The following is a 57,671-nucleotide window of genomic DNA, read 5'->3' on the forward strand; positions in this document are numbered from 1 at the left end:
TGCCGGTATTAATGGCCCTCAATGATCATGAAGCCGGAGTTGACGTGGAAAGATCCCGTTTATTGAGCAATTATGACCTGGCAAAGATAGAGATCAATAAACAACAGCAAAAGTTTGGGGAAATTATATTGACGCAAATCCTTCCTCAATTGGCCGGACAGGGGATCCATTGGATCTACAATACGCCCATCCCCGAAATCATCTACGATCAGGTTTCCAATTTATTCTTTACCGAAGTGCTGGCTTATATCAATGCCATTTATATTGATAATGACCTCTCTGCATTTTTTGCGGAAAATAATAAGTTGTACCAGGCTGTTATTTTATCAGACGCTGATGGGATTGAGCGGATAGAACTCATCAATATTCCTTCAGACAACTTACCGAGATTTTACTCCATTTATGCCGGAGGTGACCATTATATTGTCTTTTTAGAAGACATCATTAAACACCACATGGCTTATCTGTTTCCGGATGATACCATCAAAGGGATATTTAACCTGAAAATTACCAGGGAGGCCGAACTAAAGATTGATAAGGATGAAGACGACATTACTGCTGCCCTGGAAAAGCAGCTTGAAACCCGTGACTTTGGGTTTGCAACCCGTTTTCTATGTGAACCCGGTATCCCCTTAAGGAACCTGTACCGGATCATTTACGCCTTAAACTTACAAAATGCATCAATTGTTGAAGGAGGAACCTATCACAACCTAAAAGATCTGAGCAGCTTTCCTTTGCCCGGAGCCGAATTTAGTTATACCAAATGGCCGCCTTTGTCATCTGTTAACATCCTTCCAAATGAAACGCTTTTTAATATTGTATTAAAGCAGGATCTTCTGTTAAATGTTCCATATCAAAGTTACGATCCCGTATTGCGATTTTTTAATGAAGCTGCGAACGACAGGTATGTAACTGAAATTTATACTACCTTATACCGTGTGGCCAGCAACTCAAAAATTGTTAGTGCGCTAAGTACAGCGGCTAAAAATGGCAAAAAGGTAGTGGTTATGGTTGAGCTTAAAGCGCGGTTTGACGAAGCAAACAACATCAAGTGGGCTAAACAAATGAAAGCTGCCGGTGTAAAGATCATTTACAGCAGCATTGATCTTAAAGTACATGCCAAGGTTGCGCTGGTTAAAAGACTGGTTAATGAAAAGGACGAATACCTGGGCTTATTTGCTACCGGTAATTTAAACGAGATTACGGCCAGGTTTTATACCGACCAGATCCTGCTTACTGCGCATCAGCCCATGCTGAAAGAACTCGAATCTTTATTCGGGTTTTTAAGCAAGCATAAAAAATCGCCGGCTCCGGAAGATCATATTGATTTTAAACATTTGCTGGTGGCTCAGTTTAATCTTCAGGATCGGTTTATTGGATTGATAGACAGAGAGATCTCAAATGCTGTTAAGGGATTGCCTGCAGGTATAACCATTAAATTGAATAACCTGGAAGAACAGGTGCTTATTTCTAAACTATATGAGGCATCGCAGGCGGGGGTTAAAATACAATTGATCGTACGTGGAATCTGCTGCCTGATCCCTGGTGTTACTGGCTTAAGTGAACACATCACGGTAACGCGTATTGTAGACCGGTACCTGGAGCATGGAAGGATATTTATATTTGAAAATAATGAGGATACAGAGATCTTTTTAGGGTCTGCCGATTGGATGAACAGGAATATTTACAGCCGTATTGAAGTCTGCTTTCCAGTGTATGACCAGAATTTAAAAAATATGATATTGAAATTGATTAAATTACAACTGAAAGATGATGTTCAGCAATCCATTTATCTATTTTTGCAAACGATTAATGAAGCTCATCCTTAAACTGCCTATGAAAAAATTATACACAAAATTCTATTATATCGTAATCCCATGTGTACTGTTCGGTGTACTGTCCTGTAAAAACCCAGTAGACAAATTTACCAGCCCCAAAGGATACGACCTTAAAAAACCTGATAAATTCAATATGCCATCCAGCTTATTAGAAATATCAGGTATTGCATTCCATAACAACAATAGCGACACCATTTATAGCATTCAAGACGAAAATGGTAAGCTTTATAAACAGAAATGGGATGTTAAGAAACAAATAAACACCAAGTTTTCTCCCAACGGGGATTTTGAAGACCTCACTATCTTAAAGAATAATATATTTGTTTTAAGAAGTGACGGTGTTTTCTTTTCCTTTCCAATCACAGAAAGCGGTAAGAAAGAAACTAAGAACGTACATGAGATAAAAGGTTTACTTCCAAAGGGTGAATACGAGAGTATTTATGCGGATAATGAAAAGAACCAGATCTATGTACTCTGTAAAAGCTGTCCGGGTGATAAAAAGACCAAAATGGTAAGCGGTTATATTTTTGATTACATCGCAGCATCTGACAGCCTTGTCAGCAGTGGGGAATTTAAAGTTAACCTTCAGGGAATTGAGGCTGTTAATCCGAAGGTTAAGACAAATTTGAGTCCCTCTGCAATGACCAGGAATCCGAGAACCAACGAATGGTATATTCTTTCTTCAGCAAATAAGCTGCTGATCATTACAGATTCTAAATGGAACATTACTGAAGCACACCGTCTTAACTCCTCCACTTTTAACCAGCCGGAAGGGCTGGCATTTGATACAGATTTTAATTTGTATATAGCTAATGAAGGAGATGAGATAACCGATGGTAATATAATTAAATTCAAGTATGTACCTGCTCAAAGCAAATAAAATTCGCTGTGCCTTTTTGGCTTCAGCAGCTGTAATTATACAGGTATTGTGCCTGTTGCAATCTACCTATGCCCAGCAAGCAGATTCTATTCGTTCCAGGGTAATCCTGATTGGTGATGCCGGTGAAATGGATATGCAGCAGGACGGCGTGATCGGCCATGCTGCCAGGCAGGTGCTGACCGGGAAAACAACTGTTTTTTATCTCGGTGATAACATCTATCCAAGGGGGATGGGATTACCAGGAAGTAAAGAAGAACAAGAAACCAAAGACATCATCAAGTCACAATATACACCATTCAGAAAATTGGCTGCCCCGGTCTACTTTATTCCAGGCAACCACGACTGGGACAAAAGCGGCCCTTTAGGATTGGCAAAGATTCAAAGACAGGATTCTTTCTTAAAGGAACAAGGTGATAGCCTGCTCAGTATGATCCCTGCAAATGGCTGCCCCGGACCAGTTGAAATTCAATTGAGTAAGGATTTGGTCGTCATTGCATTTGACAGTGAATGGTGGGTATATCCGTATGCCAAGGAAACGGCTGCCGGAACGTGTGACTGCAATACAAAGGAGGAGACCATTGAAAAGTTTAAAATCCTTCTGGAAAAAAATAAGCATAAAATGATCGTTTTAGCGTCACACCATCCGTTTCAGAGTTATGGAAGTCATGGTGGTTATTTCTCGTTAAAAGACCACATTTTCCCGTTAACTGCCCTGAACAAGAACCTGTATGTTCCGCTGCCTGTTCTGGGTTCATTATACCCTTTGCTAAGAACTACATTCGTAAATCCGGAAGATAAAGCCCATCCGTTGTATACCGGGATGATCAATCGCATTGATAGTGTGTTTGCCGGATTTCCAAACCTGATACACGTAGCAGGTCACGATCACGGACTGCAGTTTATCAAGAATGATCAGGTACAGGTAGTTAGTGGTTCTGGTGCAAAACACAGTTATGTTAGAAAAGGAAAGCATGCTTTATATGCTTCTACACTACCTGGATATGTAATTATTGATCAATTGAAAAATAATTACGTTAGATTTACTTATTATGCTCAAACAGATGGTAAATTTGAACAGGTTTTTACTTTTGTTAAAGAGTTTATTCCTGGTTTCTAATATTAGGTTAGAAACGATAAAGAATACCGAAAATGCAGACGATTACGCTAAATCTAGATCATAAAACGACTAAATCAGGAAAAGACCTGATTGGTGCCGATATTAAACTGTCTTTGAAACCCTTTGTGGATTACATTTCGAACAGATTGGATACCGAGAAAACTGCAAAAGTTAACTTCTACAGATATATACTACAGCAGTTTAACAATTATCCTGAACTGTCTGAACCTATACTTGCTGAAAATACCGGTAAATACGGTGAACTTTATGAACTGATCTATACCGCGCTTTCACCCATCATTAATGATGAGAAACAACAGTACTGGGCGCTTGGAACACCGCTTACCGGTTGCTTTCACTATGGTACAGACTCGTTCTATAACGTCCTTATGGACCATACCAGCTGCAGCATCCGCAATGACATTTCTATATCTGCGAAAAAGGATATGGAAAAGAACCTTATTTCTGCATTTTATAACCTGGTTTTAGAACGTTTTTACAACATCTCTTTAACAGGTAACCAGGTGATCGTAAATTCTGTTGTGGATCAGGATACACATTTATTAAAGTATTACAGACTCAATGTAGATACCCGGTTTTTGGAAGTTAGAACGAAAGCGGGTGTGCAACTTCCGGAATATAATTTAAAGGACGTTAAGGATTACATCAAAGACGAAAGAAATACCCTGAAGATCCTTTCTAAAGTTATTCCTCCCGAGCAGTTTATCATTGAGGGCATCTCTATCATTACATTAACCGACGTAACCAGTGAATATGCATTGGAAAGCATAAAAAACCTGGTTATTGAACATAGCGAATCCAGAAAGGGAGAACATACCAAAGAGATCTCTACCGCTTTAAAAACGCTGGTAGGTACCGATCAGATTGACTTTGGGATGGTTCCTTACATTAAATTAAATGGTAAGCTGAAGATCAATGAGTTTTCAGGTTTTACAAGTATCCTGGTACAACTGGCCAGAGACCAGGGAATGGCAGATACAGAATACAATAGCCTGATCGAAGATTATATAAGAAGTCCGAGAACACTCATCTTTCCTGAGATCTCAGAAGAGGAATATATCAGTTATCCGATGCTGAAATTGCTGGGTAAAGTTGGTGTAAAGTCTTATGCTTTATTTCCGCTGTATTACAACGCAAAGCTTGTGGGCTGCCTGGAGCTTTATACTAAAGATTCCAGCGAGTTTAATGGCAGCACCTTAACTAAGATCGAATCTTCATTTCCTTTATTGGCACAATTGTTCCAGAACATCATTGTAGATTTTAACAATGAGGTTCAGGATGTGATTACCGATAAGTTTACGGCCCTGCAGCCATCCGTTCAATGGCGCTTTCATGAAGCCGCCTATAATTACATGCAGTCTGGGGCAAAAGACAGGAACCTGCCTATAGAGCCCGTATTTTTTAGAAATGTTTATCCGTTTTATGGAGCAGTAGATATTAGAAACTCCAGCATCCAGCGTAATGCGGCGATCAGGAAAGATCTTTATAACCATTTCGCAATTCTTGAAGAAACCATTTCAGGGATAAAAAATAGGATTACGCTATGTAAAGAAGATGAAATTCCACACGAACAGTCCATCTGGAACTATAAAGATTTGGATGAGCTTTCTGACCGGGAGATCTTAAAGACAGAAGATTATTTATTAAGACAGATCCCAACCTCTCTGAATCAGCTGAAAGCCAGTCACCCTGAATTAACAACAATCGTAGATCAGTATTTTAAGTTGTCTGTTAAAGATGGCAAGCTGTATGAAAACAGGGAGCGTTACGAGAAGAGCATGCAAATGATCAACGTAGCGGTTACCAGGCACCTGGATGAGTTCAATTCAGAACTGCAATCTGCCTATCCGTGCTATTTTGAAAAATTCAGAACAGACGGTGTTGAGTTTGATATTTACCTGGGGCAATCCATTGCGCCACATATTCCATTTACCCCTAAGTTTTTAGGCGACTTTAGGCTGCGTCAATTACGCGTTTTAGCAGAAATAGCACAAACAACCAATAACTTAGGGCCATACTTCTCTTTACCACTGGAAACCACACAGCTTATCTTTGTCTATGATAAGCCCATAGACGTAAGCTTTAGAATTGATGAGCAGCGTTTTGATGTAGAAGGAAGCTATAATATTCGCTATCAGATGGTGAAAAAACGAATAGACAAAGCCTATATAAAAGACACTACCGAGCGTTTAACCCAGCCAGGTAAGATCGCTATTGTTTATTTTAACAGTGCTGAAGCCCAGGAATACCTTGTTTATATTAAAAGACTTCAATATATTGGTTTATTAAACCAGGATATTGAATATTTGGACATCGAAGAATTACAAGGTGTTGAAGGATTAAAAGCCCTAAGGGTAGGAGTAAGCTTAACAAAAGCAATTAGTTATATATGAACGTAATAAAGAACCTGTTTATTCTTGCACTTGTATTGTTCACTATTCCAGCAATAGCACAGAAACCAGGTTCAAAAGATTCAATTACCATAGCTATCGGACCAGAATACGATTCGGTTAGTAAAACACACCGCTTGTTTCTTGGTGAGAGCTATCGTAAGATTTGGGCAACCCCGATAAAAGTACGCATCATTGACCTCCAAAAAGAGCAGGGAGGGTTTAAGATCGTAAAGCTTGGCGGAGGGATGCAAACGCGATCCCTGAGACTGGTTGATCCTACAGGTAAGGAATGGGCATTAAGAACTATCCAAAAATATCCTGAACGCGGACTTCCGGAAAGTTTAAAGCCAACCATTGCTAAAGACATTGTTCAGGACCAGGTGTCTACCAATCATCCTTTTGCAGCTTTAATTGTTCCGCCGCTTGCAGAGGCTTTAGGATTGGCGCATTCCAAACCTGAGATCGTTTATGTTGGTGATGACCCTGCACTTGGTGAGTACCGTAAGGATTTTGCAAATGCCGCTTATTTACTTGAACCGCGATCGCCGTTTGAAGAAGAAACGGATAATACATTAAAGGTACAACGGAAGATCCAGGAAGATAATGATACCCGTGCAGATCAGAAACTGATGCTTAGGGCGAGGCTCCTTGATTTTGTACTGGGTGATTGGGACCGGCACGAAGATAACTGGCGCTGGCTGCCGCAAAAGGAAAAAGGGGAAACCACCTACATTCCGGTGCCCCGTGACCGCGATAAGGTCTTTTATAAAACATCAGGCCTATTTCCATGGGTGCTAAACCACCAATGGCTTAAATCACATTTACAGCCATATAGTGACAATATCCGCGATGTGAACCACTGGAACTTCAATGAACGGTTCCTGGACCGGTATTTTTTAAATGAACTGTCTGAAAAGGACTGGCAAACTGAAGTGAAGTTTGTGCAGGACAAATTGACAAGCGCATTGATTAATTCGGCTTTCCGGCAAATGCCTGACACCATATTTAAATTAAGCGGCCCGGAGCTCATCCGGTCTTTCACTTCCAGAAGAGATAAACTGGATACACTCGCCTTACAGTATTACCGCTTTTTATCCATTGATGTTGATGTCCCTGCTTCAGATAAGAAAGAATTCTTTGAAGTTAAGTATAAAGACAATGGAGAGGTAGAACTTACGGTTCATAATATCAATAAAGAAGGTAAGCAGGGAAGAAAGGTTTACCAGAGAACTTTTAGTCCGGAGGTGACCAGGGAGATCCGGTTATTTGGTATGGCCGGAGATGATGTATTTTCCGTAATCGGTAAAGAAGATTCGAAGATTAAGGTGCGCATGATCGGTGGCGGAGATGCCGATACCTTTGAAATTGCTGCCGGCGTTAAAAATAAACCATTTATCTACGACCGTTCTGACGAGCAAAACAATTATCCGGATCGCTCATCGGCTAAATTCAGACTGGCTAAAGATACGCTCGTAAACCGGTATGATAAGAATAGTTTTCTTTACGACCGGTCAGGACCATTGTTTAGCTTAAACTACAATATAGACCAGGGCTTGCAGATTGCGGCAGGTTATGTATATGAAAAACAAGGTTTCAGGAAAAATCCATATGCGTCGAAGCATGAATTTTGGGCAAATTACTCAACTGGCAGAAAATCTTTCATTTTAGATTATGTAGGGGATTTCAAAAAAGCGATCGGGAACAATGATCTGATCATTCATGGAAATTTGCTGGGTCCAAATAACCTGAGCAATTTTTTTGGTATTGGAAATAATTCAGAATACCTGGACATAGACTATGATGATGAGGAGGAAGAAGAAGAAGCGGACAAGGAAGACGGAATTTCTTATTACAGAAACCGGTATAACTATTTCAACGCCGACATAAGGATCAGCAGAAAGGTAACAGATCATTTGAGGCTTGAGGGCGGGGTGATCACCTCCATCTATTCAAGTACCCGATCTGGTAATGAAGAGCGTTTTTTTAACGACTATAATGCCGCTAATCCGGAAGAGGAAATATTCTCAGAAAAGTATTATGGCGGATTGGTTGCGGCATGGATCTATGATACCCGCGATAATGCAGCGGTGCCCAGTAAAGGGTTATATTGGAAGACCTCATTTCTGGCCCAGCACCGTCTTGATCAAACAGACGACCGCTATGGATCAGTTACTACGGAATTTAGGTTTTATATCAATCCTGGAAAATCGGGACTTGTCTTCGCAAACCGGATAGGAGCGGGCACTGTGATTGGCGAACCCGCATTTTTTCAACGCATGCAGATTGGCGGTGTAAATAGTCTGCGGGGATTTAACAGTAAACGCTTTACCGGTACTACGATGGCCTATCACAACCTGGATATGCGGTTAAGACTTTTTAACTTTACCTCTTACCTGGTTCCCGGAACGGTTGGAATGATTGCTTTTAATGATGTAGGCCGTGTTTGGGAAAAAGGGGAACATTCGAGCAGATGGCACCAGGGCTATGGAGGCGGATTGTATGTAATGCCTGGAGAAGTAATCTTAATCCAGGCAAGCGTAGGTTTCTCCAGAGAGGCAACAATGCCATATTTCTCTGTAGGATTTAATTTCTAACAGCCTCAACTCTTTCTCAACAGTCTCAATGTTCAGGAAATTCTTTTTACAAAGGATTCGGTATAAAATTCGATAATTAAGTTAGAAGCTTAATTATTCAGCATCGTTATCAACAAAGATTTTTATTTCATAGTCAGAGATGGTAATTAAGCGGTCTTTATAAAGTCCGCCGATTACTTTCTTGAATGCATTTTTGCTGATCTTAAAACGATTGTAGATCTCATCTGGTGAGCTTTTATCTCCTAATGAGATCACGCCGCCATTGTCTTTTAATTCTCCAAGTATGGTGTCTTTGTTATCCAGGATATGTCCATATCCCATAGGCTGCAGGCTAAGGTCAATTTTACCTTCAACACGAATTTTCTTGATCCATCCTTTTCTTAGTTCTCCGGGATTTAATACGTCGAACAATTCATTGGTATATAAGAGGCCGATATATTTATTGTCAACAATGGCATTGTACCCGAGATCAGATTTATCAACAATCAATAAGCTTACTTCATCACCTTCTTCAAGATCAATATCCTGATCCTCAACGAAATTGGTAAGCCTGGAGGAAGCTACCATGCGGTCATTACTTTCATCAAGAAATACATAAACCACATGATGATCACCTTTAAACATTGGGCGTTTCTGCTCACGGGCAGGAACAAATATATCTTTATCAATACCCAGATCCATAAAGGCACCATCTTCACTATCATCAACAACGGTGAGGTAAGCGAAATCACCAACGCAGGCAAGTGGTTTTTTAGAGGTTGCAGTCAGCCTGCCATCTTTATGCATATAAACGAATACGTTTATATTGTCGCCAATTTCTGCATTTTTAGGAACATGGTTATAAGGTAACAATACCTCTTTATCACCTTCAGTTAAAATGAGCCCTGCTTCTGTTTTATTGATTATCCTTAAATCGTTATATTGTCCTATTGCTATCATGATCTTATGTTTAGCCTATATTCAGCATCTTAGATGAAGTTCATCCAATTCTGCTTAAATAAATGCTTTATAAGGCGCAAAGGTAGCAATTTTATCAGGAACGTTTTTTATGTGTTTCTTCTTTAAAGATTTCCAGGTAATGTCTGGATTCAATTTTGATGTTGCTTAATTTTCCAGTCTCTAAACCGAAGAACCGTTCCAGCGTAATTCCAATTCCATATGGAATTTCTTCATTTCCATCTTCCAGGATATCGCGGTAGTTATTAAGTGTATTGATACATTTACCAATAAGACCCGGGAGGATCCGTCTTGCCTCTTTGTACTCACGGATATTCATTCGGTTCAGACATTCTTCAATTTTATACTTCTTCGGCATTTTCCTTCTTTCTGAGGCACTTAATTTCATAGTTTAACTGTTAGAGTTTTTAAACAAGGGTGTAATTTTTTTATATGTGGACTGGATAATTACAAGTTTATAAACAAAACCATATTGGGTGGTTAAAATTATGAAAATATATGTTCAAACATTTCTTATTTTCTGTCAGATTTATTCATATAAATTAAAAATGTCCATTTTTAGCGCTAATTCGATGTTTATGTCTTTATTTTGATTTGTAAATTTATTATTAACATTATTTATTTTGTTTGGATTAATCAAAATCATTGAGATTTAAGAGGTAGATTTCCTGACTGATCTTATCTTTGAGAAGGCGATAAGCAATTTTGCTTCTTAAACCACTTGTACAGCAAAGTATGATCTTTGTTTGCCCGGTTATGGTTTCTATAGGGGAGCCTAGGTTGTGCAATGGGATATTCGTTCCTCCAATGTTGTACTCCTCAAATTCATACGCTTCCCTTACGTCAATTAAATAAAGATCTTCATTGTTATTTTTCCACTCGTTAAAAACTTTCGGATCCAATACCGGGTAATCTTCTGAAGCTTTAACCTGTTCTGTCTTAGCTGCAGCTTTTGCTAAATTCAGGATCACAGAAGAATTATCCAGTGCATTATAGATCAGAAGTTTACCGGATAAAATATCTCCAAATCCACAGATCAGTTTAATGGCCTCATTGGCCATTAATGTACCTATGGTTCCAGGCAAGGTGCCCAGTACACCACTCTCGCCGCAGTTGGGTGCATCAACAGGAGCTTCAGGGTATAAGCTCCGGTAATCTGGCCCTCCCTGATAGTTAAAAATAGAAATCTGGCCTTCAAACTTAAAAATAGAACCAGATATGAACGGCTTATTAAGCAGCATGCAAGTGTCATTAATGAGATAGCGGGTACTGAAATTATCAGATCCGTCAATGATCAGATCATACGCTTCCAGCAATTCCTTTGCATTATTTTGAATAACCCTTAAATGGTATGCCTTTAATACGGCATTGGGATTAAGGAGCTGAAGTTTTTTAACCGCAGTCTCTGACTTGGAATTTCCCAGATCAGCCGTATGGAACAAGATCTGCCGGTGTAAGTTACTTACATCCACTGTATCATCATCTACAACACCAATTTTTCCAATTCCAGCGGCAACCAGGTAAAGCAGCACCGGACAGCCTAAACCACCGGCACCAATAACCAATATAGAAGCCGCTTTTAATTTAAGCTGCCCATCAATTCCTATTTCTGACAAAGCGATCTGCCTTTCGTAGGTTTTAAGTTCATTGGAATTCATACTCATTTAATTAACGGGTTAAACTGATGTCCCAGTCTTTCCAAACCGGTTCATACCCCTGTGTCCTGATCATTGCTGCAATTTCTGCAGCACTGCGTTCATCAGATATTTCAAACTGTTCCAGGGAATCTAATTCGGTGGCATATCCGCCGGGATTGGTTTTTGATCCGGCACTAATTGCCGTAATTCCCAATTTAATGATGTTGTTTCTAAAGGACTCGGATTCTCTTGTGGAGATGGACAGTTCAACCTCTTCATTAAATATCCGGTAGGCACAGATCAGCTGGGTCAGTTCTTTGTCGTTCATCACCACCTTTGGCTCCAGTCCGCCGCTAAAAGGACGCAACCTCGGAAATGAAATGCTGTATTTACTCTGCCAATACTTCTTTTCCAGGTAATTCAGGTGCATTGCCGTAAAAAAAGAATCTGTTCTCCAGTCTTCAAGACCAATCAGAACACCCAGGCCCATTTTATGAATGCCCGCCTGTCCAAGCCTGTCGGGTGTTTCAAGCCGGTATTGAAAATTAGACTTTTTCCCTTTTGGATGATGCTTTTTATAATCCTCCCGGTGATACGTTTCCTGATATACCAATACGGTGTTCAATCCATAGTGCATAAGTTCTTTATAGTCCTCCAGATCTAATGGCTGAATTTCCATAGAAAGGTGCGAAAAGTGCGGCCTGAGCAGATCCAGCACCTTTTTAAAATAATCGGTATGTACACTCTGGTTTGCCTCACCGGTAACTAACAGAACATGGTCGTAACCCATGTCTTTAATTACGGCAGCTTCCTGCATCACCTCAATGGCAGAGAGTGTTTTTCGTCTAACCTTATTGTCATAGCTAAAACCACAATAGGTGCAAATGTTATTGCATTCGTTAGAAAGATAAAGCGGAACATACATCTGCACAATACGGCCGAAGCGCTTTAACGTAAGACTCCGGCTAATTTGGGCCATTTGTTCGAGATAGGGCGCAGCAGCAGGGGAGATCAGCGCTTTAAAATCTTCTAAAGATCGTGTCGAAGTGTGTAAAGCCTGTTCCACATCTGCAGCAGTTTTATCATAGATGCTTTTTTTGGTTTCCCCCCAGCTGCAGCTTTCGAAAAGTTCTGTAAAGCTAGTCATCGAGAAAGGAAGTTAGGGGACTGCTTGCAGCAGCGTATGAATGTATAGACCCAAGCTTAGCTTCAAAGGCCATTCTTCCGGCTTCAACGGCGATCTTAAAAGCTTCGGCCATTTTTACCGGATTTCTGGATACGGCAATGGCCGTATTAACGAGTACCGCATCAGCACCAATTTCCATGGCTTTTGCGGCATCAGAAGGACTGCCTATCCCAGCATCTATAATTACAGGAACTGTGCTTTGACTGATAATGATCTCCAGAAAGTCGATGGTCTTTAATCCTTTATTACTGCCAATGGGAGAACCAAGAGGCATCACCGCAGCAGTACCTGCATCTTCTAACCGCTTACAGAGCACCGGATCAGCATGGATATAAGGCAGAACAATAAATCCCAGTTTAGCCAGCTCTTCAGTGGCCAGTAAGGTTTCTATTGGATCTGGCATCAGGTACTTCGGATCAGGATGGATCTCCAGCTTGATCCAGTTTGTCTCCAGGGCTTCCCTGGCCATCTGGGCCGCAAATACAGCTTCTTTGGCATTTCTTACGCCAGATGTGTTGGGCAGTAAGCTAATGTGCGGATATTTTAAATGATTCAGGATATCATCGTCGCTATTTTTAAGATCAACTCTTTTTAATGCAACGGTAACCAGCTCAGAGCCTGAGGCTACTAAGGCCTGCTCCATCTCTAAAGCAGAACTAAATTTCCCGGTTCCGGTAAATAAGCGGGATTGAAAGGTCTTGTTTGCTATTTTTAACATATGCGGTTATGGTAAAGGTTCCTGTAATTGGTTATAGATGTATTCAATCTTTTTAAATAGATCCGTATGATTTGTAAGAGCAGCAGAGATGGCTACTCCGTGCAGCCCAATGTCCATTAAAGCTGTGATGTCGTCAGTTTTTATTCCGCCGATGGCAACAATGGGAATGCTGATGCCGGCCTGTTTGACCTGGTTAATGATATCCATATAGCCTGCTAAGCCAACAACCGGACTTAAGTTTTCTTTCGTGGTTGTAAAGCGATAGGGGCCAAGGCCAATATAATCCGCCCCATCATCAATCCTTTGCAGAATGTGCTCAAAGGTATTGGCTGTGCCGCCGATGATCATTTTACTGCCCACTATTTTTCTGGCTTCAGGAATTGGCATATCAGATAAACCGAGATGGACGCCGTCAGCACCAGACCTTAAGGCGATCCAGGGGTAGTCGTTCACAATTAATTTGGCACCATAGCGCTTGCAAAGTTCATTTGCTGCAATTGCAGATTCCAGGATGTGCTGTTCCAGGTTATTCGGATCTTCTCCAGGTTCCTGCTGATATTTAATTCGCAGCTGGATCCATTTTCCGTTGGCGCGGAGCACGTTTTCAATAGCATCTAGGTGGGAGCCACCCTGGGCAGCTTGCGATATATAATGTAGTTTGTCAATCATAAGAATGGTATCCCAATAAGGTATTGTTACTGTTTAAAAAATGCTCCATGTATTTTTTGGCTCTTTCACAAGATTCCGGTAAAGAATAACCCAATGCGATATTTGCTGTAATTGACGCAGACAGCACACAACCGGAGCCATGCTTCTGATAAACCTTGCGTACTCCAGGTTTAAACACAGTCTTAATTTGCTGGTCAAAGAGAAGGTCAGTTCCTGGCGCATCGGGATTGTGACCGCCCTTTAACAGAACGGGACAATACTGCGCCCATGTTATGGCAGCCACTTCGGCATCACCAGATCCGCTTAGCACCAGCAACTCGTCATAATTTGGAGTGATCAGGTCAATCTGATCCAGTACCGGAATAAATTGTGACAGCCCTCTTTGCAGGTTGTAAAAATTATACCCGGCGCTTGCCTTTAGAATGGGGTCAACGATTATTTTTAACAAAGGGAGTTTAGACCGTAGATAGGTGATCACTTCCAGCAGGACATTTTGATCTTTGATGAGTCCTATTTTGCAGGATCTGATGGTAAATCTCGTCAGCAGCGGTGTAATCTGATTGATGATTGCATGCGCATCAAGCCAGTCATTGGCTATAAAATCCACATCATTCTGAACGGTTAATGCAGAGCAAATGCCAAAACCGTAAACCTGGTGTTGCTCAAAACATTTAATGTCTGCCAGGATACCGGCACCAGCCGATGGATCAAATCCTGCAATGCTTAGCGTGTAGGGTCTTTCTAACATGCGTTCTGAATCTTTATAAAAACATCTGCAGCATGCTCAGGATTATTCCATAAGGCTCCCAATAGCACTGCACCATCAAAATTCAATGCGTTCAGCTGATCTATTTTATCTGCATCGATTCCACCCAGGGCCATCACTTTAATGCGGTTTATTTTAGCAGGTAAGCTAAAATGGGTATCAACTGCCCCGGCGTATCCTGGTTTTGACAAACTATTGAATACCGGACTAAAAAACGTATAATCAAAACCCGACAGGTTCTTCAAGTCGTCCAGATCATGGATAGAAGTACTTAACGTATTTCCTGTATATGATGAAGGGTTAAAATCAGGGTTCTTTCTCATTTTCTCGGGGAAATGGAGTCTGCAGATATCAAATACACCGGACAGTTCATGAAACTGATGCAGCGCAATGCGGTTGTGATACTGGTTGTCAATTGCCGAAATTAAACGGCTATATTCGGACAGATCCGTATATTCTTTCCGCAAATGCAGGATTTGCAGGCCTTCATTAAAGAGCCTGTTTATGAGGTTTGCTTCGCCGTCAAAATATACGGGTTTAGAGATGACCACCAGTTCCATTATAAATAGATTTCGCTTCCTTTTTCTTTAAACTCTTTAGACTTCAGTTCCATTCCTTTGGTCAGCGCGTCCTGCTCATCCACACCTTGTTTGGCTGCATAATCACGCACATCCTGCGTAATCTTCATGGAGCAGAAGTTAGGACCGCACATCGAACAGAAATGCGCGATCTTAGCCCCATCGGCAGGCAGTGTTTCATCGTGAAACTCTTTTGCCGTATCCGGATCCAGTGAAAGGTTAAACTGATCTTCCCATCTAAATTCAAACCGGGCCTTGCTCAATGCATTGTCGCGATACTGCGCACCAGGGTGGCCTTTAGCAAGGTCTGCCGCATGAGCAGCAATTTTATAGGTGATCACACCATCTTTAACATCTTTCTTATTCGGAAGACCCAGGTGCTCTTTAGGGGTCACATAACACAGCATCGCAGTACCAAACCAACCGATCATGGCTGCACCAATAGCAGAGGTAATGTGGTCATAACCAGGTGCAATATCAGTAGTTAACGGGCCTAAAGTATAGAATGGCGCTTCAGAACAATGTTCCAGCTGCTTCTCCATATTCTCTTTGATCAGGTGCATAGGAACGTGCCCGGGACCTTCAATGATCGTTTGTATATCGTGTTTCCAGGCAATCTTAGTCAGCTCACCCAGGGTTTCCAGTTCAGCAAATTGTGCTTCGTCATTCGCATCGGCAATACAGCCCGGTCTCAAGCCGTCACCCAGGGAAAATGCGACATCATACGCTTTCATGATCTCACAGATCTCTTCAAAATGCGTGTACAAGAAGCTTTCTTTATGGTGTGCGAGACACCATTTTGCCATAATGGAACCACCTCTGGATACAATACCTGTAATCCGTTTGGCCGTTAGCGGAATATATCGCAGCAATACACCGGCATGGATTGTGAAATAATCAACTCCCTGCTCAGCCTGTTCAATCAGCGTATCCCTGAACAGTTCCCAGGTCAGGTCTTCAGCCTTACCATTTACTTTTTCTAAAGCCTGGTAGATAGGGACGGTACCAATCGGAACAGGGGAGTTTCTGATGATCCATTCCCGGGTTTCATGAATGTTTTTACCTGTAGAAAGGTCCATGATCGTATCTGCACCCCAGCGGCAGGCCCATACTGCTTTTTCAACCTCTTCTTCAATGGAAGAAGTAACGGCAGAATTGCCGATGTTGGCGTTGATCTTAACCAGAAAATTACGCCCAATGATCATCGGTTCCAGCTCCGGATGGTTGATGTTACACGGAATTACGGCTCTGCCGGATGCAACTTCCTGTCTGACAAATTCGGGTGTGATATAGCCTTTTGGTGTATTGGCACCGAAGCTGTGTCCGGCATGCTGGTGGTTCATCACTTCATACTGGCCATTCAATTGATCTTTTAACAGATCAATGCGCTGGTTTTCACGGATGGCGATGTATTCCATCTCCGCAGTAATGATCCCTTTTTTAGCATAATGCATTTGAGATACATTGGCACCTGGTTTGGCTTTGAACGGTTTGGTGGTATAGGCAAATCGCAATTCATCGAGCTTGCTGTCTGCCAGCCGCTGCTGACCGTAGCTGGAAGATACGTTGTCCAGTTGCTCAACATCCAGCCGGTCTGTGATCCATTTTTCACGCAGCCTTGGCAATCCTTCTTTCACATTGATGGCTGCATTTGGATCGGTATAAGGGCCGCTGGTATCGTAAACCGTAACCGGCGGATTGGGTTCTGTTAAACCGAAACCGTTGTGGATCTTGGTATCCGTGAGACTGATCTCGCGCATAGCTACCTGGATGTCGTGCAGCTGGCCTTTAACAAATACTTTGCGGGAAGCCGGAAAAGGAGTTTGGCTGATCACCTGTTCTTGTGGGATTTTTTCTTGTTTCATGATTTCAGTTTTAGATTATCCGCCCTGGGTTGCTTTGATGAGCATCACCGAATCACCATCGTTAACGATGTGGTTTGGCCAGCTGGATTTAGAGATGATACTTTGATTGATGGCAACGGCAATGCCTTTAGCTTCAGTTTGAAGCACAACAGAAAGCATATGTTCTACAGAACACGTTTCTTGAAGATGATAATTTTTTTGATTTACAGTTATTTCCATATTTTAAAAAATTGGAAAAACTATAGGCATGTCCTTTTACAGGAATGACAGAAAAGCAATGATATTGCTCTACTTTTCCCTTCGGCAGTACTAACTGCATCAGGTTCAAAGGGTATTTCTCAGCACAAGGCACCCCTAAAGTTTTTTGTAAAACTAATGTATTTTTTAATTAAAAAGAATAAAAAATTGAAATGCAGGTCAGAATATCAGGAATTATAGCGCTTTTTTGTTTAAATGCTTAGCTAAATTGTTTTTGTAAGCTAAAATGTAATGGTACATTTGCAGCATAATACCCGGTAAATCTTTTTAAATGATTTCAACTAATAAACACCGGTTTTTTTTAAGCCTTTTCTTTTTTATTTCAGGTTTTAGCTTCTCAACCTGGGCTTCAAGAATTCCGACCATAAAAACTGCCCTTTCTTTAAATGAAGCTGAATTGGGTACCATCTTGCTGGCTATGCCTGTGGGTTCATTGATCGGTTTGCCCATTTCGGGATGGCTGGTATCTAAATTTAACAGCCGCGTACCATTAACAGTGGGGTATGGGTTAAATGCACTATCACTTGCATTAATAGGCTTTGCACACAATACATTTACCCTGGTCATTGCCATCAGTTTATTTGCATTTACCACCAGGATCTTTAATATCTCTGTAAATACACAAACACTTACCCTTCAAAAACAATTCGAAAAGAAGATCATAGGATCTTTTCATGGTTTCTGGAGCATAGGAGGGATTGCCGGAATAGGATTGTCAACGCTATTGCTGGCCTTCAATGTTTCTATCATGCTCCACTTTTCAATCGTTGCCGTGTTTATGCTCATCATCACCATCTATTCTTATCAGTTCCTGTTAAAAGGCGACCGCTCAGAAACTGGAAATAAGATCGTACTGAGCAAGCCCGATCCCTATATATTTTATCTTGGAGTGGTTGTATTTCTATGCGCAATCTGCGAAGGAGGAATGTTTGACTGGAGCGGGATCTACTTTCAGGAAGTATTGCAGGTAGAGATCTTTACCTACGGTTATTTGATCTTCATGACATTTATGGCAGCATCCAGATTTCTTTCCGATATCATTATTGCAAGATTTGGAATGCCAAAAACTTATATCATGAGTGCGGTATGTATCGTATCAGGGATTGGATTGGCCATCATAGTTCCTACATTCTGGACAGCGATGATTGGATTTTCACTGGTAGGTTTTGGTACAGCTTCTATTATTCCGATGTCTTATGCGTTAGCAGGTGCATCCACAAAATATTCGCCAGGCATGGCCATTTCTATAATTGCCACATATTCCATTACAGGGATGCTGCTTGGGCCGCCATTGATCGGCTATCTGGCCCATGCGTTTAACCTGAGGGTTTCCTTTATTATATTCGGGGTATGCGGATTGCTTCTGGTTCCTATAACCCAGTTATTCTTTAGACATCAGATGAGCCTGAAAAGCACAAAAGGCTAATATCCACTAGACGTGGTGATCGTCGCTGATGATCACAGAGCTTTTACCTTTCGAAAGTTCTGATTCACGAAAATCCTTATACTCCTGTGTAGTATGGTCAATTTTTGATTTTACCTGATCAACGATCCGGTCTTTTAAAGCAACCAAACTATCGCTGCCATTAGCAATCTTGTCCTTTATAGAAAGGAAATTGTCCTTTGCATTGTCTGCCAGATCTAATGCTTTATCCGAAATACGTTCCCTGGTATTTTTACCGCTGTCAGGAGCAAAGAGAATCGCTAAAGCAGCTCCGGCAGCCAAACCTGCTAATAAGGCAATTACAGGTGCGCCTTGATTTGAAGATGAATTTGAAAGTCCGGAAATACGTTTTGAGATCAATTTTTTGTAATTCATAATGTATATTTAAAAGTGTTATTGTTTCTAAGTAACATATACCGTACCATTCTATCCTTTTTTTACATTTTTAACTAAGTTTGTTTGGAGAATTATAGTTTTCTATTTCAATGGTTTAGCCGGGTTTATCAATAGTATGATTTAACGTTCATTTATGAAAAAATGTATCCTTTTATGTTGTTTTTTTATTGCAGTGATCAGCTGCAGCCAATCGCAGACCCTCAATCCTGATGATACCAAAGCTGTTTTTGCAGCACTTGAAAAATCCAGGACAGTACTACTGGAAGATAAAACGTCCGCTGCTGATCAGGCAGTAAAGATCAGCAGGATGCTTAAACTAGGCCTGTGGAATGAAGCCAATGTATTGATTCATTCAGATCAATTTAAAACCATTGATCATCAGTTGCTTTATGCAGATTATTTAGTACTTATTAATGAATTTGAGCAGGCTGGGGTTATCGTTAATAAAGTCTTAAAAGCACAGCCTAAAAATGAAAAGGCAGTTTTGTTAAAATCGTTCCTCGAAATACAGGCCTGGCGACTGCCATCTGCAGCAGATTATGCGCTAAAGGCCTTGAAAAATGATCCGAAAAGTGAACCTGCAGAACTCATGCTCGGCAGGGTAAGGTTATTACAAAAAGATTATACACAAGCACTGTCAAGTGTAAATAAGGTAATTTCGCAGAATGATCAAAATGCGGAAGCCTACCTGCTGGAAGCCGATGTTTATTTCTGGGATCAGCAGCCTGAACGTGCAGAAAAGCCCCTGATCAAATCCTTAACCCTTGATCCTTACAATGCAGATGCGCGGTTTAGCTATGGTTATGCGATCTGGAGGCGGGTTGATGCTACACAGCTAAATGCAATGGCGGCACAATGGGAGCTGGCCCTGGCAATTAATCCATACCATTACCAAACGCACTGGCATTGGGGAAATGGCCATACCAACTTAACCTATGCCGATTATGCGGAGAAAAATGATGAAGAAGTCCGCCTGGCCCTCGCAAAAGCAGATGAATGGATTAAAAATGACCGTGTAGACTCGGCGCTATCCGTTACCCGCAATATAGAAAGACAATATCCGGCATCAGTTTTACCACTTATGCACAGGGCATCTATCTACTACAGCGCATTTGATCTGCCACGCACTGTTCGTCTGGATTCTGCAGAGAAACTGTTTAAGCAGATCCTATCCAGAAAGAAACACTATGGACCGGCACACAATGGATTATCGGCCGTAATCAAATCCAGGCGAATCCCATACCTCGCTGTATATGATTCTATCAGCAATACTTTTAAAAATACAAAGATTAATGATCTTGAAAATTACCGGATCGTCTTTCCGGATGTTGATTATTATGCCGGCGAAACGGTACGTGCAATGGTTTGGAATCAATTGTATACCTCGGTAGTTTACTTTCCCTTTTTATCCAAACAGGGAAATAGCTTTAGGATCCCACCGCTTCACCATGATCTGGCAATCACCATGAAATCACCTTCATTCCGTTATATGACCACCTTTGATAACCGTCAGTGGATGGATATCAGGGGAGTAGGAAGCGGAGCAGCAGCTATTGAATATGCGGAACGCGGTGCTTTTATGGAACGTAATGTGGTGCTTCATGAATATGCGCATTTATTCCATGGTTCCGTATTGACGGATGCAGAAAACAGGCAGATCAGGTCGTTGTATTATAAAGCAATGAAAGAAAAACGCACGCTCGACTACTATTCACAGAATAATGAAAGTGAATATTTTGCGCAAACCTACCCGGCCTATTTTGAGCCTGTGAAGGTGCATCCGCTTGATTTTAAATCCATGAATACCACATCTGATCTGAAAGCTAAAGATCCGGAGATGTATGACTTTATTGATAAGCTTGTTCAGAAAGAAAAAGCATACCTGGCAGGTGATCATCAGGTGATGGCCAGCAATTGGGCAGAGGTATATGTAAACCTGAGCGGAAGATATGGCAATCCGATCAGATCTGCTGCCTACCTGGATACCGCACTCCGTTATGATGCAAAGTATTTGCCTGCCTACTTAAGCATGGCACAGCTGAAACTGAATGCGAAAGATTTTAAGTCTGCCGAAGACTGGCTGGACAAGGCAAAAGTTATTGATGCCAGTTATGCACCAATTTATGCGTCATATGCATCGCTTACAGCGGCAAAGTTTGCAGCAAAACAAATTGATCAGCAAACTGCTGTTAAGCTGCAGGCAGAATACCTGCAGCAATCGTTTAAACTGGAAACAGACTATCAGGAACTTGCCCGGGTAAATGGCATGCTCCGTGAAATGTACAGGAAGAATGCGCTGTTTAATGAGGCCATTAAAGCTGCTGATAACTACGTGCAGACTGCAGCAACGGTTTCTACCTATTTAAGGGACAGGAGGGATGATGCCCTCGCTTTTTCAGCAGTATTGCGTTCTGCCATAGGCGATAAAGCTTCTGTGAAAACATTAAAGGACCTGGTAGATCAAAAGCCTCAGAACTTTGAATACCGAAATTTTTATGCCGATGCACTTGCCCAAAATGGAGATTTTACAAATGCCATTGCCACACTTAAATCTGCTCAGCGCATTTTGGCCGCCTCAGGAAACAGCCGTAACGATTACAATTTGAGGATCGCAGAATTTTATCATGAACTAAAGAATAAGGATAGCGCTTCCGTCTATCTCAATCCTTTTCTAAGCGGCAAATGGCAGGTTAGAAATGCCGATCAGCTCAGGTACATCCGCTTGTTAAACGAAACCGGTTATCGTGATCAGGCTTCTGCGCTTTTAAACAAGGTAAGTAACACCGGTGATCAAATTGACCGGGCAGATTATTTTTATACCGCCGGAAAGTTAAAACAGGCTCAGCAACTTGGGAATGTTGATCCGGATGGCCTTTCCAGGAATAAATTGCTGAATGTTCCGGAAAGCATTCTGCTATACCAGCAGGCAGTTGCCAATAATCCGTACCATTTAAGTGCATACCGCGCAATGTTATCATACTATAAATCCGTTAAGCAGGATCAAAAGGCAGCAGAGGCACAAGCTGGAATTGACCGTATATTGAAAAAGTAACGGTAGATAATTTTACCAAACAAATACCGAAAAGGTGATTTTAATCATTATTTTTGTGGTGTGTATTTTTTACACTAACTACAGGAAGAGAACATGAAGAAAAGCTTGCTTGCATTAACCCTTGGCGGATTGGGAATTGGTATTACTGAATTTGTAATGATGGGTTTACTGCCCGACATTGCAAAAGATCTTTCAATCACCATACCACAAGCAGGACATCTGATCTCTGCCTATGCATTGGGTGTTGTTATTGGTGCGCCTTTACTGGTTATTGTAGCAGGGAGCTATCCTCCAAAAAAGATCCTGATGGTATTGATGGCTATGTTTACCGTATTTAATGCGTTTTCTGCTTTTGCCCCTGACTATGGAACCATGTTCGCTGCCCGTTTACTGGCTGGCTTACCACATGGTGCTTTTTTTGGTGTAGGTTCTGTTGTAGCCAGTAAGATTGCTGAAAAAGGAAAAGAAGCACAGGCCGTTTCTTTAATGTTTGCCGGTTTAACCATTGCTAACGTAATTGGAGTACCGCTGGGTACATATATCGGTCACCATTATTCCTGGAGATATACCTTTGTGATCATTGTTGCCGTAGGATTAATTACCTTATTGAGCTTAAAAGTGTGGATGCCGGCAATTGCTGCCGTAAAGGACCGCGACCTTCGTAAAGAACTTGCGTTTTTTAAACTTCCGGAAGCCTGGCTGATCATCTTTATGATCGCGATCGGAACTGGTGGGTTATTTTCATGGTATAGCTATATCGCACCGTTGCTTACCGAAGTTTCCGGCTTCTCGGCAAATTCTATTACCTACATCCTGGTTATTGCGGGTCTGGGGATGCTGGTTGGTAATTTTATAGGTGGTAAACTGGCCGACCGTTTTTCGCCCGCAATGGCATCTGTAACTTTACTGATTGCCATGGCTGTTACTTTATTTATTGTCCATTATATTTCAGAGAACCAGGTGCTGTCCTTAATCATGACCTTTGTAACTGGGGCCATTGCATTTGCACTCGCTTCTCCAATTCAGATGCTGATGATCAATACCGCAAAAGGATCCGAAATGCTGGCAGCTTCAGTTAGTCAGGCCAGTTTTAATATAGGCAATGCATTGGGGGCTTTTTTAGGCGGACTTCCATTGGCTGCAGGCTATGACTATACCTCACCGGTTTGGGTAGGGTCTTTAATGGCATTAATAGGTGCTGCATTTGCCTGGATGCTCATTGCAAGGACCAAACGGGTAACTGCTGTTGCTTTTTCTTCTTAACATTACCTGATAATTGCTTTTCTATGTTTAAAATCATTGAAGCTAAAACTTATCTTTGCAGCGAATTTTATCAGGTGTAAAGATGAGTGAAGCATTAAAAAAGATCCAGAACGACATTGAGCCACTCAGGCAGCAAATTATAAATCATCAAGTTTATTCTGTAATTAATGACCTGGAAGATCTTAGGATCTTCATGCAATATCATGTATATGCCGTGTGGGACTTTATGTCGTTACTTAAGTCATTACAAATTAATCTTACCTGTACGTCAATTCCCTGGTTTCCGGTAGGTACTGCAAATACCAGGTACCTGATCAATGAGATCGTTGCAGGTGAAGAATCTGATATCGATAGTAAAGGAGAACGCAAAAGCCATTTCGAGATGTATCTTGAAGCGATGGACCAATGCGGAGCTGACACTACGGAGATCCAGAATTTTTTAACTGCTTTAAAAAGCGGACAAACATTTAATGAAGCTTACCAAGCTGCAGGTACACCAGCCGAGGCAAAGAACTTCGTCAATTTTACTTTTGAGATCATTGAAAGTAATGCCGCCCATCTTCAGGCAAGCACCTTCACCTTTGGAAGAGAAGACCTTATTCCAAATATGTTCTTAACGATAGTAAATGATCTTAATAAGAAGTTTCCGGATCAGATCTCATTGTTTAAGTATTACCTGGACAGGCACATTGAGGTAGATGGAGATCATCACAGTCACCTGTCCTTAGAAATGACCGAAGCACTTTGCAGTAACAATGAAGATTATTGGAAAGCTGCTGAGCTTGCTACGATCACTTCTTTAGAAAGGCGTATTGAACTTTGGGACGGCGCATATAACCGGATTCTTTCAAAATAGGTTTTCCTGCATTTACAACAATAAAAGAATTTCAAGTATTCCTTATTTAATCAAGCTAAAAAACTTAGGTAATTCCTTTTCGTTACTTGAGAAATAGATCAGCCGTTTGTCTGCTCCGAATAAATATAGCGACGGGTATTGCTTAGGAAAGAACAACGGTATAAATACATGATCTTTATCCTGTAAGGCCGTTACGTTTGGCAATGACATCAATGGCTTTCCGTAATTAGTCAGGAAATAGTTAATGGACCTGAACTCATCCTGTGATACCAAATACAGGTTAACGCCACTCAATTCCTTACTTCTCTTTGAAAAGTCGGCAGCTACCTTCTGGCAGTGGCCACAGGTTGCATCAAAGAACATCAGTAAAGTCTTTTTTCCGGTAGCAATCTGTTCTGTTGAAAATGTCTTGCCATCAGCTTTGTAAAATACAGCCTTAGGTATCGCGGTACCGGGAGTAAGGCTTTGTGAAAATACGGATGCAGAAAATAGGATGAGGGCTATAGCTAAGGTAAGTTTCTTCATGACTGTTTTAATAAAGGTACGCGAATATCCAATTCCAGGATCCATTTTGTGTCATTTGAAATCAAATTTTTACAGCATCACGTTATTAATAACAAAATTGCTACGCATTTGCTATTACTAAAAGTTTAGTTTATGTTTAACGAAATATTTAGTTAGTCTGTTCCGATACCAAATTTATGATGAAATTAATCCTTTCTGCGTTTTTAATCTGTATGACAACATTCACCTTTGCACAAAAAACAGGAAGTATCTCCGGAGTTCTGTTGGACAGTGCAGACCATAAACAAACAGTAGGCTACGCAACCATCTCGGTTTTTAAAGTAGGGGATAGTGTAATGACCATGTATAAATTATCTGATGATAAGGGTGTTTTTAAACTGAATAACCTGCAGACCGGAGTCCGGTACAGAATAATTATAAACGCATGGCATTATGCAGTGATCCGTAAAGAAGTTTCACTTAGCACTGCAACACCAGATCTTAAACTTGATAATATCCTGATGGTTTCAAAATCAACCGATCTCGATGAGGTAAAGATTGTGGGAGAGCGGCCACCCATTGTGGTACGAAAAGATACCATAGAGTTTAATGCGGCCTCTTTCAAAACATTGCCGGCAGCAGTGCTGGAAGATCTGTTGAAAAAACTGCCTGGAGTAACACTAAATGCGGATGGTTCGATCAATGTAAACGGTAAAAAGGTGAATAAGATCCTGGTTGATGGTAAAGAGTTTTTTGGAGGCGATCTGGAGACGGCTACCAAAAATCTGCCTGCAAATATTATTGATAAGGTACAGGTAACAGACGATAAAGAGGCCAGGCAGAGAGATCCAAACATGATTCCTGCAGATATTCCACAGGTCATTAATCTGAAGCTAAAAAAGAATATTAAACAGGGCGCTTTTGGAAGGGTATATGGTGGCGGGGGCGACAATGAACTTTATGAGGCCGGTGGAATTATAAACGTTTTCAGGGAAACGACTCAGTTAACGGCATTTGGGTACCGGAACAACGTCAATAAATCAGGTTTTAACAATAGGGATCTTCAGGGAAACGGTAGCGGCTTTGCAACGAATGCTTCACTGGGTGGTGGAACAGGATTACAGACCTCGGGAGGTGCCGGACTAAATTTTAATGTGCGCACTAAAAATAAAGTGAACATCAATGGAAATTATTTGTACGGGATGTCTGATAATTTTAAGGAACAGCTCGCCCATGAAGATCAGTCAATCGGTGACGATAAACTCCTTACCAGGAACGAATCAACCAACAGCCGTCAAAACTATACACACAATATCCGGGGAGCTATAGATTTTAATACAGATAGTACCCTCACAATTTACATCCGGCCATCGATTTCTATCGGTAATTCAAACAACTTTTATAGTGCCAATAAGCAACTTAGAAACAAGAGTAACGAGTTAATCAATAATGCAGACAATACCGCGTTATCAAATGACGACAATATTTCCTATTACAATTCAGCCAGCCTGAATAAAGTATTTAAAAAGGAAGGAAGATCATTATATACCTCCCTAAACATCTCAAAATCAACAAATCTAAATAACAATTTCAATACGACAGAAAGTACAATCAGTGTGCCGCCATCAACAGTATCCATTGATCAGCTGCGCGATAATTCGATCCGGAATTTCAATACAGAACTGTACGCAAATTATAATGAGCCTTTCAGTAAAATGATCTCTATGACGTTAAGAGGAAGTATGAGTTATGTGGCCAATGAAAACGCATTGACTACTTTCTTTAGAAATCCACTGGATCAAAATTATGATATTGCCGTACCCAATTTATCAGAAACCGTAAAGCAATCCGGAATCAGAAGTTCAGCTGGTGGGGTGCTGATTATAAAACTCAATAATAACCTACAGCTTCAGCCGGGTATTACTGTCAATACCATAGATTTAAACAATACATTCAGCAATTTACAGGATATCAGGCAAAATTATACGTTCCTGATACCAGAGCTTGGATTCCGTTACAAAAGCTTATCCATTCAGTACCGCTCTTCATTTTCTGAGCCTTCCATTCAAAACATTCAGCCGGTATCAAATAATACAGAGCCGTTATACATCGATGAAGGAAGCCCGAATTTGCAGCCTACCACACGCCATCTCTTAAGTTTCAATTTAAATAAGTACAACACTAAAAATTTCTTTAGCTATAGTGTTTATGGGTCAGCAAATATCCAGAAAAATGGGGTGGTTCGTTCCAAGATCATTACACCTGAAGGCATTCAAATTAGTACACCAATTAATATAGATGGGATTACGTCCTCATACGGTGGCGTTGATTTTAGAAAGGATTATAAAAATGCAAAGCATCAGATTAGTATAATAATGGCAATGGATATAACCCATGATAAGGGCTTCGTAATGGTGAATAATATCAGTAGCAATACATACCGGTTCAGATACAGGCCACAAATTAGCCTTACATTGAATTTGAATGATAAATTTGAACTGAATCAGAATTATTCAGTAAGTAAAAACAGCAGTACCTATGATGATCCCTTTTATCCTGATCTTAAATATTCCACCCATACCAGTGGAAGCAGTATGATTATTCGTTTTCCTAAAAGAATTGTTTGGGACGCCAATTATAACATTCAGCTCAATAAACAACAATTGGCAGGGTATGACAATAATATTCAGCTGCTCAATGCAGGTGTATCTGTTAATTTCCTGAAAGAAGACAAAGCCAACCTCAGGTTCTCCTTAAATGATATTTTGAACGCTGGTGTAAGGCGCAGCATCTCTATTTGGGAGAACTCCATCTATGATACGCAATACAATAATCTGGGTACTTACGGGTTGCTCTCAATTACCTATAACATCAAGAATTTTGGAGGTAATGTAGGTGGAAAGAATAAGTTCTTAGGACTTTAATTGATGCGATTCCATAAACTGGGAACTTAGTCCTGGATATTGCATATTATTTGATATGATCTGCTTACAGTTAATCAACATCTGAATTTGGCTATAAAGAACATCACTTTTGCAAGCAACTAAGCAGGTTTCTACGGGTTTTAAATTGTAAATTTTTGTTAAGTTTGTTGTAAACACAAATGAGAATGAAAGTTGATGATTTAGAACCCAAAGCGTTATGGAATAGTTTCATAAGCCTGAATGCCATACCACGTGCTTCAAAAAAAGAAGAACAGGTTATTCGTTTTATGGTTCAGTTTGGTCATCATCTCGGATTGGAAACTGTACAGGATGCAATCGGGAATGTGGTCATTAAAAAACCAGCCACAGCGGGAATGGAAAACCGCCAAACGGTAATCCTGCAGTCCCACCTGGATATGGTTCATCAGAAAAATGGAGATACCCATTTCAACTTTGATACACAAGGCATCGATATGTATGTGGATGAAGACTGGGTTCGGGCAAAAGGTACAACCCTGGGTGCAGATAATGGAATTGGGGTAGCGACCATTATGGCAATACTTGCAGCTAAAAATATCCCGCATCCGGCAATAGAAGCCTTGTTTACCATTGATGAGGAGACGGGTATGACCGGAGCCAAACAGCTGGATCCCGCTAACCTTTCCGGTACAATCTTACTAAATTTAGACACGGAAGAAGATGATGAACTAACCATCGGCTGTGCCGGCGGTATAGATACCAATACAACCTATACGTATAAAGAAGAGACGCTGCCACCCAACAGTATCGCATATCATATTTCTATAAAAGGCTTACTCGGCGGACACTCGGGCATGGATATTCATAAAGGCCGGGCCAATGCTAATAAACTGATGAACCGGTTTCTGTATACAGCTTCCAGCGCATTAAATCTGAAGGTAAGTGAAGTTGATGGCGGAAGTTTAAGAAATGCAATACCCCGTGAATCAAATGCAACTGTAGTTGTGCCAGCAAGTCAGAAAGATGACTTCCATTTCCATTTCAGCCATTTTACCGGGATTATAAAAGATGAATACCAGGCTATTGAACCTTCTTTAATTATAACTGCTGCTGAAACTGAATTGCCTGAAAAAGTGATGGCTGCTGAAGATTTAACCAGGATCACGAATGCAATTTATGCGTTACCAAATGGGGTATTTAGGATGAGTCCCGACATTAAAGACCTCGTAGAAGCGTCGTCTAACCTGGCCAGGGTTATCATCAAGTCAGGAACATTCATTACACAGTCACTGCAGAGAAGCAGCGTGGAAAGCACAAAAACGGATGTAGCTTACGCCGTTGCTGCTGCGTTTGAAAATATGGGTGCTGAAGTTTCCAGAAGCGGAGATTATCCCGGATGGAAGCCGGATGCCAGTTCAAAAATACTCGACGTGATGAAAAAGCTTTATACAGACACGTTCCAGGAAGCACCAAATGTAAATGCCTGCCATGCAGGTTTAGAATGCGGTATATTAGGCTCACATCTTCCAGGTATGGATATGATCTCATTCGGACCCACCATACATGGTGCCCATTCTCCGGATGAATGCGTTAAGATTTCATCGGTTCAAAAGTTTTGGACTTACCTGCTTCTTGTCCTTAAAGAGATCCCTGTTAAATCATTAAATTAGTCCTCCGAACTGTTATGAAATTATACATCTATACCTTTTTGATCCTCCTGGTTTTTAGCCTGTATCAATGCAAGAGCTACAAGAAGGCCGTTCAAAAAACATCCGCAACAGAACAACCTGTTGATTTTAGCCGTTCCCCAATAGTTTCACCGCAGGATGCCATTGGCAAAATGAAAGTTGAGGACGGCTTTGAAGTACAGCTCGTTGCTGCTGAACCCTTAATCAGCACGCCGGTTGCAATGTCATTCGATACAAAAGGACGGATCTGGGTAGTAGAAATGACCGGATACATGCCTGATACCCTCGGAAGAGGCGAAGATCTGCCAAGTGGTAAGATTGTGATCCTGACCGACATAAACGGCGATGGTGTAGCTGATGAACGGAACGTGTTCCTTGATTCCCTGGTTCTGCCACGAGCCATTTGCCTGATTGATAACGGCATCATGGTGGCAGAATCTCCAAATCTATGGTTTTATGAAATAAACGGCGATAAGCCTGGAAAGAGAACGCTTGTTGATGCTAAGTATGCCGTGGATGGCAATGTAGAACACCAGCCTAACGGATTGTTAAGAGCGCTTGACAATTGGATCTACAATGCAAAGTCCAGCAAAAGATACCGTAAAAAAGGGTCAAAGTGGATCATAGAAGATACCCACTTTAGAGGCCAGTGGGGGATAAGTCAGGATAATTACGGCCGGTTATATTACAACGACAACTCTACCAACCTGGTTGGAGATTATTTTACACCGGGTTTTGGTGCAACCAATAAGAACCAGCGTAATGTAAGCGGTTATTCTGAGCGTACCGTGCAAGACAACCGCGTATATCCCGCCAGACCAACACCGGGCATTAACCGTGCCTATATGCCGGGTATATTAGACGATAGCCTGAGACTAAAAAACTTTACTGCTGCCTGCGGCCCGTTAATTTACAGAGGCGCTTTATTTGGAGCCGATTATGAATTTAATGCTTTTGTTGCAGAGCCATCTGCAAATTTGATTAAGCGCAATATTCTAAATGAGAACGGTTACCAGGTTAAGGGTAAACAGGCGTACCAGGGTAAAGAATTTCTTGCAAGTATTGACGAAAGATTCAGACCAGTAAGCCTGTATGATGGCCCGGATGGTGCGTTGTATGTGGTAGACATGTATAGGGGGATTATCCAGCATAAAACCTATGCAACTCCATATCTGATCGATCAGATTAAGAAAAGAGATCTTACCCAGCCCTTAAATTGCGGTAGGATCTATAAAATTGTTCCTAAGGATAAAAAGGCAGCTGCTCTTAAAATCACCGATGATCCAAAATCGCTGGTTGCATTGTTGGGCAATGCCAATGGATTTATCCGCGATCAGGCCCAGCAATACTTACTTGACCAAAAGAATAAAGCAGCCATTCCATATCTGAAGGAGGTGTTAAGTACGGGCAGCAATCCTTTACAGGTAATTCATGCGCTATGGGTTCTTGAAGGATTAAATGCCCTGCAGACCCATGAGGTTTTAACCTTGTTAAAAAATGAGACCTGGTCCATCAGGATGCAGGCCTTAAGCGTAATCCCTTCTGTAATAAATGGTTCTTCGTATCGGAGCTATGCATTGGCTTTGCAGCAGGATGCCTTACTGAATGATGAAAAAGCAGCGCCATACATTGCTTATCTAACCAATTTTATCAAGTCTTATGACGATAACGCGGCGAAAAATATACAGCTTGCTCTAATAAGCCGCTATCGGGATAATAACTTCGTGGCGGATGCGGTCATCAGCACAATGCCTTACCAGGAAGAAGCATTTAAACAATCTATTGCCAAACTGGTGCCTGATACAAACCTGCGGATCAATAAGCAGCTGCAGCGTGCCATCTCAAACTATAAGAGTACCCTTAAGAACAAAGATCCTTTTGTTTTGGCTAAACAGTACCCAAAAGGATCTGCGTTGTTCCTGTCTACCTGCCAGACCTGCCATGGGCCGGATGGGAATGGGATAAAATCCCTTGCCCCGCCATTAAACAAGTCGGAGTGGGTAACAGGAGATAAAAATAACCTGATCGCTATTGTATTGTTCGGATTAACAGGGCCGGTAAAGGTAAATGGTCATATTTATGAGGCGCCTGAAATCTCGGCGGATATGCCGGGTATTGCGCATAGTGAAGAGATCTCTGATGAAGATATTGCCCAGCTTTTAAGCTATATTAGAGCTTCGTGGCAAAATAATGCCGGTAAAGTGGATGTCAAAGATGTTGTTGGGATGCGGACTAAGTTAAAAGGCAGACAAAAGGCCTTTACCGCTGAAGAATTCAAATAAATATCCTGGACCTGATCCAGGATATTTAATCTTGGTTTTATGCTTAGCGGTTTATGATAACCTGTCCGCTAAATGCCTGATCAATATCTCCCGGGGTTAAGTAACCTCTTGAGATGATGGTGTAACACTTGCCTTTAACAATTTCCATGCTTTTTAAGGTCGCCTTTGTTACGCTGGTTGCACGGTCTTTAATCTCAAAAATATAAGTCTTAGGCTCTATTTCGATAAATGCATCAGTGGATTTATACGTTTTATTTGGAATCACAATATTGGTACCCTCTACCAGGTTTAACGCACTTGCATCTGGAGATAGGTTCATAAAGCGGATATAAGCTTTTTCTGTTAGCTGACCATTTATATCATCTTCTACGAGCAGATAATCAGGGCTAGCCGTACCATTGATGAAAAACAAAGAATAGATCTTTTGATTTTCCAGAACAATATCCTTTGTAAACAAGCTGGCTGTACTGCTTTCAATAGTTAATTTAGCACTATAGGTTTTAGGAACAATTTCAAAGTAGTTGATCACACCACCAAATGGTAAGGCTGCTGTATTTACTTTAGCATCATCCAGGTAAAGGTTAAATGTAGCCAGCGTAGGGAAAGTGTTGACTACACTTAATAAGGCAACATTAGAAACCACCTCGTCTTGTTTTTTGCAGGATTGCACCAAAAGCGCAATTGGAAGTATAATAAGGGCTATGCGAACTACCAGTAAATTCAGAGGTTTTAGTCTTGTAAACGATTTAATCATGATATATTTATTTTTAATTTTTAATTCTTCTTTAGCAAAAATACGCGTTATTCTCCATTTAGCAACATATTAGCCAGAACTTCATCCCGGTTATAAATATCTTTACGAAAGTTTAACCGGTTTTCACGATCCGTAAAAGCCGTAAAATAGGCGATAAACACTGGAACTTTATCCTTTAGGGTAATGTACTTTTCTTTTCCTGAATTCATGGCGGCACTTATTTTCTGATCGTTCCATGAAGGATCATTCCTCAACAGAAAAGCAGCCAGTTTTGCTGGATCCTGTACGCGGATACAACCGTGGCTAAATGCACGTTCATTTTCGCCGAACAGCGATTTTGAAGGCGTATCATGCAGATAGATGTTATAACTGTTCGGGAACAGGAACTTTACCTGTCCCAAAGAATTTCCTGGCCCTGGTTTTTGCCGTACGGTTGGCAACCCCTCGCTATAGCCGGTAATTTCCATCCGGTGTTGATTGATATAGCCGCGGTTTTTGCGCATGGCAGGGAGAATTTCGTTGCGTACAATACTTGGAGGAACATTCCAGTATGGGCTGAAAACAATGTATTTCATATCCCCTGAAAAGATTACGGTTTTATGAACAGACTGTCCAACCACCACATTACCGCTCCATTGTAAACTGTCTTTCTGGTAAACGTGCAGTTTAAATTCCGGAATGTTTACCGCAAGATAATCCGAATTGAGCTGAACGGGAAGCCAGCGGCTTCTTTCCATATTTACCATGATCTGCCTGATCCGTGTTTTTAGGGGGACATTAAGCTCATTGATCGTACCAATTCCAATTACCCCATCTGCGGACATGCCATGCCTGGACTGAAAACTTTTCATGGCTTTCAGCAGCTCTTCATCATAATAGATGCTGCTGGTATCTCCTTTTAGATCGGCCAACTCAAAAAGTCTTTTTTTAATCTGGATGATGATCTGTGAAGAATCACCGGGACGATAAGATTTCTGATCGGCAATGATCCTGGGCCAGTGATCTAAACGGTCGAGCTCCCGGTATTTAACCAGGAAACCTTTTAATAAGTCATATTGACGGTACACAGGAGGGGCTTGAGTAGCGGTAAACTTAGAAGGACTTTTAATCATACTGTCCAGGAACTGCTCATAAGAAACCTTTTTTCTAGGCAGATACCACTCCGAGGCTTTACTGACCGAAGCATCCGCACCTTGCCATACCAATTGTGCAAAGGCAAAATATTGTGCCGTTAACATCAGTTCCAGTTTAATATCCGGTTTCTTTGAGGTTCTGGCGTATAGGAGGGAGTCAAAGGTAACGCGGTAAGGTATTTCTTTATTGATTCCTTCTTTCTCCAGGTTTTTAACGCGGTCGGCCAGGTTACCAGCCTGCTCAATCAAACCATTCTTATTGTACCAGGCATACGCATGCTGTCTGCCTGAATAAAACTTACGGATGGAACCCGCATATTTTTCTAAAAGGGGATAAGCTTTTACAAAGGATTCAATCTGTGTGGTATCAAAGAAGAGGTCTTTTTCCGAATTAAAACTTCCGGGTATGGTTTTGTTCCATTCTTTAATCGCTTTTCTTTTTAGGGAATCGGCACTGATCTGATTTCCTTTCTTTTCAGATTGCCTGCAGCCAGTTAACGCAAAAGCGCTAAAGCAAACAACGAGAACAAGAATGGTACTGCGAAATCTGATCATGGTTTAAGAATACACCTGCAAATATATCTTTTATAGTGTGTATAACTTTGTTAAATACTGTTAAAAAGCTGTTGATAAATATAAAATTATTTTGTTGCACTGAATTAATATTCTGCGTAAATTAGATCTATCAATAACGAAGTACATTGACAATCTGAAGAAACACCAAAAAGAAGGATAGCCCAAGGGCAGAATTCTGGGAGTTTCTAATGAACAGATATACAAACCGATAGCACGTTCCACGGAACAAGTTATAGAGGAAGTATTTTACGGGTTTGCGTTCTTAGGGACTGCGAAACCACGAAATGTTAAACTACAAAACGAATTGATGCTTTTTTAAGACTACGGTCTTAAAATTGGAAACGGAGAACTTGAATCGAAAGAAGAGAGGCTCCGTTTCTCTTTTTTAAAGTGTTTTTGTACGCTTACAGTGGGCTGAAATTCTATTGCAATTGCACACCATCCCGCTTTAACGCTTCCAGCAGATGATCTTCCAGCGCTTTTATTCCTGAATCTTCATCGAAGCCGGTATGCATATAAATAATTTTACCTCTTTTATCAATGAGGATCACAGTAGGGTACGCGGCAATTGAATATTTGGTCAGTATTGCCGGGTCGAGGCCGGATTGTAACATCACATCGTTGCTCTTGATGTTATACCAGGATCCCATATCGTGCTTTTCAATAGAACGCTTCCATATTTGTTCATCACTATCGTTTGAGATGCTGATCATTTCCAGCCCTTTAGCACGATAGATATCATACATCTTTTTTAGGTAAGGGGTTTGTTTAAGGCATTTTACACACCAGGATCCCCAGAAATCAAGCAATATATAGTTCTTATTTTTAAACTGGCTTAACCGCATAATCCGGCCATCTATATCCTTGGCCGTGAAATCAGGTGCATTGTTACCGGTAATCACCTGCGCTTTGGCGATGATATTTTGAAGTACTATTTTACCCCACAAACTGTTCTTTATGGTTTCAGAGAAGTTGTTGTAGATAATTTTTGCCGAATCTAATCCAATCAACCGCTCCATGGTCTGGGCCATTAAATACGGGCTTACATAAGAGTTGGGGTTTGAACTAAAGAATTCGACTGTTTTTTTGTCGATCGCGGCATAACACTCACGGCTTTTAAGCTTCAATTCTGCAAATTTGTTATTTAACTCCAGAGATTCAGGTGTACTGTCCATTGCTTTAGTAACTTTTGAAAGTCCCATTCGAATGGAATCTGCAGCGATCTGATAGGGTTCCAGCGATTTATGATAGGCATCAAATTCTAATTGTGTCTTCGACCCCGTAAGCCGGGCATAGTAATACTTTTTTTCAGTTAGGGTTAACTGCATATCGCCGGGTTCCAGAAATATCCATGTCCGGTTTGGATCGTCCATAGAGAAAGATTTCAATTTACCCTGAACCTCAACCCTGATCGGCTCGCTGATGCTGCCGTTGAATTTAAAATTGCCCTGTTCGAGGCGGACTGTATCCTTGATGAAATTCCCTGAGGCATTTTGATACATTAAAACTAAGTTTCCAGTATCACGGCCTATTACTTTTCCTGTAATGGTAAAATTGTGATCTGCGGATTTGCTTTGTGCTAAAATTACGGTAGGGCAGAGGATTTGTATAAATAGTATAATGAGAAGTGTCCGGTCCATGATCTGTGATTCAGTTTAATTCCTATTAGCGAAAACTAAGGTAGTAGTTTTAAAACTAATAACATAGTTTTGATAATTATTTATGTTCAGATATTTGTATTTTTTATTGCTATATTTTCCGATGCCATTTGGTGATTCTGCTTGATGCAGAATTTTCCTATTTTTATATGCCATGAGTAAATCCGTAAAACATAAAACTTCCGAAAAGATCTTCGTACTCGACACTTCTGTTATTCTTTACGATCACAATTCAATCAATAATTTCCAGGAACATGACGTTGCTGTTCCCATTCAGGTGCTGGAAGAATTGGATAATATGAAAAATGGAAATGAAACCCGCAATGCCGAAGCCAGAAGTTTTATCCGCCTGATCGATCAGGCTTCTGGAAATAAGCTGATGAATGAATGGATCTCGCTGAATGAAAACAATAGCGGACGTTTTAAAGTAGTGATGGATAGCAATGCCGGTCATATCGATGCTGAAGCTATATTTGGAACGGATAAGATCGATCACCGCATTTTAAATGCAGCATTAAGTTTGAAGCAGGAATTTCCGAAGAAAAAAGTAATCCTCGTTTCCAAGGATATCTGTTTGCGCTTAAAAGCTAAATCTGTAGATATTCTTGCAGAAGATTATGAAACCGGGAAGGTAAAGAACGTTGATGAATTATATACGGGTAAAACCAAGCTTAATAAAGTCGATGAACAGCATTTTATCACTTTAAAAGAACAGGGTAGTATTGCTGGATCATTACTTGGAATTGCTCCAAAATCGGCCAATCAATTTTGTATTCTGAAAAGTAACCGCAAAACCATCAATGGCTGGTATGATACTAAGTCGGCTTCAGTTTCTGTCATTACCTCCAAAAAGATATACAATATTAAACCGAGAAATGATGAGCAAACCTTTGCCATTCATGCCTTACTCAATCCAGATATTAAACTGGTTACCATCCAGGGGAAAGCAGGTACGGGTAAAACCCTGCTGGCCATCGCCGCTGCGCTGGAGCAGCGAAAAGATTACAGGCAAATTTATGTTACCCGTCCCATTGTTCCGTTGAGCAATAAAGACATTGGTTTTTTACCGGGTGACATTAAATCTAAAATTGATCCATATATGGCACCCATATGGGATAACCTGCGGTTTATAAAAGAGCAACATACAGAAGACCCGAAGGCCCAGAGCAGGATCGATGAATTTGTGAACACAGAAAAGATTGTAATTACCCCATTGGCATATATACGCGGCAGAACCCTGACCAAGATCTTTTTTATTGTGGATGAAGCCCAAAACCTGACCCCCCATGAAATTAAAACCATCATTTCGAGGGCAGGAGAGCATACAAAAATTGTTTTTACCGGTGATATTTACCAGATCGATACGCCATACCTCGATGCAGAAAGTAATGGACTGTCTTACCTGATTGCGAATGCAAAGAACCATCCATTGTATGCACACGTTACATTAGATAAAGGAGAGCGCAGTGAACTGGCTAACCTGGCAAATGATCTGCTTTAAACTCCACGTATTGCCGTCAATTAAATTCATTATTGCATTATAAATAAATAAAACAATTCATTTGTATCCGGCAAATAATTGCTAAATTTGTTAGTAATGAAAAGATCCGGTACCGCAGATTTGCCCTTACACTATGGTTATGTACCTGCATGGCTTTCAGAAAGAATGACCAGGCTGGGCTTTGCCATTACGGAAGCGATCATCCTGGAATATGGTACGGCAGAGGTTTTAAGGCGGCTAAGTGATCCTTTCTGGTTTCAAAGCCTGGGCGCAGTAATGGGCATGGACTGGCATTCGTCAGGAATTACAACTTCTGTGATGGGCGCATTAAGGGCGGCCATAAACCCGCATTATAAGGAATTTGGAATTTACATCTGCGGAGGCAAAGGCAAGCGGTCCAGGCAAACACCCGATGAGCTGCTCAAGTTCGGAGAACGTACCGGGCTAAACGGCAATGAATTGGTTCGATGCAGTAAACTCAGCGCAAAGGTTGACAATACAGCTGTTCAGGATGGCTTTCAACTGTACATGCACAACTTTATAGTCAACAATGAAGGATTATGGACGGTTGTACAACAGGGAATGCAGAACAACGGCTCAACTGCCCGCAGGTACCATTGGCATTCCTCAGCCATCAAATCTTTTGTAGAGGAACCCCATACCGGCATTTGCGGCATAAACCAGGGACAGATCTTAAATCTGGTTGCCAAAGCAGCAGACCCATCACGCAAGTCGATGTTATCCATGACAACTGAAAACCCGGAACGGATCCTCGCTGAAGCAAAAAAACTGGTTATGCCCAACCGTCATGAAGTAAAGGCAAAAGATATCGATCTGAAACGATTGGGAGCCATGCTTTGGTTAACCCAGGAGAAGCGGCCTTCAGATTTTGAAGAACTGCTGCTGCTGGAAGGTATGGGCCCAAGGACATTGCAGTCCATGGCCCTGGTAAGTGAAGTGATCTATGGTACACCTTCACGCTTTACCGATCCAGCCCGCTTCTCTTTTGCACACGGTGGTAAGGACGGACATCCGTTCCCGGTTCCTGTTCAAGTTTATGATGAGACCTTACAGGTATTGAATAAAGCAGTAAGGCAAGCCAAACTCGGAAATACCGATAAACAGCAGGCAATTCATAAATTGAGTGAGATTGCAAGAAATGCAGAGAAAGATTTCATTCCCAATAACAATTTTGAAGCGCTGATCGCCAAAGAGCGCCGTGAATCCTGGAAGTATGGCGGTAAAACAGTTTTTGGAAATGCCCTGCCGCCTGCAGATCAGCAGCTTAAATTGTTTTAGTACTTATTTACATTATTTTGTAGCACATTTCATCTTTTAAACGTTATACCAACATGAAGAAATTATTAATCCTTTTAGTTGCAGGTTTTACCTTTGCAAGTTGTAATACGCTAAAGTCATCGGCTGATAAAGATACTGTTGAGTTAAGCGGTAAACTGGAGAAACTAGGTATGTCAACCTTTCAATATGGTACGCATACCCTCAATACAGGCAGTAAGACCTATGCATTAAAAAGTACTAAAGTTAGCCTGGATTCTTTTGAAGGTAAACAGGTTACGTTAAAAGGTTCAAAAGTTGCCGGATACCCGGTAGAGAACGGACCTGAACTTATTGAAGTAACCGAGGTCAGTCCGCTTTAAAAAGTTATCTTCGCAGAAAAAATGCTGCATGCTAGAAATTGTATACCAGGACGATCATCTAATCGCAATAAATAAGCCCCACGGACTGCTGGTTCACCGGTCGTCTATTGCAAATGATGCGAAAGAATTTGCATTGCAGCTATTGCGTGACCAGGTAAACAGGCATGTAAGTCCGGTTCACCGCTTAGACCGTAAAACAGGCGGATTGCTCTTATTCGCGTTTGAGAAGGATGTGGAAATTGCGATGCATAAGCAGTTTCAGGAAGGGGAGGTTCAAAAAAAATACCTGGCTGTACTTAGGGGCTATGCGCCAGACAGTCAGGATATCGATTATCCGTTAATGAAGGAAAATGGAACGGTTCAGGATGCTTTTACTTCCTTTATTACGCTCAAGCGTGCTGAACTGGATATTCCGTTTGGCAAACATCCAACCTCGAGGTATTCGCTGGTAGAGGCAGCTCCAACAACTGGAAGGATGCACCAGCTCCGTAAACATTTTGCGCATATATTCTATCCCATCATTGGAGATCGTAAGCATGGCTGCAATAAACAGAACAAATTCTTTAAAGAACAATGGGAAATGACCACCATGATGCTTCATGCATCAGAACTGATCTTTGACCATCCCGTAACCGGAGAAAAGATCCACTTAAAAGCAGCGGTGCAGGATGAATTTAAACGCGTTTTTTCCATAATGAACTGGGACAAAATTGTCTAAGTTGACGACCAGAAATTAGTGAATTGATATAAAGCTGACTGCTATTCTATTAATTACACGTGCTTTTCGATCAGTTCCAATGAATAATCAATTTCTTTAACAATAAAATCCACCAGGGGTACAAGATTATTATTTCCGGGCTCAGGATATTCTTCCAGTCTTCTTGAAAATTTAGCCAGGGTATCCAGTCCGGTAGAAACTGCTGTCCCATGCAACTTATGACCAATCGCATTCAAGCGTGCAGTATCATGGAGGTTTTTTTCATCACCTATAAAATCCCTGAGCACCTTTAAATCCTTAATGGTCAGTTTTAGAACTTCTGTTAAAGTTTTATGATCGGCTAAATTTCCACCTAAATACTTCTTCAGCTTTTCAACACTAAAATGTGTCTCTTCTTCAGAAACGTCAGGAATTGAGTTCCTGATCACAGGTTTATTCCACCGCTCAATGATTAATACCAAAGATTCTTCTACAAAAGGTTTGGCAATAAAATCGTCCATTCCCACCTCAATGCACTTCTCTTTCTCACCTTTAACATTTCCTGCAGTCAGGGCTATAATTGGAATGTGCTCTGAATAGTTCTCCCTAATCTTTTTAGTTGCTTCATAACCGTTCATCTCCGGCATTTGAATGTCCATAAAAATCATATCCGGCATTAAGATAGAACATTGTTTAACAGCCTCGAGTCCATTTACGGCTTCAATGATGATGGCCTGGGGAGCTATTCTTTTAATGATGGTTTTGGCAAGAAGCATATTCACTGGGTTGTCTTCCGCAATCAGGACCTTAAAGTTCTTCGTAATTACATTTGGCTTGATCTCTTCCTCAATAACTTGCTCACTGGCTCCTGGTTTAAACATTCTGGACAATGCATCATACATCTCATGAAGTTTAATGGGCTTTAATAAGCGTTGTTCTACATGAAGTTCTTTGCACGTTGTAATCACCTGCTCATCGTCTGATGAACTGTGAAGCAAGATGGTAGGCTGCTGGATCTTTGAACTTTCAAAGATCTCGCGAATCTTTTTAATGGTATCCAAACCATTCATATATGGCATGTGATGGTCCATTAAAACGACATCATATTTGCTTCCGTTGGTGAGCATTTGAAGCGCCTCGAATCCATTTTTTGCCTCGTCCGTATCAATATTACGAAGTGAAAGCATTTGTTTCATGATCATCCGGTTGTTCTTGTTATCGTCAACGATCAATACTTTTTTAATGAATTCAATATTTTGCCAAACCATAGGGTCGCCATGTTCGGCCTTAAGGGTCAGGTTAAAAAAGAAAACGCTGCCCTGGTCCGGGGTGCTGTACAGCTGAAGTTTGCTGTCCATCAGGGCCAGTAATTTATTGGAGATCGTTAACCCCAATCCGGTGCCTCCGTATTTCTTTGTGGTAGATGCATCTTCCTGAGAAAAAGCTTCAAAGATCTTAAATTGCTTTTCTTGCCTAATTCCGATCCCGGTATCTCTAACTTCGAAACGGATGGTTACTTCATCATTTTCAAGTTCCTTAACTTTCGTTATTTTAAGTTCAATCTCGCCCTTCTCTGTAAACTTGGCTGCATTACCCAATAGATTTACCAACACCTGTTTTAACCGTACCTGGTCGGTCCAGATAAAACGTGGTATGTCCGGAGATATATTAAGCAGCATTTCCAGCGATTTATTCTGTACCTGGTAGGTGATGATGTCACTCGCCTGGTTGCCCAGTTCAAAAAGATCGCATTTGTCAATATCCAGTTCCAGTTTTCCTGCTTCGATCTTCGAGAAATCTAAAATGTCATTGATGATGGTTAATAGGGCCTGGGCAGATTGGTTTACAATCGTGATGTACTGCTGCTGGGTCTCACTTAAATTCATTTTCAGCACCAGGTCTGTAAATCCAATAACCCCATTTAAAGGGGTACGGATCTCATGGCTCATATTCGCGAGGAATTCTGATTTGGCGATATTGGCTTGTTCCGCAAATAATTTAGCGTTTGTTAATTCTTCTTTTTGAATACAAACTTCATTGATGTCCTGGAATGTTCCATAGATGCGGATACATTTTCCGTCTTTCATCTCTGCATTTCCTTTAGAGCGTACCCAAATTTCCCTGCCCTTACCCGTAATGATCTGTAGTTCCAGGTCGTGAGGGGTTCCATGTGAAATGGCAAGCTCAACAGCCTTTGCAATCTGCTCCCTGCTTTCGCCTTCTTTGTAGAAATTAATACCGGTAGAAATGTTTGGAACATAATCTTCGGGTACTTCATGGATCTCTTTGGTAATGGTAGACCAGAATACTTCATTGTTTATGAGGTCTACCTCCCAGCCGCCAACACGGGCTACACGGTTGGTTTGCTCCAGCATTTCTTTGGTTTTCTTAAAATCCATTTCCAGCTGATGACGTTCCGTAATGTCCAGTGCATTTCCAATTACATAAGGCTCGCCTTCCTTATTTTTCTCGAGTACATTATTGAAAAGCCAGATCCGTAACGAGCCATCCTTATGTGTGGTGTGCATTACGCCGCTCATTCTTCCGTTTTTTTCTATCTGTTCTAAATAGGTATTAAGATCGGGATGGAACTTCTCATTGACCACATCGAACAAATTCATGCGGATCAGTTCATCAACACTGTAACCCAGGCTGTTTGCACTTGCTGTATTTGCAGTTAAGACATTGCCTTTCAGGTCATGGGTACACATCATACCATGGGCATTTTCAAAGAACGCACGAAACTGGTTTTCGCTGTAGGCCAGTTCCAGTTCCTTAATCCTGTCTTCGGTAATATCGCGTGCAACGGCAAAAAGATTACCAGTATGCATTTCGGGTGTAGCTTTCCATTGCAGGGTCTTGTAGCTGCCGTCTTTACATTTTAACCGGTTTGTAAAATTTACAGATGGAATGCCTAAAGTAAGTTTTGCTGTTTCTTCCTTAGTTTGTTCCAGATCGTCCGGATGCACCATGTCATAAAGAGAAGTGGTCATGATGGTTTCTTCATCCCATCCCAGAACGGTTTCAAATGCCGGATTGATCTTTTTAAAATAGCCATCAGTTCCGGAGATGCAGATGAGGTCGTTGGATAGATTGAATATTTTTTCGAAGTGTATAAGCTCTTCTTTTTGTCTGTTCTGGATAATTAATGAAATGATCTGCTCTCCAATTAATTCCAGCGCACGGTGTTGTTTATCGGTAAGTTTTCTTGATACCTGGTCAATCACGCACAACGTGCCAAGTGCAAAGCCATGGTGATCAATCAGGGGGTAACCCGCGTAAAAACGGATGTTAGGATCTCCGGTTACAAAAGGGTTATTTTTAAAACGCTCATCTTTAATTGCATCGTTAACCTCAAGGATGTTTTTATCCAGGATGGCATATTTACAAAATGAAAGGTCTTTTGCTGTTTCTTCAATGTCCAGTCCAACTTTGGACTTAAACCACTGCCGGTTTTCATCCAGAAGGGTAACCAATGAGATGGGGGTATCACAAATGAGTGCCGCCAGTTCTGTTAGCCGGTCAAATTCTTCTTCCGGGAGTGAATCCAATATCTGGTAACTTTTTAAAGCCTTTACCCGATCGTGCTCATGTTGTTCACTTGAAGAAATCCTCATCGTATTAAATCTAAAATATTTGGTCTAAATGCAGTCGTTAATGATCAAACTTAACAAAATTATTCCATTTACGTTTGGTATAGAATTCATTCTTTTTGTTCAAAAAGTATCAAATAAGTAAAGGTCACAAAAAATAGCAGAACAGTTTATTTTAATGTGCTATTAAAAATTAATTGAACTTATAAACAATCGGGTTTGCTTTTTTCATTTTCGTGTCATAACATGCAACAACAGACAATTTGCTGACTAAAACCCGGTTTAAAATTGATGCTGAAATGTAACTTTGCGCCAGTTAAGTAAGTCTTAAACTTAAAAAAATTAACCACCTTAATTTGTGCATGAATAATCATGATTGATGTTCATGTAAAGATTAAACCGGACAACGCACAATCTACTAATGAAACGATATAAAATTCAGTACCTCAGTGTTTTATTGCTATTCGCTTTACAAGCATTTTCTTTGCCAGGTATAGCGCAAAACACGGTAATAAAAGGTACAGTTACAGATGCCTCAAATAAAGAAACCCTTCCGTATGTTTCATTTGTCATTACTGGTAGTGGTAAAGGCGGTAAAACAGATGTGGATGGTAACTATAGCATTACCCTTACCGGAAAGGATGTTAGTTACACCGAAATAAAATTTAGCTATATCGGTTATAAATCCCAGGTAAGGACCATAAAGCCCGGTGTTACTCAGACCATCAGCATCCAGCTGCAAAATGAAGGCATGGAGATGGATGAGGTATTTATCACTGCCGGTAAAAAGGCAAAATATAAGAATAAAGACAACCCTGCAGTAGAGCTGATCCGGAATGTTATTGCCAATAAATCTAAAAACCGGATGGAAGGCTATGATTATGTATCGTATCAGAAATATGAAAGGATGCTCTTTTCGATGAGTAACCTGTCAGACAAATTTAAAAGCCGTCGTGTATTCCGCAATTATCAGTTTCTTTTCCAGGAGCAGGATTCAACCAAAATAGGAGGTAAGAATGTACTTCCGGTATTTCAGCAGGAAAAACTGTCTGACAATTACTTCCGTAAGAATCCAGAAAAGTTAAAGACGGTCATCGTTGCCGATAAACAGGTTAATTTTGACGAGCGCTTTATTGATAATAAAGGATTGAGCACGTATTTCGACCGGATGTACCAGGATATAGATATTTATGACAATAACATCTCCGTGGTCAGCAACCAGCTGTTAAGTCCAATCTCTGATGGGGCACCTGGTTTTTATAAATATTTCATTACCGATACGATCAAAACCCATAATCCCCAACTGGTAGAGCTTTCATTTACACCCAGAAACAAAGCAGACCTGCTTTTTGAAGGTAAGATCTACATCACACTGGATGGAAACTATGCGGTTCAGAATGCATTCTTAACCGTTAATAAGGACATTAATCTAAACTTTGTAAGGGCTTTTGAAGCAAAGCTGGATTTTGAGCAAAATCCGGACAACCGCTATCATTTGAGTAAAAGCAGCCTGACTGTTGACTTTGGAATTCTTAAGAGCAAAGGAGCTGGCTTTACGGGAGAAAGAGTGGTGTCGTTTAATAACTATACCATTAATAAACCACTTAATGATACGGTATACAGCGGTAGTTCGCTGGTACAGGTTCCTGATTCCACTAAAAAATCAGAAGCATTTTGGGCCATTAACCGGCCGGAAGCTTTGAATGCGATCAATGCAAAAGTGTACAACAATCTGGATACGCTCCAGTCTATTCCTTCTTTCAGAAGAACGATGAACCTGTTCACACTGCTGTTTGTCGGTTATAAGGACTTTGGTGCATTTGAAGTAGGGCCAGTAAATACATTTTACAGCTTTAATGATGTAGAGGGTTTTCGTTTGCGGCTTGGCGGAAGAACGACCACGGCATTGAGTAAACGTTATTTCTTTGAAACTTATGCTGCTTATGGTTTTAACGATGAAAAATGGAAATATTTTCTGAGTGCTACATACTCCCTTAATAATAAATCTATTTATTCCTTCCCGCAAAATTATCTTCGTGCAAGTTTTCAAAGAGATACAAAGATCCCGGGACAGGAGTTGCAGTTTGTGCAGGAAGATAACTTTTTACTCTCTTTTAAAAGAGGTGAAAATAACATGATGCTGTACAATGACTTTTACCGGTTAGACTATGTGCATGAATTCCAGAACCATTTTTCGTATGCTGTAGGATTTCGCAAGTGGGAGCAAAGCCCTGCTGGATCCCTGTATTTTAGCAATCTGACTGGCAATAACCAGTTAAAAACAATAGACAACATCAGTACATCAGAAGTTAGCGTTGCGTTAAGGTATGCACCAAAAGAGAAGTTTTACCAGGGTAAATTATACCGTACACCAATTATTGATAAATATCCCACGTTTAACCTTCGTTACACTGCCGGGATCAAAGGGCTGGTAGGCGGGGAGTACAACTACCATAACCTAATGGGAAGTATAGATAAACGTTTCTATCTGTCACAGCTTGGATATTCGGATGTTACTGTTGAGGGCGGATATATTTTTGGTAAAGTTCCCTTTCCGTTACTGGATATTCACCGGGCAAACCAGACATATGCCTACCAGCTAAATTCGTATAACCTGATGAACTTTCTGGAATTTGTAAGTGACCACTATGCAAGCATCAATATAGATCACAATTTTAATGGTTTCTTCTTTAATAAAATACCATTGCTTAGTAAATTAAAACTAAGGGAGGTGATGTCATTTAAGGGCTTGTACGGTGGTTTGCGTGACGAGAACAATCCGAATGTAAATTCAGCAGCGATGCAGTTTGTAAAAAATGATTCTGGCGCCTCAATTACCAATGCGTTAAACAGCGGACCTTATATAGAAGGCAGTGTAGGGGTAGGAAATATATTTAAGGTACTGCGTGTAGATGTAGTTAGGCGTTTTAGTTACCTGGATCATCCATTGGTTTCTGAATGGGGTGTCCGCGCAAGATTTAAGTTTGATTTTTAAGCGGTTTAAGTTTGATTTTTAACCTATAGCCAAAAGAATATGCGGCCCCCCGGGCATGTGCAGAAATCTGTCGTTAGGTTTTTTCAATAAAAAGAAGCCCCTATAAGTTTTAGCTTACAGGGGCTTTGCAGTTAGCTTCGAGGCCTTGCATTGATAACTATACCATTTATAAGAATTACTCTGCTGCTGCTTGTTGGTTAATGAAGCTTTCAGCACATACGGTAAGTGCAACATCCGTAGCTTTCTCATTTTCTAAAGTTTGGGTTAACAGGTCAACTACCTGGGTATGTCCCATTAACTCAGCAAATGTTTTTAATGTACCGTAAGTGGCAATTTCATAGTGCTCTACTTTCTGTGCAGCCAGGATCAATCCTGCATCGCGGATCATAGTACCGTCTTCAGTATCTTCGATAATGCCACTGGCTTCTTCCAGTAAACCAGCCATTGCATCACATTTCTTAGCTACTGCCTTTTCTTCAAGTAAAGCGAATACCTGCTCTAACGTGTCAATGTGACCTTGTGTTTCTTGCGTATGTTTGTCAAATGCTGCTGCCAGCTCAGGACTTGTAGCCGCTTTCTTCATTTTTGGCAATGCTTTTACCAGGTGTTTTTCTGCCCAGTAAATGTCTTTTAGCTCATCAACAAAAAACTCATGAAATTCAGAATCTTCCATTTTTCCAGTTTTACCTGTTGGTTTTGTTGATGCTTTAGTTGTTTTAGGAGCAGTCTTGGTGCTGCTTGATTTTGTTGTAGTTGCCATAATATTTTTTTTTATAGGTTAAGATGTTTTTCAAGTATAGAACCATAAGCACCGGGAATGGTTTTGGTTTTTTTTATTTTATTAAGCAGCATAATCACCACAGGAATTAAAGCGAATTATATTCCGTTAAAATTGCGCTTAGGCACTATTTATGTGTGATAACATTTAAATAATTACAATATGAACATTGAGACAAGAAAACTTACCCTAGAAGATTATAGCGATCTTAAAGAATCTATGGAACAGGCCTATGATACGCTTGGCGGACAAATATGGAGCAAGCAGACCATCGCAAAGCTGCTCAAATTATTTCCGGAGGGTCAGTTGTGCATCGCTGTAGATGATAAGGTAGTGGCTTGTTCTCTGGCCATCATTGTTGATTATGATGAATATGGTGATAAGCATACCTACCAGCTCATTACCGGTGCCTATACTTTTTCTACACATGATCCTACGGGAGATACCTTATATGGTATTGAAATATTTGTATCACCAGAATACCGGGGTTTACGCTTAGGCCGCAGGTTATATGAAGCCAGGAAAGAACTGTGTGAAAGCCTTAACCTTAAAAGCATCATTGCCGGCGGCAGGATACCAGGTTATCATGCCCATGCAGATACGTTAAGTCCGAGGCAATATATTGATAAGGTAAAGGCTAAAGAATTATATGATCCAACGCTTACGTTTCAAATCTCTAACGATTTTCACGTACGTAAGGTATTGAAAAATTACCTGCCCGGAGATCACGAATCTAAAGAGTTTGCAACACTCATTGAGTGGAACAATATTTATTACCAGGGTGTTGATGCATCTGCACGTTCTGCAAAAACAATCCGGATCGGCCTGGTACAATGGCAAATGCGTCTTTTTCCCGATATGGACAGTTTCTATGAACAGGTGGAATTCTTTGTGGATGCGGTAAGCGGATACAAGTCCGATTTTATCATGTTCCCTGAATTTTTCAATACACCGCTTCTTCAGCCTTATAACCATCTTCCGGAAATGGAAGCCATGCGTAAGCTTGCCGAGTTAACCGAAGAGATTGTAGCCAGGATGCATCAGTATGCTGTTTCTTATAATGTAAATATCATTTCAGGCAGTATGCCAATCCTGGAAAATAATAAACTATACAATGCAACCTACCTATGTCACCGGAGCGGTAAAACAGAAGAGTACCGTAAGATTCACATTACACCGAACGAGCAGAAATATTATGGAATGGTGGGCGGAGATAAGATCAAGGTATTTGATACCGATTGTGGTAAAATAGGAATCCTGATCTGCTACGATGTGGAATTCCCCGAATTGAGCCGCATCTATGCCGACCAGGGGATGCAGATCTTGTTCGTGCCTTTCCTTACCGATACACAAAATGGATATACCCGGGTTAGGCGATGTGCGCAGGCCAGGGCAATAGAGAATGAATGCTATGTAGCCATTGCGGGCTGTGTAGGTAATTTGCCTAAGGTAAACAATATGGATATCCAGTTTGCGCAATCTGCCGTATTTACACCATCAGATTTCGCTTTCCCAACCAATGCGGTTAAAGCAGAAACTACACCAAATACAGAAATGATGCTGGTGGTTGATGTGGATCTGCACCTGCTGGATGAACTGCACCATTTTGGAACGGTAAAGATCTTAAAAGACAGACGTAAAGATCTGTATGAAGTTAGATTACTTAAATAAGTATAACTTTACGGTTAAAATAAGCAGTACAAATTACAAATGGATTTAGAAAAGCAAAACGCCGCGAATGCAGCAGTGAAAATGATCCTTCAGCATGATGTTGTGGGACTTGGAACAGGTTCCACAGCTTATTTTGCAATAGCCGCCATTGCTGATCTCGTTAAGAACGGATTAAAGATCAAGGCAGTTGCTACGTCTAAAAAAACGGAATCACTGGCTGTTTCAATGGGGATTGAGCTGCTGAATATCGAAGACGTTCAGTACATAGACATCACCATTGATGGGGCTGACGAATTTAACGAGCAGCTTCAGCTAATCAAAGGCGGCGGAGGTGCATTGTTTCGTGAAAAGATCGTAGCCTCTTTGAGTAAAAAAGAGATCATCATTGCAGATTCTGCTAAGAAGGTAGACCAGCTCGGTAAATTTAAAGTTCCCATAGAAGTGGTTCCACTCGCCTCAAGCTATGTAAAGGAGCAGCTGAAAAGATTAGATGGGATTTCAGAACTCCGAAAAGATGGTGATTCTTTATATCGTACCGATAATGGCAATTATATTTTGGATGCGGATTTCGGCTTATTTACAGATGCAGCTGTACTTGCTGAGCGGTTAAATCAAATAGAGGGCATTCTGGCACATGGATTATTCATCAACCTCAGTACCATGGTGATCATGGGAAAGGGATCTGAAGTAATTACGTACCAATAGAAATACTCAAACTATTTTCTGCTGAGCAGCTTAAGTACAGTAGCAGTAACCAATGCGCCAAAAACATAATAGCCAACGGTTAAGACCTTTACCTGATCGGTTTTAGTAACCGGCTCGTCATCCAGTCCCAAAGGTTCAGGTAAAGTAACTGCCCCAATTCCGGCACCAATACCCAGTACCAATGCTTTTGGCCAAATGTAACCGGCACCACCAGTACCAATTAAGCTGTAGTAAAATGCATTACCGATTACGTCTCCGGCAAGGGTAGCTTTATATAGATCATCTTTATTACCAATACTCACGCTAAAATGGCGCAATACCTTTTGTAAAGCATCTTCACCCAGGAGATCAATTCTGGGAACGTCGTCTTTTTTATGCCTTAAAGTTTCGTGAAGGATATTTAATGCGATGGCACCAGCTAAACCGGCAACCAGGTTTTTTAATTTGCTCATAATTATGATTTAAGGCTTACCCAGGTAATGGCCGCGTTTATTTCGGCTATAGAGAAACCCTTTGCTTCTCCCGGGGTAACGTAACTAAATATATCTGTAAAGTTCTCTACTGCTTTTTGATCAGTCACAATGGCCATTTTCTTCCACTTGGTCAGGTGCTTAACACCAGCAATTGCATCCTGGATCCAGGCACCGGGTGTAAAGTTCTCCACTTTAGTATCCAGCAAAAGCAGGTAATAGATTTCTCCATATTTGTCAGCCAATGCAGCGAGGCCAGGAAGCAGTACGTCTTTAAGATCAACTTCTGTAACTTCTCCGGTTGCTTTTACTCCAAATACATAATCGGGTAGGTTTTCAATAACTGTCAGCATATATTTATAATTACTTAATTGTATAACACCGTTTTTCAATTTATGTTTATATTAACGCTATGTATATTTCTAAGATAAATTTAGCTACGGATGAAGAGGAAATTATAGATTTCATCAGTACCTATAGTTTTGCAACCATCATTACTGCTAAAGGAGAACATCCGGATGCAAGCCATTTGCCATTTGTAACCAGCAGAAGAGATGGGAAAACTATCCTGACGTCTCACTTCGCAAAGGCAAATCCACAGTGGTCTGCGTTAACAGATTCGGAAGTGCTGGTCGTCTTTGCAGAACCACATGCCTATATCTCAACAAAACATTACGATAAAGAACAGAGCGTGCCCACCTGGAATTATGTGGCTGTACATGCGTATGGCAAGGCGACATTAGTTACCGCACAAGAACAGGCATTGGCAATCATAGAGCAGACCATTAACTACTATGAAGCCGGCTATATGGATCAGTGGAATAACCTTTCCATGGAGTTTAAAACTAAAATGCTTCATGGAATAGTGGCCTTTGAAATCGAGGTCACGTCTTTTCAGGCCAGTAAGAAGCTGAGTCAGAATAAGACTGAAGCAGAAAAGCAGAGAATCATTCAGGCACTAAACGGCAGTGACTACGATGTGGAGCGTCAGCTGGCAGGATATATGGAGAAAGAAATGAAGAAATCCTAATTAAACTGGTCTTTTAAAGGTAATTATAAATTCAGTGCCAAGTCCTTCCTCACTTAAAACGGTTAGCGCGGTATTGGAGTTAACCGTTGCAGGATTGTTAACGTTCTCGACGCTCTCAACGCTCTCAACGCTCTCAACGCTCTCAACGTTCTCAATATTTTCAACGTTCTCGTTCCCGACGTTCTTTTTACTTTTGGCGGTATCAAAATTACCATTAAAGCCCGAAGTATTCTCGTCAACGAATTTTTTAACCAGCAGGAGTCCAATACCTACACCTTTTTCGTTTTTGGTGCCGTAAGAAGAGATGTCTTTTCCGGCAACATGAAACAGCTGTTTGAGTTTTAATGCAGACATCCCTACGCCATTATCTTTTACGTGGATCATTACACATGTGGGGGATACTTCATAAAATATATTGATGGCACCAGGTTCACCGGTAAATTTAATGGCATTGCTGATGATGTTTTGGAAGATAATCCGGATATGATCCGGATCGGCATAAATAAGCGTATCTGGTTTTCTGGTGTGGATGATGCTGATCTTTTTTTCTGCAGCGAGGAAGTTAAGTACGTTTAGCAGCTGATCAATATAATCTGCCAGCTCAATAGGGGCAGGTCTGGTTACGATACCCCTCTGCTGACTGTTTGCCCAAACCAATAGGTTATCCAGCATGGCTGTAGTAACGCTTATCTTATCAAAGAACTTGTTAAAAATATAACCCATCTCTTCATGACTAAGGTCATTAGAACGAATCAGTTCCTGCATTCCTAAAATAGAAGCAAAGGGACCTCTCAAATCATGGCCAATCACAGAAAACAGCTGATCCTTGGTATTGTTGAGTTCCGATAATTCGATATTTTGCGCAGTAATCTGATCTTTCTGAGCAGCAATATCTTCAGTGTTCTTTTTAAGGGACTTGTTTAGCCTAAATACCTTTAAGGAACTCCAATATACAATTGTACTAATTATAATCAATGAGATGGCAATCAACGCAATGATTACAATGACCATTTTATTGATGCTGATCTGCTGCTGGTTGATCTGGTTCTTCTTAATGAGTTCACGGTTTTCTACCTGCTGCTGCTTTAGGTGCAGCCCGTTGATCTCATTTTCTTTCGTTTCATTCAGCAGGCTATCACTGTATATTTTGTGCAGAGAAAGATATTTGTAGGCCTCTTTATAATTACTTACGGCAGCATAGCAAGCGCTCAGAATTTTTAAGGAGCGCTCAATGTCCCATTTGGTATTTAATGCCTGCGCCAAAATAAGACCTTTTTTACCCGCCTCTATACCCAGATCATAAGCGCCCTGCTGGTAATAGGCATTCGCGAGTCCGGAATAAGCAAAACTATTTTCCCAGTCGTCCTGAAAATCGCGGCTTTCCAATACGGCCCTATGATAGATTATGGCCTGGTTATAATCTTTCTTTTTAAAATAAATGTCACCAAGCCTGTTTTTTGCCATGGCAACCATTTTATAATGCTTGTTTGGATTGCTGATGGCGATGCAGCGAATTAAGGCATCAATAGCCCGGTCCAGTTGATTGATCTGGTCGTAACAAATGCCAATGTTCACATAATTTGCGGCTAACCGAAACGTGTTTTTTAGCCGGATATTTAATTTTGCAGCCATCTCAAAATGTTCCAGGGCAGAAACGATCTTATCCTGTGACATGTAGATGAGCCCAATTCCATTGTAGGCATTTGCCTGTCCCTCCAGATCCTTATTTTTCTTACTTATGGCCAGTGCTTTTATACTTGCTTTTAAAGATTCCGTGTAGTTTCCTTTGATGTACTGCGTTTTGGAAATATTGGCCAGGGCACGGGTCTCTCCAATGGAATAGCTGACCTTAATGGCCATTGCCAATGCTTTATTTCCAAACAATAAGGAGGAGTCCGGATTCAATTGATAGTAGGAAGCAGCAAGGGCGTTCAGCAAATTTACACGGGCAGTATCAGCAACATTTTTATTTTGCTGCGCTAAAGCATTCCATTTTTTAAGCAATATATGACCAGGGACAGCTTCTGCATAAGCTGAAGACGAAATAAAAATAATTAAAATACCAAATACGAGCGTCCTAAGCATCATCAGTTTATAAAATTATAAATATTTTGATTAACTAGCATCTTTAAATACGGCAAAACAGTATATATTTTCAATATGTTTCTTCGATTTTATCCGGATAATAATGATTCCAAAAATTAATTCTGCCGATTATCAGTGTTTCCCGCTTGGTGATTCTGCAATTGTGCTGGAGTTTGGCAGGGAGATCTCTGTCTCCATCAATACCAGGATCCGGTTAATCTGTGAATGGCTGGATGAATACACTTTTGAAGGCTTTGTAGATTATGTTCCTGCCTTTACCACAATCACCGTCTATTATGAACCCTGGGTGATCAATTATGATAAACTGGAAGAAATGCTGGACGAAATGATCTCTGGTATTGGTGAAGAAGATGAAATTACAGCGCGTAGCCCAATAGAGATCCCTGTTTTATATGGTGGTCATTATGGTCCTGACCTCGATGTTGTAGCCAGGCAATGCCAGCTGACAACAGCTGAAGTGATCCGCATTCACCATGCTGCAGAATACCTGGTTTACATGATCGGTTTTGCACCGGGTTTTCCATATTTAGGCGGGATGGACGAGCGCATTGCTACCCCGCGAAAAGAAACACCCAGGGCGTTAATCCCAGCAGGCTCTGTAGGGATTGCAGGTAAGCAAACCGGGATTTATCCGATAGAAACACCGGGAGGATGGCAGATCATCGGACAAACTCCATTGCAATTGTTTAATATTGACAGGGAGGTTCCTGCATTGTTAAAAGCTGGCGACCGCATTCGGTTCATTTCGGTTACAGAACAGGAATTCATTCAAATAAAAAAAGAAAATGGGCATTAAAGTGCTTAAAGGTGGTTTATTAAGCACCATACAAGACTTGGGAAGGTTTGGTTACCAAAAGGACGGTATTGTGGTAAGCGGCGCTATGGATCTGCTCGCCTTACGGATCGGTAATCTCTTAGTCGGTAATGCTGAATCTGAAGCAGGTTTGGAAATCACGTTGCTGGGTCCATCACTTTTCTTTGAAGCTGATCAGCGGATAGCAATAACCGGTGCTGATCTGTCGCCGGCCATTGACGGCATGCCGGTAGGAATGTGGCGCCCATTACGGATAGCTAAAGGATCAACATTGTCTTTTGGAAAACCCATTGACGGCTGCCGAAGCTATTTAGCCGTATCCGGCGGCTTTGATATCCCGCTTGTGCTGAACAGTTATGCTACCTATCTGAATGGAAAATTTGGTGGCCATGAAGGAAGGGCACTAAAAACCGGAGATACTTTATCCTTTAAACGGAATAACCAGCCATCTTCAGGAAAGATCAACTGGAAAGCAGATCTGAAACTCTATCCAGATCTGAAAACACGGGCCATACGGGTTATTGAAGGGCCGGAGATCAATCTTTTCAGTGAAGAAAGTATTGCTGCATTTTTTACATCCGAATTTAGGATCAGCACCGCTGCCGACCGCATGGGCTATCGCCTGGAAGGACAGCAGCTAAAGTGGACGGCCAGCCAGGATCTGCTTTCTTCTGCAGTCACTTTTGGTACGATACAGGTTCCGGCACAAGGTGATCCAATTATTCTGATGGCTGATCATCAAACCACTGGTGGTTATCCAAGAATCGCGCAGGTCATTAGCTGTGACCTTACACTGCTGGCACAAATGAGGCCGGGTGATGTATTTAAATTCGAATTAATTACCTTAGCCAGGGCACATGAATTGCTGATCCTGCGGGAGCAACAGCTTAAACAACTTAAACAAACCATCGCATTTAAATATGAATAAGACTTTTACGGCAGACCTGAATTGCGATATGGGAGAGGGCTTTGGCGCTTATGATATGGGGAATGATGAAGCGATCATGCCCTTTGTCTCTTCTGTAAATATTGCATGTGGCTTTCATGCAGGTGATCCATCGGTGATGAAGAGAACGGTTCGGTTAGCCCTTAAGCATGGATTGGCTATAGGCGCACATCCGGGTTTGCCAGACCTCCAGGGATTTGGCAGAAGGGAACTGGCTATTTCTCCGGAAGAAGCGTACGACCTGGTTGTCTATCAAACCGGGGCTTTAAATGCATTTGTTCAAACTGAAGGCGGTAGGTTAAAACACGTTAAGCCACATGGTGCACTATACAACATGGCTGCAAAGAACAAAGAGCTTTCTGACGCCATAGCTGAAGCGGTTTATAATATTGATCCGAACCTGGTCCTTTATGGCCTTTCGGGCAGTGAACTGATTCGTTCAGGAATAAATGCCGGGTTAAATGTAGCCAACGAGGTTTTTGCCGACCGTACCTACCAGCAGGATGGAAGCCTGACTCCCAGAAGATCGGCTAATGCACTGATCACTGACCATCATACGGCCATTTCACAGGTCATCCGAATGATAAAAGATGGAAATGTTCAATCTGAGCAGGGCGTGCCGGTTTTTATTCAGGCAGATACCATCTGTATACATGGTGATGGTAAATTTGCAGTTGAATTTGCACAGCAGATTTACGCTGCCTTTCAGCAGGAAGGAATTCAAATAAAGGCTTTTAGTCCTAAGCAGCAATGAAAATAAAAAATAACAGAACAGCCATAGCAGGAGCGGCATTCCTGATGGCCACGTCAGCAATCGGACCTGGTTTTTTAACCCAGACTACCGTATTTACCCAATCCCTTGGTGCAAGTTTTGGATTCGTGATCCTAACGTCTATTATCATAGATATGGGTGTACAGCTTAATATCTGGCGGATCATTGCAATTTCAGAAAAGCGGGCACCGGATATTGCGAATTTACTGTTACCCGGATTGGGCAGTTTCATTTCACTGCTTATTATTTTGGGCGGACTGGCTTTCAACATCGGTAACATTGCAGGTTCCGGACTTGGACTAGAGGCACTAACCGGAATTTCCGTAACAACAGGAGCGGTGCTATCGGCCTTAATGGCCATTGCAATCTTCCTGATCAAAGAAGCGGGTAAAGCCATGGACCGCTTTGCACAGGCTATGGGTTTTATCATGATCATTGCCATCATTTACATCGCCATAAGCTCGGCACCACCTATTGCTGAAGCGGCACTAAGAACCGTAGTTCCTTTAAAAATAGATCTGATGACCATTGTAACGCTTGTTGGAGGTACTGTAGGTGGTTATATCACGTTCTCCGGTGGTCACCGTTTATTAGATGCAGGTATCAAGGGAAAAGAAGCCTTGCCAGAAGTGAGCAAAAGTGCTGTAATGGGAATCTCTGTAGCTTCTATTGTACGGATCTTCTTATTCCTTGCTTCGTTGGGTGTGGTTGCGAAAGGACTGAGTATTGCCGCAGATAATCCAACGGCATCTGTGTTTCAGCTTGCTGCCGGAAATTTGGGTTACCGGCTTTTTGGCCTGGTTATGTTCTCAGCAGCCATCACATCGGTCATTGGATCGGCTTATACTTCCGTTTCCTTTATCAAATCCTTTAGTCCTAAAATTGAAAAGAATGAGAATAAATTTATTATTGGCTTTATACTGGCTTCAACACTGATCTTTATCCTGGTGGGGCGGCCAATCAAAGTATTGATCATGGCTGGCGTAGTCAATGGCTTCATTTTGCCCATCACTTTGGCAACCATTTTATTCGCAGCATATAAAACGAGGATCGTAGGTGATTATAAGCATCCGCTTTGGCTAACCATTTTTGGGATTCTGGTGGTTTGCGTGATGACTTACATGAGTGGAAAAGTTTTAATAAATTTATAAAAATATTTAAGAATTTATAGTTATATTGTATTAACTTATAATTTTTTGTTGTATATAATATGAAAAACTGGGAATTAAGCAGTGGCTATATCTTTAGCATTGAGCAAGCTGGAAGACGCATCATATTGTGTGTTTATAAAGATGACAATTTATTGGTATGCCGTAGGGAGTATTTACTTCAGGTGAAAAGATCTATAGAAGATCCTGATGTCAGCAGGTTGTTTGCTGGCCGTTTAAAGTTGTTTAAGTTTGGACCAGACCTTCATATAGAATCGCAGGGCCAGTATATAGGAACAATTTCGGTGGATGAATTTGAAGAGGAAGTTGATGTATTAATTTTTGCATCAAAGGAAACGCAGCCAGAAATCTGATTCTGGCTGTAAATAACTGCTATTGAGGATGCAGAACGCGGAATTGAAAAATGACTAATCGTGTCTTTTTTGTCCTGGCCGAATAATTAATCTTAGTGTCGGATCATTCGTTACAAAGCTCCAGAACCAGTTAAATGCAAGTTTACCTTTATTTCTAAAGCCGGCAATGGGAATGATGTGGATAAATAACCATACAATCCAGGCAAAGAAGCCTTTAAAGAAACCTTTTTTAGGCAAATCTACCACTGCCTTATATTTGGCAATAATGGCCATACTTCCCTTATTGTTATATTTAAAAGCTTTTAAAGGCATACCTTCAGCGATGTTAACGAGGTTATGTGCCAGCAATTTACCTTGCTGTATCGCTACCTGGGCCAGCTGAGGATGTCCGTTTGGAAAGTCTACGTCGGTATTTTGGAAACTCTGA

General features: G+C 41.1%; 46 protein-coding genes and 1 riboswitch (2 of these 47 running past the window's edge). Of the genes, 25 read left to right on the plus strand and 21 right to left on the minus strand.

The window, feature by feature from the left end:
* The 5 genes in view from ppk1 to ATK78_RS02155 are tightly spaced (at most 32 nt apart) and all read left to right on the plus strand, a layout consistent with a single transcriptional unit that may run on beyond the window.
* A protein-coding gene (gene ppk1, locus ATK78_RS02135) for a polyphosphate kinase 1 (protein WP_133574405.1) crosses the window boundary here: on the plus strand, nucleotides 1-1,829 show its 3' portion. 157 nt of this gene lie to the left of the window's left edge; only the last 1,829 of its 1,986 coding nucleotides appear in the window; the start codon falls outside the window, past its left edge; the stop codon is at nucleotides 1,827-1,829.
* Nucleotides 1,830-1,836: 7 nt separating this feature from the next.
* Entirely contained in the window at nucleotides 1,837-2,718 is an 882-nt protein-coding gene (locus ATK78_RS02140) for an SdiA-regulated domain-containing protein (RefSeq protein ID WP_133574406.1), read from the plus strand.
* Complete coding sequence (locus tag ATK78_RS02145; RefSeq protein ID WP_133574407.1) at nucleotides 2,696-3,835, plus strand: metallophosphoesterase; 1,140 nt, start codon at nucleotides 2,696-2,698, stop codon at nucleotides 3,833-3,835. Before ATK78_RS02140 ends, ATK78_RS02145 begins: the two co-directional genes overlap by 23 nt.
* Nucleotides 3,836-3,867: 32 nt before the next feature.
* On the plus strand, nucleotides 3,868-6,249 hold the full coding sequence (locus ATK78_RS02150) for a GAF domain-containing protein (RefSeq protein WP_133574408.1): 2,382 nt from the start codon (nucleotides 3,868-3,870) through the stop codon (nucleotides 6,247-6,249).
* Nucleotides 6,246-8,843, plus strand: coding sequence for a BamA/TamA family outer membrane protein (locus ATK78_RS02155; RefSeq protein WP_133574409.1), 2,598 nt, complete (start codon nucleotides 6,246-6,248; stop codon nucleotides 8,841-8,843). Before ATK78_RS02150 ends, ATK78_RS02155 begins: the two co-directional genes overlap by 4 nt.
* A 93-nt stretch (nucleotides 8,844-8,936) precedes the next feature.
* On the opposite strand, the gene ATK78_RS02160 is transcribed toward ATK78_RS02155, so the two are convergent.
* From ATK78_RS02160 to thiS, 10 genes are all read right to left on the minus strand, one after another.
* A complete protein-coding gene (locus tag ATK78_RS02160; protein ID WP_133574410.1) occupies nucleotides 8,937-9,782 on the minus strand; it encodes a CvfB family protein in 846 nt (281 codons plus the stop codon).
* Between the two features lie 94 nt (nucleotides 9,783-9,876).
* Entirely contained in the window at nucleotides 9,877-10,188 is a 312-nt protein-coding gene (locus tag ATK78_RS02165; RefSeq protein ID WP_133574411.1) for a hypothetical protein, read from the minus strand.
* Nucleotides 10,189-10,432: 244 nt separating this feature from the next.
* The gene (moeB, locus tag ATK78_RS02170; protein WP_133574412.1) at nucleotides 10,433-11,464 is read right to left on the minus strand and encodes a HesA/MoeB/ThiF family protein; all 1,032 of its coding nucleotides are present in this window, start codon (nucleotides 11,462-11,464) and stop codon (nucleotides 10,433-10,435) included.
* Nucleotides 11,465-11,468: 4 nt separating this feature from the next.
* Nucleotides 11,469-12,584 carry a 2-iminoacetate synthase ThiH gene (thiH, locus tag ATK78_RS02175; protein ID WP_133574413.1) on the minus strand — a complete coding sequence of 372 codons (1,116 nt, stop codon included), beginning with the start codon at nucleotides 12,582-12,584 and terminating at the stop codon, nucleotides 11,469-11,471.
* Nucleotides 12,577-13,341, minus strand: a complete 765-nt coding sequence (locus tag ATK78_RS02180; RefSeq protein ID WP_133574414.1) for a thiazole synthase — start codon at nucleotides 13,339-13,341, stop codon at nucleotides 12,577-12,579. Before ATK78_RS02180 ends, thiH begins: the two co-directional genes overlap by 8 nt.
* A 6-nt stretch (nucleotides 13,342-13,347) precedes the next feature.
* On the minus strand, nucleotides 13,348-14,010 hold the full coding sequence (locus ATK78_RS02185) for a thiamine phosphate synthase (RefSeq protein ID WP_133574415.1): 663 nt from the start codon (nucleotides 14,008-14,010) through the stop codon (nucleotides 13,348-13,350).
* A complete protein-coding gene (locus tag ATK78_RS02190; RefSeq protein ID WP_133574416.1) occupies nucleotides 14,003-14,758 on the minus strand; it encodes a hydroxymethylpyrimidine/phosphomethylpyrimidine kinase in 756 nt (251 codons plus the stop codon). Before ATK78_RS02190 ends, ATK78_RS02185 begins: the two co-directional genes overlap by 8 nt.
* Nucleotides 14,752-15,336, minus strand: coding sequence for a thiamine phosphate synthase (locus ATK78_RS02195; protein ID WP_133574417.1), 585 nt, complete (start codon nucleotides 15,334-15,336; stop codon nucleotides 14,752-14,754). The genes ATK78_RS02190 and ATK78_RS02195 overlap by 7 nt, the downstream gene beginning before the upstream one ends.
* Entirely contained in the window at nucleotides 15,336-17,219 is a 1,884-nt protein-coding gene (gene thiC, locus ATK78_RS02200) for a phosphomethylpyrimidine synthase ThiC (protein ID WP_133574418.1), read from the minus strand. The genes ATK78_RS02195 and thiC overlap by 1 nt, the downstream gene beginning before the upstream one ends.
* Nucleotides 17,220-17,234: 15 nt before the next feature.
* Complete coding sequence (thiS, locus tag ATK78_RS02205; protein ID WP_133574419.1) at nucleotides 17,235-17,438, minus strand: sulfur carrier protein ThiS; 204 nt, start codon at nucleotides 17,436-17,438, stop codon at nucleotides 17,235-17,237.
* A 59-nt stretch (nucleotides 17,439-17,497) separates the two neighbouring features.
* Nucleotides 17,498-17,585, minus strand: a riboswitch (TPP riboswitch).
* A 163-nt stretch (nucleotides 17,586-17,748) separates the two neighbouring features.
* On the opposite strand from thiS, the gene ATK78_RS02210 reads away from it, so the two are divergent.
* On the plus strand, nucleotides 17,749-18,903 hold the full coding sequence (locus ATK78_RS02210; protein ID WP_133574420.1) for an MFS transporter: 1,155 nt from the start codon (nucleotides 17,749-17,751) through the stop codon (nucleotides 18,901-18,903).
* A gap of 6 nt (nucleotides 18,904-18,909) precedes the next feature.
* On the opposite strand, the gene ATK78_RS02215 is transcribed toward ATK78_RS02210, so the two are convergent.
* A complete protein-coding gene (locus ATK78_RS02215) occupies nucleotides 18,910-19,296 on the minus strand; it encodes a YtxH domain-containing protein (RefSeq protein WP_133574421.1) in 387 nt (128 codons plus the stop codon).
* 154 nt (nucleotides 19,297-19,450) lie between these two features.
* Between ATK78_RS02215 and ATK78_RS02220 the strand changes: the two genes are divergently transcribed.
* The 3 genes from ATK78_RS02220 (at nucleotide 19,451) to ATK78_RS02230 (ending at nucleotide 24,488) form a co-directional block, all read left to right on the plus strand.
* Nucleotides 19,451-22,369 (plus strand): tetratricopeptide repeat protein, encoded by a 2,919-nt coding sequence (locus ATK78_RS02220; protein ID WP_133574422.1) that lies wholly within the window; start codon nucleotides 19,451-19,453, stop codon nucleotides 22,367-22,369.
* A gap of 93 nt (nucleotides 22,370-22,462) precedes the next feature.
* Nucleotides 22,463-23,632, plus strand: a complete 1,170-nt coding sequence (locus ATK78_RS02225; RefSeq protein WP_133574423.1) for an MFS transporter — start codon at nucleotides 22,463-22,465, stop codon at nucleotides 23,630-23,632.
* Between the two features lie 82 nt (nucleotides 23,633-23,714).
* Entirely contained in the window at nucleotides 23,715-24,488 is a 774-nt protein-coding gene (locus ATK78_RS02230) for a DUF3050 domain-containing protein (RefSeq protein ID WP_133574424.1), read from the plus strand.
* Nucleotides 24,489-24,530: 42 nt separating this feature from the next.
* Here the strand turns inward: ATK78_RS02230 and ATK78_RS02235 are convergent, their stop codons facing one another.
* The gene (locus tag ATK78_RS02235; protein ID WP_243732414.1) at nucleotides 24,531-25,058 is read right to left on the minus strand and encodes a TlpA family protein disulfide reductase; all 528 of its coding nucleotides are present in this window, start codon (nucleotides 25,056-25,058) and stop codon (nucleotides 24,531-24,533) included.
* A gap of 167 nt (nucleotides 25,059-25,225) precedes the next feature.
* Between ATK78_RS02235 and ATK78_RS02240 the strand changes: the two genes are divergently transcribed.
* From ATK78_RS02240 to ATK78_RS02250, 3 genes are all read left to right on the plus strand, one after another.
* The gene (locus tag ATK78_RS02240; protein ID WP_166664801.1) at nucleotides 25,226-27,916 is read left to right on the plus strand and encodes an outer membrane beta-barrel protein; all 2,691 of its coding nucleotides are present in this window, start codon (nucleotides 25,226-25,228) and stop codon (nucleotides 27,914-27,916) included.
* Nucleotides 27,917-28,101: 185 nt separating this feature from the next.
* Nucleotides 28,102-29,565 (plus strand): aminoacyl-histidine dipeptidase, encoded by a 1,464-nt coding sequence (locus tag ATK78_RS02245; RefSeq protein WP_208112286.1) that lies wholly within the window; start codon nucleotides 28,102-28,104, stop codon nucleotides 29,563-29,565.
* Nucleotides 29,566-29,579: 14 nt separating this feature from the next.
* Nucleotides 29,580-31,865 carry a DUF7133 domain-containing protein gene (locus tag ATK78_RS02250; protein WP_133574427.1) on the plus strand — a complete coding sequence of 762 codons (2,286 nt, stop codon included), beginning with the start codon at nucleotides 29,580-29,582 and terminating at the stop codon, nucleotides 31,863-31,865.
* Nucleotides 31,866-31,908: 43 nt separating this feature from the next.
* Here ATK78_RS02250 and ATK78_RS02255 read toward each other — a convergent pair whose 3' ends face one another.
* The 3 genes from ATK78_RS02255 to ATK78_RS02265 form a co-directional block, all read right to left on the minus strand.
* Nucleotides 31,909-32,619 carry a DUF4397 domain-containing protein gene (locus tag ATK78_RS02255; protein WP_133574428.1) on the minus strand — a complete coding sequence of 237 codons (711 nt, stop codon included), beginning with the start codon at nucleotides 32,617-32,619 and terminating at the stop codon, nucleotides 31,909-31,911.
* A gap of 47 nt (nucleotides 32,620-32,666) precedes the next feature.
* A complete protein-coding gene (locus ATK78_RS02260; RefSeq protein ID WP_133574429.1) occupies nucleotides 32,667-34,307 on the minus strand; it encodes a L,D-transpeptidase family protein in 1,641 nt (546 codons plus the stop codon).
* Between the two features lie 443 nt (nucleotides 34,308-34,750).
* Nucleotides 34,751-35,968 (minus strand): AhpC/TSA family protein, encoded by a 1,218-nt coding sequence (locus ATK78_RS02265; protein ID WP_133574430.1) that lies wholly within the window; start codon nucleotides 35,966-35,968, stop codon nucleotides 34,751-34,753.
* 172 nt (nucleotides 35,969-36,140) lie between these two features.
* On the opposite strand from ATK78_RS02265, the gene ATK78_RS02270 reads away from it, so the two are divergent.
* The 4 genes from ATK78_RS02270 (at nucleotide 36,141) to ATK78_RS02285 (ending at nucleotide 39,863) form a co-directional block, all read left to right on the plus strand.
* On the plus strand, nucleotides 36,141-37,487 hold the full coding sequence (locus tag ATK78_RS02270; protein ID WP_133574431.1) for a PhoH family protein: 1,347 nt from the start codon (nucleotides 36,141-36,143) through the stop codon (nucleotides 37,485-37,487).
* Between the two features lie 96 nt (nucleotides 37,488-37,583).
* Nucleotides 37,584-38,786, plus strand: a complete 1,203-nt coding sequence (locus tag ATK78_RS02275; RefSeq protein ID WP_133574432.1) for a DUF763 domain-containing protein — start codon at nucleotides 37,584-37,586, stop codon at nucleotides 38,784-38,786.
* 53 nt (nucleotides 38,787-38,839) lie between these two features.
* Complete coding sequence (locus ATK78_RS02280; protein ID WP_133574433.1) at nucleotides 38,840-39,145, plus strand: hypothetical protein; 306 nt, start codon at nucleotides 38,840-38,842, stop codon at nucleotides 39,143-39,145.
* 28 nt (nucleotides 39,146-39,173) lie between these two features.
* Complete coding sequence (locus tag ATK78_RS02285) at nucleotides 39,174-39,863, plus strand: pseudouridine synthase (protein WP_133574434.1); 690 nt, start codon at nucleotides 39,174-39,176, stop codon at nucleotides 39,861-39,863.
* 53 nt (nucleotides 39,864-39,916) lie between these two features.
* Here ATK78_RS02285 and ATK78_RS02290 read toward each other — a convergent pair whose 3' ends face one another.
* A complete protein-coding gene (locus ATK78_RS02290; RefSeq protein WP_133574435.1) occupies nucleotides 39,917-43,459 on the minus strand; it encodes a response regulator in 3,543 nt (1,180 codons plus the stop codon).
* 397 nt (nucleotides 43,460-43,856) lie between these two features.
* On the opposite strand from ATK78_RS02290, the gene ATK78_RS02295 reads away from it, so the two are divergent.
* Complete coding sequence (locus ATK78_RS02295; protein WP_133574436.1) at nucleotides 43,857-46,430, plus strand: DUF5686 and carboxypeptidase-like regulatory domain-containing protein; 2,574 nt, start codon at nucleotides 43,857-43,859, stop codon at nucleotides 46,428-46,430.
* A 175-nt stretch (nucleotides 46,431-46,605) separates the two neighbouring features.
* On the opposite strand, the gene ATK78_RS02300 is transcribed toward ATK78_RS02295, so the two are convergent.
* Nucleotides 46,606-47,190, minus strand: coding sequence for a YciE/YciF ferroxidase family protein (locus ATK78_RS02300; RefSeq protein ID WP_133574437.1), 585 nt, complete (start codon nucleotides 47,188-47,190; stop codon nucleotides 46,606-46,608).
* 180 nt (nucleotides 47,191-47,370) lie between these two features.
* On the opposite strand from ATK78_RS02300, the gene ATK78_RS02305 reads away from it, so the two are divergent.
* Together ATK78_RS02305 and rpiA are read left to right on the plus strand one after the other, a co-directional pair.
* On the plus strand, nucleotides 47,371-48,879 hold the full coding sequence (locus ATK78_RS02305; RefSeq protein ID WP_133574438.1) for a carbon-nitrogen hydrolase family protein: 1,509 nt from the start codon (nucleotides 47,371-47,373) through the stop codon (nucleotides 48,877-48,879).
* 39 nt (nucleotides 48,880-48,918) lie between these two features.
* Nucleotides 48,919-49,584 (plus strand): ribose-5-phosphate isomerase RpiA, encoded by a 666-nt coding sequence (gene rpiA / locus ATK78_RS02310; protein WP_133574439.1) that lies wholly within the window; start codon nucleotides 48,919-48,921, stop codon nucleotides 49,582-49,584.
* Between the two features lie 11 nt (nucleotides 49,585-49,595).
* On the opposite strand, the gene ATK78_RS02315 is transcribed toward rpiA, so the two are convergent.
* Both ATK78_RS02315 and ATK78_RS02320 read right to left on the minus strand, forming a co-directional pair.
* Entirely contained in the window at nucleotides 49,596-50,036 is a 441-nt protein-coding gene (locus ATK78_RS02315; RefSeq protein WP_133574440.1) for a hypothetical protein, read from the minus strand.
* 2 nt (nucleotides 50,037-50,038) lie between these two features.
* Nucleotides 50,039-50,407 (minus strand): SpoIIAA family protein, encoded by a 369-nt coding sequence (locus tag ATK78_RS02320; protein ID WP_133574441.1) that lies wholly within the window; start codon nucleotides 50,405-50,407, stop codon nucleotides 50,039-50,041.
* A gap of 59 nt (nucleotides 50,408-50,466) precedes the next feature.
* Here ATK78_RS02320 and ATK78_RS02325 point away from each other — a divergent pair, with 59 nt between their 5' ends.
* Complete coding sequence (locus tag ATK78_RS02325; protein WP_133574442.1) at nucleotides 50,467-51,084, plus strand: FMN-binding negative transcriptional regulator; 618 nt, start codon at nucleotides 50,467-50,469, stop codon at nucleotides 51,082-51,084.
* Here the strand turns inward: ATK78_RS02325 and ATK78_RS02330 are convergent, their stop codons facing one another.
* Nucleotides 51,085-53,172, minus strand: coding sequence for a tetratricopeptide repeat-containing sensor histidine kinase (locus tag ATK78_RS02330; protein WP_133574443.1), 2,088 nt, complete (start codon nucleotides 53,170-53,172; stop codon nucleotides 51,085-51,087).
* A gap of 100 nt (nucleotides 53,173-53,272) precedes the next feature.
* On the opposite strand from ATK78_RS02330, the gene pxpB reads away from it, so the two are divergent.
* Genes pxpB through ATK78_RS02355 form a run of 5 tightly spaced genes read left to right on the plus strand, consistent with a single transcriptional unit; the run spans nucleotide 53,273 to nucleotide 57,244 of the window.
* Nucleotides 53,273-53,986: a 5-oxoprolinase subunit PxpB gene (gene pxpB / locus ATK78_RS02335; RefSeq protein ID WP_133574444.1), complete on the plus strand. Its 714-nt coding sequence runs from the start codon at nucleotides 53,273-53,275 to the stop codon at nucleotides 53,984-53,986.
* Nucleotides 53,976-54,932 (plus strand): 5-oxoprolinase subunit C family protein, encoded by a 957-nt coding sequence (locus tag ATK78_RS02340; protein ID WP_133574445.1) that lies wholly within the window; start codon nucleotides 53,976-53,978, stop codon nucleotides 54,930-54,932. The genes pxpB and ATK78_RS02340 overlap by 11 nt, the downstream gene beginning before the upstream one ends.
* Complete coding sequence (locus ATK78_RS02345) at nucleotides 54,925-55,704, plus strand: LamB/YcsF family protein (RefSeq protein ID WP_133574446.1); 780 nt, start codon at nucleotides 54,925-54,927, stop codon at nucleotides 55,702-55,704. The genes ATK78_RS02340 and ATK78_RS02345 overlap by 8 nt, the downstream gene beginning before the upstream one ends.
* Entirely contained in the window at nucleotides 55,701-56,873 is a 1,173-nt protein-coding gene (locus tag ATK78_RS02350) for an NRAMP family divalent metal transporter (RefSeq protein WP_133574447.1), read from the plus strand. The genes ATK78_RS02345 and ATK78_RS02350 overlap by 4 nt, the downstream gene beginning before the upstream one ends.
* 59 nt (nucleotides 56,874-56,932) lie before the next feature.
* On the plus strand, nucleotides 56,933-57,244 hold the full coding sequence (locus tag ATK78_RS02355; protein WP_133574448.1) for a hypothetical protein: 312 nt from the start codon (nucleotides 56,933-56,935) through the stop codon (nucleotides 57,242-57,244).
* 54 nt (nucleotides 57,245-57,298) lie between these two features.
* Here ATK78_RS02355 and ATK78_RS02360 read toward each other — a convergent pair whose 3' ends face one another.
* A protein-coding gene (locus ATK78_RS02360; RefSeq protein ID WP_133574449.1) for an NAD(P)/FAD-dependent oxidoreductase crosses the window boundary here: on the minus strand, nucleotides 57,299-57,671 show its end. The gene runs 905 nt beyond the window's last position; the window shows 373 of its 1,278 coding nt (coding positions 906-1,278); the start codon falls outside the window, past its right edge — the gene reads right to left on this strand; it ends in the stop codon at nucleotides 57,299-57,301.

Origin of the sequence: Pedobacter metabolipauper, assembly GCF_004362715.1 — a bacterium.
Lineage (GTDB): Bacteria > Bacteroidota > Bacteroidia > Sphingobacteriales > Sphingobacteriaceae > Pedobacter > Pedobacter metabolipauper.

Coding starts and splice junctions, on each gene's coding strand:
- pxpB (WP_133574444.1), top strand. CDS start 53,273: ATGATTCCAAAAATTAATTCTGCCGATTATCAGTGTTTCCCGCTTGGT.
- ATK78_RS02185 (WP_133574415.1), bottom strand. CDS start 14,010: ATGATTGACAAACTACATTATATATCGCAAGCTGCCCAGGGTGGCTCC.
- ATK78_RS02190 (WP_133574416.1), bottom strand. CDS start 14,758: ATGTTAGAAAGACCCTACACGCTAAGCATTGCAGGATTTGATCCATCG.
- ATK78_RS02235 (WP_243732414.1), bottom strand. CDS start 25,058: ATGGATCCTGGAATTGGATATTCGCGTACCTTTATTAAAACAGTCATG.
- moeB (WP_133574412.1), bottom strand. CDS start 11,464: ATGAGTATGAATTCCAATGAACTTAAAACCTACGAAAGGCAGATCGCT.
- thiH (WP_133574413.1), bottom strand. CDS start 12,584: ATGACTAGCTTTACAGAACTTTTCGAAAGCTGCAGCTGGGGGGAAACC.
- ATK78_RS02325 (WP_133574442.1), top strand. CDS start 50,467: ATGTATATTTCTAAGATAAATTTAGCTACGGATGAAGAGGAAATTATA.
- ATK78_RS02320 (WP_133574441.1), bottom strand. CDS start 50,407: ATGCTGACAGTTATTGAAAACCTACCCGATTATGTATTTGGAGTAAAA.
- ATK78_RS02160 (WP_133574410.1), bottom strand. CDS start 9,782: ATGATAGCAATAGGACAATATAACGATTTAAGGATAATCAATAAAACA.
- ATK78_RS02145 (WP_133574407.1), top strand. CDS start 2,696: ATGTACCTGCTCAAAGCAAATAAAATTCGCTGTGCCTTTTTGGCTTCA.
- ATK78_RS02140 (WP_133574406.1), top strand. CDS start 1,837: ATGAAAAAATTATACACAAAATTCTATTATATCGTAATCCCATGTGTA.
- ATK78_RS02290 (WP_133574435.1), bottom strand. CDS start 43,459: ATGAGGATTTCTTCAAGTGAACAACATGAGCACGATCGGGTAAAGGCT.
- ATK78_RS02280 (WP_133574433.1), top strand. CDS start 38,840: ATGAAGAAATTATTAATCCTTTTAGTTGCAGGTTTTACCTTTGCAAGT.
- ATK78_RS02220 (WP_133574422.1), top strand. CDS start 19,451: ATGAAAAAATGTATCCTTTTATGTTGTTTTTTTATTGCAGTGATCAGC.
- ATK78_RS02195 (WP_133574417.1), bottom strand. CDS start 15,336: ATGGAACTGGTGGTCATCTCTAAACCCGTATATTTTGACGGCGAAGCA.
- thiS (WP_133574419.1), bottom strand. CDS start 17,438: ATGGAAATAACTGTAAATCAAAAAAATTATCATCTTCAAGAAACGTGT.
- ATK78_RS02315 (WP_133574440.1), bottom strand. CDS start 50,036: ATGAGCAAATTAAAAAACCTGGTTGCCGGTTTAGCTGGTGCCATCGCA.
- ATK78_RS02155 (WP_133574409.1), top strand. CDS start 6,246: ATGAACGTAATAAAGAACCTGTTTATTCTTGCACTTGTATTGTTCACT.
- ATK78_RS02225 (WP_133574423.1), top strand. CDS start 22,463: ATGAAGAAAAGCTTGCTTGCATTAACCCTTGGCGGATTGGGAATTGGT.
- ATK78_RS02340 (WP_133574445.1), top strand. CDS start 53,976: ATGGGCATTAAAGTGCTTAAAGGTGGTTTATTAAGCACCATACAAGAC.
- ATK78_RS02210 (WP_133574420.1), top strand. CDS start 17,749: ATGATTTCAACTAATAAACACCGGTTTTTTTTAAGCCTTTTCTTTTTT.
- ATK78_RS02330 (WP_133574443.1), bottom strand. CDS start 53,172: ATGATGCTTAGGACGCTCGTATTTGGTATTTTAATTATTTTTATTTCG.
- thiC (WP_133574418.1), bottom strand. CDS start 17,219: ATGAAACAAGAAAAAATCCCACAAGAACAGGTGATCAGCCAAACTCCT.
- ATK78_RS02275 (WP_133574432.1), top strand. CDS start 37,584: ATGAAAAGATCCGGTACCGCAGATTTGCCCTTACACTATGGTTATGTA.
- rpiA (WP_133574439.1), top strand. CDS start 48,919: ATGGATTTAGAAAAGCAAAACGCCGCGAATGCAGCAGTGAAAATGATC.
- ATK78_RS02265 (WP_133574430.1), bottom strand. CDS start 35,968: ATGGACCGGACACTTCTCATTATACTATTTATACAAATCCTCTGCCCT.
- ATK78_RS02255 (WP_133574428.1), bottom strand. CDS start 32,619: ATGATTAAATCGTTTACAAGACTAAAACCTCTGAATTTACTGGTAGTT.
- ATK78_RS02285 (WP_133574434.1), top strand. CDS start 39,174: ATGCTAGAAATTGTATACCAGGACGATCATCTAATCGCAATAAATAAG.
- ATK78_RS02240 (WP_166664801.1), top strand. CDS start 25,226: ATGACAACATTCACCTTTGCACAAAAAACAGGAAGTATCTCCGGAGTT.
- ATK78_RS02250 (WP_133574427.1), top strand. CDS start 29,580: ATGAAATTATACATCTATACCTTTTTGATCCTCCTGGTTTTTAGCCTG.
- ATK78_RS02150 (WP_133574408.1), top strand. CDS start 3,868: ATGCAGACGATTACGCTAAATCTAGATCATAAAACGACTAAATCAGGA.
- ATK78_RS02345 (WP_133574446.1), top strand. CDS start 54,925: ATGAATAAGACTTTTACGGCAGACCTGAATTGCGATATGGGAGAGGGC.
- ATK78_RS02215 (WP_133574421.1), bottom strand. CDS start 19,296: ATGAATTACAAAAAATTGATCTCAAAACGTATTTCCGGACTTTCAAAT.
- ATK78_RS02245 (WP_208112286.1), top strand. CDS start 28,102: ATGAAAGTTGATGATTTAGAACCCAAAGCGTTATGGAATAGTTTCATA.
- ATK78_RS02270 (WP_133574431.1), top strand. CDS start 36,141: ATGAGTAAATCCGTAAAACATAAAACTTCCGAAAAGATCTTCGTACTC.
- ATK78_RS02295 (WP_133574436.1), top strand. CDS start 43,857: ATGAAACGATATAAAATTCAGTACCTCAGTGTTTTATTGCTATTCGCT.
- ATK78_RS02230 (WP_133574424.1), top strand. CDS start 23,715: ATGAGTGAAGCATTAAAAAAGATCCAGAACGACATTGAGCCACTCAGG.
- ATK78_RS02305 (WP_133574438.1), top strand. CDS start 47,371: ATGAACATTGAGACAAGAAAACTTACCCTAGAAGATTATAGCGATCTT.
- ATK78_RS02260 (WP_133574429.1), bottom strand. CDS start 34,307: ATGATCAGATTTCGCAGTACCATTCTTGTTCTCGTTGTTTGCTTTAGC.
- ATK78_RS02165 (WP_133574411.1), bottom strand. CDS start 10,188: ATGAAATTAAGTGCCTCAGAAAGAAGGAAAATGCCGAAGAAGTATAAA.
- ATK78_RS02180 (WP_133574414.1), bottom strand. CDS start 13,341: ATGTTAAAAATAGCAAACAAGACCTTTCAATCCCGCTTATTTACCGGA.
- ATK78_RS02300 (WP_133574437.1), bottom strand. CDS start 47,190: ATGGCAACTACAACAAAATCAAGCAGCACCAAGACTGCTCCTAAAACA.
- ATK78_RS02350 (WP_133574447.1), top strand. CDS start 55,701: ATGAAAATAAAAAATAACAGAACAGCCATAGCAGGAGCGGCATTCCTG.
- ATK78_RS02355 (WP_133574448.1), top strand. CDS start 56,933: ATGAAAAACTGGGAATTAAGCAGTGGCTATATCTTTAGCATTGAGCAA.